The 57,671-nt window shown below is 53.3% G+C and carries 52 protein-coding genes and 1 rRNA gene (1 of these 53 running past the window's edge); 17 read left to right on the forward strand and 36 right to left on the reverse strand.

Annotated elements, in window-relative coordinates:
* Positions 1–170, reverse strand: a 16S ribosomal RNA gene (locus NA986_RS19840); the annotation flags it as partial.
* Positions 171–540: 370 nt separating this feature from the next.
* Positions 541–1,107: a D-glycero-beta-D-manno-heptose 1,7-bisphosphate 7-phosphatase gene (gene gmhB, locus NA986_RS19845; protein WP_001129900.1), complete on the reverse strand. Its 567-nt coding sequence runs from the start codon at positions 1,105–1,107 to the stop codon at positions 541–543.
* A 189-nt stretch (positions 1,108–1,296) separates the two neighbouring features.
* Here gmhB and metN point away from each other — a divergent pair, with 189 nt between their 5' ends.
* The 6 genes from metN to proS all read left to right on the forward strand — a co-directional run bounded on the left by metN (position 1,297) and on the right by proS (position 6,884).
* The gene (gene metN / locus NA986_RS19850) at positions 1,297–2,328 is read left to right on the forward strand and encodes a methionine ABC transporter ATP-binding protein MetN (protein WP_000594021.1); all 1,032 of its coding nucleotides are present in this window, start codon (positions 1,297–1,299) and stop codon (positions 2,326–2,328) included.
* Positions 2,321–2,974, forward strand: a complete 654-nt coding sequence (locus NA986_RS19855; protein WP_001287486.1) for a methionine ABC transporter permease MetI — start codon at positions 2,321–2,323, stop codon at positions 2,972–2,974. The genes metN and NA986_RS19855 overlap by 8 nt, the downstream gene beginning before the upstream one ends.
* A gap of 38 nt (positions 2,975–3,012) precedes the next feature.
* On the forward strand, positions 3,013–3,828 hold the full coding sequence (gene metQ / locus NA986_RS19860; protein ID WP_000874215.1) for a methionine ABC transporter substrate-binding lipoprotein MetQ: 816 nt from the start codon (positions 3,013–3,015) through the stop codon (positions 3,826–3,828).
* A 118-nt stretch (positions 3,829–3,946) separates the two neighbouring features.
* Positions 3,947–4,351, forward strand: coding sequence for an Rcs stress response system protein RcsF (gene rcsF / locus NA986_RS19865; RefSeq protein WP_001202315.1), 405 nt, complete (start codon positions 3,947–3,949; stop codon positions 4,349–4,351).
* Positions 4,348–5,055, forward strand: a complete 708-nt coding sequence (gene tsaA, locus NA986_RS19870; RefSeq protein ID WP_000093988.1) for a tRNA (N6-threonylcarbamoyladenosine(37)-N6)-methyltransferase TrmO — start codon at positions 4,348–4,350, stop codon at positions 5,053–5,055. The genes rcsF and tsaA overlap by 4 nt, the downstream gene beginning before the upstream one ends.
* Positions 5,056–5,165: 110 nt before the next feature.
* Positions 5,166–6,884: a proline--tRNA ligase gene (gene proS, locus NA986_RS19875; RefSeq protein WP_001260683.1), complete on the forward strand. Its 1,719-nt coding sequence runs from the start codon at positions 5,166–5,168 to the stop codon at positions 6,882–6,884.
* 73 nt (positions 6,885–6,957) lie between these two features.
* Here the strand turns inward: proS and nlpE are convergent, their stop codons facing one another.
* The 3 genes from nlpE to NA986_RS19890 are packed head-to-tail and all read right to left on the reverse strand — an operon-like array spanning position 6,958 to position 8,655.
* A complete protein-coding gene (gene nlpE, locus NA986_RS19880; protein WP_000252575.1) occupies positions 6,958–7,659 on the reverse strand; it encodes an envelope stress response activation lipoprotein NlpE in 702 nt (233 codons plus the stop codon).
* 31 nt (positions 7,660–7,690) lie between these two features.
* A complete protein-coding gene (gene arfB / locus NA986_RS19885) occupies positions 7,691–8,113 on the reverse strand; it encodes an alternative ribosome rescue aminoacyl-tRNA hydrolase ArfB (RefSeq protein WP_000560527.1) in 423 nt (140 codons plus the stop codon).
* On the reverse strand, positions 8,110–8,655 hold the full coding sequence (locus tag NA986_RS19890) for a YaeQ family protein (protein WP_001185319.1): 546 nt from the start codon (positions 8,653–8,655) through the stop codon (positions 8,110–8,112). Before NA986_RS19890 ends, arfB begins: the two co-directional genes overlap by 4 nt.
* 197 nt (positions 8,656–8,852) lie before the next feature.
* Between NA986_RS19890 and NA986_RS19895 the strand changes: the two genes are divergently transcribed.
* Both NA986_RS19895 and rof read left to right on the forward strand, forming a co-directional pair.
* Positions 8,853–9,053 (forward strand): YaeP family protein, encoded by a 201-nt coding sequence (locus NA986_RS19895; RefSeq protein WP_001518678.1) that lies wholly within the window; start codon positions 8,853–8,855, stop codon positions 9,051–9,053.
* Complete coding sequence (gene rof, locus NA986_RS19900) at positions 9,040–9,300, forward strand: Rho-binding antiterminator (protein ID WP_000062330.1); 261 nt, start codon at positions 9,040–9,042, stop codon at positions 9,298–9,300. Before NA986_RS19895 ends, rof begins: the two co-directional genes overlap by 14 nt.
* A gap of 83 nt (positions 9,301–9,383) precedes the next feature.
* Here rof and tilS read toward each other — a convergent pair whose 3' ends face one another.
* From tilS to rpsB, 21 genes are all read right to left on the reverse strand, one after another.
* On the reverse strand, positions 9,384–10,676 hold the full coding sequence (gene tilS / locus NA986_RS19905) for a tRNA lysidine(34) synthetase TilS (protein ID WP_023215878.1): 1,293 nt from the start codon (positions 10,674–10,676) through the stop codon (positions 9,384–9,386).
* 62 nt (positions 10,677–10,738) lie between these two features.
* Positions 10,739–11,128, reverse strand: a complete 390-nt coding sequence (locus NA986_RS19910) for a VOC family protein (RefSeq protein WP_000901088.1) — start codon at positions 11,126–11,128, stop codon at positions 10,739–10,741.
* A gap of 55 nt (positions 11,129–11,183) precedes the next feature.
* Positions 11,184–13,325, reverse strand: coding sequence for a lysine decarboxylase LdcC (ldcC, locus tag NA986_RS19915; protein WP_001021052.1), 2,142 nt, complete (start codon positions 13,323–13,325; stop codon positions 11,184–11,186).
* A 75-nt stretch (positions 13,326–13,400) separates the two neighbouring features.
* Positions 13,401–15,164, reverse strand: a complete 1,764-nt coding sequence (locus NA986_RS19920) for a chitinase (RefSeq protein WP_000524168.1) — start codon at positions 15,162–15,164, stop codon at positions 13,401–13,403.
* A 179-nt stretch (positions 15,165–15,343) separates the two neighbouring features.
* On the reverse strand, positions 15,344–16,303 hold the full coding sequence (accA, locus tag NA986_RS19925) for an acetyl-CoA carboxylase carboxyl transferase subunit alpha (RefSeq protein ID WP_000055753.1): 960 nt from the start codon (positions 16,301–16,303) through the stop codon (positions 15,344–15,346).
* A gap of 12 nt (positions 16,304–16,315) precedes the next feature.
* Positions 16,316–19,798 carry a DNA polymerase III subunit alpha gene (gene dnaE / locus NA986_RS19930; protein WP_001294837.1) on the reverse strand — a complete coding sequence of 1,161 codons (3,483 nt, stop codon included), beginning with the start codon at positions 19,796–19,798 and terminating at the stop codon, positions 16,316–16,318.
* A gap of 23 nt (positions 19,799–19,821) precedes the next feature.
* Entirely contained in the window at positions 19,822–20,418 is a 597-nt protein-coding gene (rnhB, locus tag NA986_RS19935) for a ribonuclease HII (protein ID WP_000569411.1), read from the reverse strand.
* A complete protein-coding gene (gene lpxB / locus NA986_RS19940; protein ID WP_000741216.1) occupies positions 20,415–21,563 on the reverse strand; it encodes a lipid-A-disaccharide synthase in 1,149 nt (382 codons plus the stop codon). The genes rnhB and lpxB overlap by 4 nt, the downstream gene beginning before the upstream one ends.
* Positions 21,563–22,351, reverse strand: coding sequence for an acyl-ACP--UDP-N-acetylglucosamine O-acyltransferase (lpxA, locus tag NA986_RS19945; protein WP_000565950.1), 789 nt, complete (start codon positions 22,349–22,351; stop codon positions 21,563–21,565). Before lpxA ends, lpxB begins: the two co-directional genes overlap by 1 nt.
* Positions 22,352–22,354: 3 nt before the next feature.
* The gene (gene fabZ, locus NA986_RS19950) at positions 22,355–22,810 is read right to left on the reverse strand and encodes a 3-hydroxyacyl-ACP dehydratase FabZ (RefSeq protein ID WP_000210741.1); all 456 of its coding nucleotides are present in this window, start codon (positions 22,808–22,810) and stop codon (positions 22,355–22,357) included.
* 105 nt (positions 22,811–22,915) lie between these two features.
* Entirely contained in the window at positions 22,916–23,941 is a 1,026-nt protein-coding gene (lpxD, locus tag NA986_RS19955; protein ID WP_001139265.1) for a UDP-3-O-(3-hydroxymyristoyl)glucosamine N-acyltransferase, read from the reverse strand.
* A gap of 3 nt (positions 23,942–23,944) precedes the next feature.
* Positions 23,945–24,430: a molecular chaperone Skp gene (skp, locus tag NA986_RS19960; protein WP_000758966.1), complete on the reverse strand. Its 486-nt coding sequence runs from the start codon at positions 24,428–24,430 to the stop codon at positions 23,945–23,947.
* Between the two features lie 122 nt (positions 24,431–24,552).
* The gene (gene bamA / locus NA986_RS19965; protein WP_001240923.1) at positions 24,553–26,964 is read right to left on the reverse strand and encodes an outer membrane protein assembly factor BamA; all 2,412 of its coding nucleotides are present in this window, start codon (positions 26,962–26,964) and stop codon (positions 24,553–24,555) included.
* A gap of 31 nt (positions 26,965–26,995) precedes the next feature.
* Positions 26,996–28,348: a sigma E protease regulator RseP gene (rseP, locus tag NA986_RS19970; RefSeq protein WP_000949017.1), complete on the reverse strand. Its 1,353-nt coding sequence runs from the start codon at positions 28,346–28,348 to the stop codon at positions 26,996–26,998.
* Between the two features lie 11 nt (positions 28,349–28,359).
* Positions 28,360–29,217, reverse strand: a complete 858-nt coding sequence (gene cdsA, locus NA986_RS19975; RefSeq protein ID WP_000922422.1) for a phosphatidate cytidylyltransferase — start codon at positions 29,215–29,217, stop codon at positions 28,360–28,362.
* A gap of 12 nt (positions 29,218–29,229) precedes the next feature.
* Positions 29,230–29,988: a (2E,6E)-farnesyl-diphosphate-specific ditrans,polycis-undecaprenyl-diphosphate synthase gene (gene ispU / locus NA986_RS19980; RefSeq protein ID WP_000947413.1), complete on the reverse strand. Its 759-nt coding sequence runs from the start codon at positions 29,986–29,988 to the stop codon at positions 29,230–29,232.
* Between the two features lie 312 nt (positions 29,989–30,300).
* The gene (gene ispC, locus NA986_RS19985) at positions 30,301–31,497 is read right to left on the reverse strand and encodes a 1-deoxy-D-xylulose-5-phosphate reductoisomerase (RefSeq protein WP_000811905.1); all 1,197 of its coding nucleotides are present in this window, start codon (positions 31,495–31,497) and stop codon (positions 30,301–30,303) included.
* A 141-nt stretch (positions 31,498–31,638) separates the two neighbouring features.
* Positions 31,639–32,196, reverse strand: a complete 558-nt coding sequence (frr, locus tag NA986_RS19990; RefSeq protein WP_000622423.1) for a ribosome recycling factor — start codon at positions 32,194–32,196, stop codon at positions 31,639–31,641.
* Positions 32,197–32,342: 146 nt separating this feature from the next.
* Positions 32,343–33,068 carry a UMP kinase gene (gene pyrH, locus NA986_RS19995; RefSeq protein WP_000224567.1) on the reverse strand — a complete coding sequence of 242 codons (726 nt, stop codon included), beginning with the start codon at positions 33,066–33,068 and terminating at the stop codon, positions 32,343–32,345.
* A 144-nt stretch (positions 33,069–33,212) separates the two neighbouring features.
* Positions 33,213–34,064, reverse strand: a complete 852-nt coding sequence (tsf, locus tag NA986_RS20000; protein ID WP_000808106.1) for a translation elongation factor Ts — start codon at positions 34,062–34,064, stop codon at positions 33,213–33,215.
* A gap of 257 nt (positions 34,065–34,321) precedes the next feature.
* On the reverse strand, positions 34,322–35,047 hold the full coding sequence (gene rpsB, locus NA986_RS20005) for a 30S ribosomal protein S2 (RefSeq protein WP_000246886.1): 726 nt from the start codon (positions 35,045–35,047) through the stop codon (positions 34,322–34,324).
* Positions 35,048–35,497: 450 nt separating this feature from the next.
* Here rpsB and map point away from each other — a divergent pair, with 450 nt between their 5' ends.
* The 3 genes from map to dapD all read left to right on the forward strand — a co-directional run bounded on the left by map (position 35,498) and on the right by dapD (position 40,056).
* Positions 35,498–36,292, forward strand: coding sequence for a type I methionyl aminopeptidase (map, locus tag NA986_RS20010; RefSeq protein ID WP_001018214.1), 795 nt, complete (start codon positions 35,498–35,500; stop codon positions 36,290–36,292).
* Positions 36,293–36,529: 237 nt separating this feature from the next.
* Positions 36,530–39,202, forward strand: a complete 2,673-nt coding sequence (gene glnD, locus NA986_RS20015; protein ID WP_001094523.1) for a bifunctional uridylyltransferase/uridylyl-removing protein GlnD — start codon at positions 36,530–36,532, stop codon at positions 39,200–39,202.
* Positions 39,203–39,231: 29 nt separating this feature from the next.
* A complete protein-coding gene (dapD, locus tag NA986_RS20020) occupies positions 39,232–40,056 on the forward strand; it encodes a 2,3,4,5-tetrahydropyridine-2,6-dicarboxylate N-succinyltransferase (protein ID WP_001186673.1) in 825 nt (274 codons plus the stop codon).
* 36 nt (positions 40,057–40,092) lie between these two features.
* Here the strand turns inward: dapD and NA986_RS20025 are convergent, their stop codons facing one another.
* Positions 40,093–41,394 carry an MFS transporter gene (locus NA986_RS20025; RefSeq protein WP_023215877.1) on the reverse strand — a complete coding sequence of 434 codons (1,302 nt, stop codon included), beginning with the start codon at positions 41,392–41,394 and terminating at the stop codon, positions 40,093–40,095.
* A 246-nt stretch (positions 41,395–41,640) separates the two neighbouring features.
* Between NA986_RS20025 and NA986_RS20030 the strand changes: the two genes are divergently transcribed.
* Complete coding sequence (locus NA986_RS20030; protein ID WP_000272193.1) at positions 41,641–42,027, forward strand: DUF3461 family protein; 387 nt, start codon at positions 41,641–41,643, stop codon at positions 42,025–42,027.
* Between the two features lie 185 nt (positions 42,028–42,212).
* Positions 42,213–45,182 carry a putative mucin/carbohydrate-binding domain-containing protein gene (locus NA986_RS20035; protein ID WP_023215876.1) on the forward strand — a complete coding sequence of 990 codons (2,970 nt, stop codon included), beginning with the start codon at positions 42,213–42,215 and terminating at the stop codon, positions 45,180–45,182.
* 121 nt (positions 45,183–45,303) lie between these two features.
* Here the strand turns inward: NA986_RS20035 and cdaR are convergent, their stop codons facing one another.
* The 3 genes from cdaR to dgt form a co-directional block, all read right to left on the reverse strand.
* Complete coding sequence (gene cdaR / locus NA986_RS20040; protein ID WP_000929420.1) at positions 45,304–46,461, reverse strand: DNA-binding transcriptional regulator CdaR; 1,158 nt, start codon at positions 46,459–46,461, stop codon at positions 45,304–45,306.
* Positions 46,462–46,613: 152 nt separating this feature from the next.
* On the reverse strand, positions 46,614–48,041 hold the full coding sequence (degP, locus tag NA986_RS20045) for a serine endoprotease DegP (protein ID WP_000753961.1): 1,428 nt from the start codon (positions 48,039–48,041) through the stop codon (positions 46,614–46,616).
* 129 nt (positions 48,042–48,170) lie between these two features.
* Complete coding sequence (gene dgt, locus NA986_RS20050) at positions 48,171–49,688, reverse strand: dGTPase (protein WP_000146450.1); 1,518 nt, start codon at positions 49,686–49,688, stop codon at positions 48,171–48,173.
* 84 nt (positions 49,689–49,772) lie between these two features.
* Here dgt and mtnN point away from each other — a divergent pair, with 84 nt between their 5' ends.
* Genes mtnN through NA986_RS20065 form a run of 3 tightly spaced genes read left to right on the forward strand, consistent with a single transcriptional unit; the run spans position 49,773 to position 51,924 of the window.
* On the forward strand, positions 49,773–50,471 hold the full coding sequence (gene mtnN, locus NA986_RS20055) for a 5'-methylthioadenosine/S-adenosylhomocysteine nucleosidase (protein WP_000689822.1): 699 nt from the start codon (positions 49,773–49,775) through the stop codon (positions 50,469–50,471).
* The gene (btuF, locus tag NA986_RS20060; protein ID WP_001118843.1) at positions 50,464–51,264 is read left to right on the forward strand and encodes a vitamin B12 ABC transporter substrate-binding protein BtuF; all 801 of its coding nucleotides are present in this window, start codon (positions 50,464–50,466) and stop codon (positions 51,262–51,264) included. The genes mtnN and btuF overlap by 8 nt, the downstream gene beginning before the upstream one ends.
* A 36-nt stretch (positions 51,265–51,300) precedes the next feature.
* A complete protein-coding gene (locus NA986_RS20065) occupies positions 51,301–51,924 on the forward strand; it encodes a TRIC cation channel family protein (RefSeq protein ID WP_000964234.1) in 624 nt (207 codons plus the stop codon).
* A gap of 100 nt (positions 51,925–52,024) precedes the next feature.
* Here the strand turns inward: NA986_RS20065 and erpA are convergent, their stop codons facing one another.
* On the reverse strand, positions 52,025–52,369 hold the full coding sequence (erpA, locus tag NA986_RS20070) for an iron-sulfur cluster insertion protein ErpA (protein WP_001278668.1): 345 nt from the start codon (positions 52,367–52,369) through the stop codon (positions 52,025–52,027).
* 81 nt (positions 52,370–52,450) lie between these two features.
* Positions 52,451–53,872 carry a H(+)/Cl(-) exchange transporter ClcA gene (gene clcA / locus NA986_RS20075; protein ID WP_023215875.1) on the reverse strand — a complete coding sequence of 474 codons (1,422 nt, stop codon included), beginning with the start codon at positions 53,870–53,872 and terminating at the stop codon, positions 52,451–52,453.
* Between the two features lie 169 nt (positions 53,873–54,041).
* On the opposite strand from clcA, the gene hemL reads away from it, so the two are divergent.
* On the forward strand, positions 54,042–55,322 hold the full coding sequence (gene hemL / locus NA986_RS20080) for a glutamate-1-semialdehyde 2,1-aminomutase (protein ID WP_023215874.1): 1,281 nt from the start codon (positions 54,042–54,044) through the stop codon (positions 55,320–55,322).
* Positions 55,323–55,420: 98 nt separating this feature from the next.
* Here the strand turns inward: hemL and stfH are convergent, their stop codons facing one another.
* The 4 genes in view from stfH to NA986_RS20100 are tightly spaced (each overlapping or abutting the next) and all read right to left on the reverse strand, a layout consistent with a single transcriptional unit that may run on beyond the window.
* A complete protein-coding gene (gene stfH / locus NA986_RS20085; protein ID WP_001747688.1) occupies positions 55,421–56,263 on the reverse strand; it encodes a fimbrial adhesin StfH in 843 nt (280 codons plus the stop codon).
* Complete coding sequence (locus tag NA986_RS20090; RefSeq protein ID WP_001129321.1) at positions 56,263–56,793, reverse strand: fimbrial protein; 531 nt, start codon at positions 56,791–56,793, stop codon at positions 56,263–56,265. The genes stfH and NA986_RS20090 overlap by 1 nt, the downstream gene beginning before the upstream one ends.
* A complete protein-coding gene (gene stfF / locus NA986_RS20095) occupies positions 56,793–57,269 on the reverse strand; it encodes a fimbrial minor subunit StfF (protein ID WP_000725074.1) in 477 nt (158 codons plus the stop codon). The genes NA986_RS20090 and stfF overlap by 1 nt, the downstream gene beginning before the upstream one ends.
* Positions 57,266–57,671, reverse strand: partial view of a fimbrial protein gene (locus tag NA986_RS20100; protein WP_001250312.1) — the 3' portion only. It continues 107 nt past the right edge of the window; the window shows 406 of its 513 coding nt (coding positions 108–513); its start codon lies beyond the right edge, outside the window — the gene reads right to left on this strand; its stop codon occupies positions 57,266–57,268. The genes stfF and NA986_RS20100 overlap by 4 nt, the downstream gene beginning before the upstream one ends.

The raw sequence follows: 57,671 nt of genomic DNA on the forward strand, positions 1-57,671 counted from the left end.
AGCCACCGTTTCCAGTAGTTATCCCCCTCCATCAGGCAGTTTCCCAGACATTACTCACCCGTCCGCCACTCGTCAGCAAAGCAGCAAGCTGCTTCCTGTTACCGTTCGACTTGCATGTGTTAGGCCTGCCGCCAGCGTTCAATCTGAGCCATGATCAAACTCTTCAATTTAAAAGTTTGATGCTCAATGAATTAAACTTCGTAATGAATTACGTGTTCACTCTTGAGACTTGGTATTCATTTTTCGTCCTAGGACGTTAAGAATCCGTATCTTCGAGTGCCCACACAGATTGTCTGATAAATTGTTAAAGAGCAGGTGCGACGCGGCTTTCAGCTCACCGTCGCGAGGTGGCGTATATTACGCTTTCCTCTTTCAGAGTCAACCCTGAATTTCAGGATTTTTCTCTTCAACCGGCCGGCTGTTTGTGTGAAGTGATTCACATCCGCCGTGTCGATGGAGGCGCATTATAGGGAGTCGGTTCAGGAAGACAAGCGGAAAAATGCATTTTTGTTTTAACCGCTCATCTTTTATCCATAACGCTTATTTTTGCTGCTTTTTTATCGCCGATGGCAGATCGGCAAGGCTGTTTAACACCCAGTCCGCCGCGTTTTCTGCTTCTGCCGTGACCGGTTTGCCCGTACGCACCAGCACTTTTGTCCCGACATTTGCCGCCGCTGCCGCCTGCATATCTTCCAGCTTGTCTCCCACCATATAAGAAGCCGCCATATCAATATGCAGGAAATCACGCGCCGAGATAAGCATTCCTGGATGCGGCTTGCGGCAATCACATACCTGACGGAACTCTTCTATACTGCCCTGCGGATGGTGAGGACAATAATAGATGCCGTCCAAATCAACATCGCGATCCGCCAACGACCAGTCCATCCATTCGGTTAACGTTTCAAACTGCGCCTCAGTGAATTTGCCGCGCGCGATTCCGGACTGGTTCGTCACCACCACCAGCGCATAGCCCATTTTTTTTAGCTCGCGCATCGCGTCAATAACACCGTCTATAAACTCGAATGCATCGATTTCATGTACGTAGCCGTGATCCACATTAATGGTGCCGTCACGGTCGAGAAAAATTGCGGGTATAGACTTTGCCACCTTTTATAGCTCCTGAGTAAAGCAAGTGGCGCTAGTATCGCATGTTTCAGCAGGCAAGAAAGTGCTCATCGTATAAAGCCTGATTGATTTAGACGTCTGGATGCCTTAACATCCATTCTGTTGACGGCGTTGACCGTATTAGACAGACGAAAATGCCACGGCTAACTTAATTACGATAATAAATAACCAATGATTAAACTTTCGAATATTACCAAAGTGTTCCAGCAGGGGACGCGCACCATTCAGGCGCTAAATAATGTCAGCCTGCACGTGCCTGCCGGGCAGATTTATGGCGTCATTGGCGCCTCCGGCGCCGGTAAAAGTACGCTTATCCGCTGCGTTAACTTACTTGAACGCCCAACCGAAGGTAGCGTTCAGGTCGGCGGTCAGGAGCTGACAACGCTTTCAGAGTCTGAGTTGACCAAAGCTCGCCGTCAAATCGGCATGATTTTCCAACATTTTAACCTGCTCTCTTCCCGTACCGTGTTTGGCAACGTCGCGTTGCCGCTGGAACTGGATAACACACCAAAGGAAGAGATCAAACGCCGTGTCACAGAGCTGCTGGATTTAGTCGGTCTTGGCGACAAGCACGACAGCTATCCGGCAAATCTTTCCGGCGGTCAGAAACAGCGTGTCGCGATTGCCCGCGCGTTAGCCAGTAATCCAAAAGTGTTGCTGTGCGATGAAGCCACCAGCGCGCTTGATCCCGCGACGACCCGTTCGATTCTGGAATTGCTGAAAGATATCAACCGTCGTCTGGGGTTGACGATTCTGCTTATCACTCATGAAATGGATGTCGTAAAACGTATCTGCGACTGCGTTGCCGTCATCAGTAATGGTGAGCTTATTGAGCAAGATACGGTCAGCGAAGTCTTCTCGCACCCTAAAACGCCGCTGGCGCAGAAGTTTATTCAGTCCACTCTGCACCTGGACATTCCGGAAGATTACCAGGCGCGTTTGAAAGCGTCGCCGGAAACTGACAGCGTGCCGATGCTGCGCATGGAATTCACCGGACAGTCTGTGGATGCCCCGCTGCTTTCTGAAACCGCGCGTCGTTTCAACGTGAACAATAATATTATCAGCGCGCAGATGGATTACGCGGGCGGTGTGAAGTTCGGCATTATGCTAACGGAAATGCACGGCACACAAGAAGAGACGCAAGCCGCAATTGCCTGGCTGCAGGATCACCATGTGAAAGTAGAGGTACTGGGTTATGTCTGAGGCAATGATGTGGTTACTGGTTCGTGGCGTCTGGGAAACGCTGGCGATGACCTTTGTCTCCGGTTTCTTCGGTTTCGTGATTGGCCTGCCGGTCGGCGTATTGCTGTATGTTACGCGCCCGGGGCAGATTATGGAGAACGCCAGGCTGTATCGCTCCCTCTCTGCGGTGGTCAATATTTTCCGCTCAATTCCCTTTATCATCCTGCTGGTGTGGATGATTCCTTTTACCCGAATAATTGTCGGCACCTCCATTGGTTTGCAGGCCGCGATTGTACCGCTGACCGTCGGCGCCGCGCCTTTTATCGCCCGTATGGTGGAAAATGCGTTGTTAGAGATCCCTGCCGGGCTGATTGAAGCCTCGCGAGCGATGGGCGCCACGCCGCTGCAAATTGTACGTAAAATCCTTTTACCGGAAGCGCTGCCTGGTCTGGTGAATGCGGCAACCATTACACTGATCACCCTGGTCGGTTACTCCGCAATGGGCGGCGCCGTCGGCGCAGGCGGCCTCGGTCAAATCGGCTATCAGTACGGTTATATTGGATACAATGCTACCGTGATGAATACGGTGCTGGTATTACTCGTCGTTCTGGTTTATTTAATTCAGTTATCCGGCGATCGCATCGTCAGGGCTGTCACGCATAAGTAACGTTAAACACAACACAAATACTCATTAAGGAAATAAGCATGGCGTTCAAATTCAAAACCTTTGCGGCAGTGGGTGCTCTGATTGGTTCTCTGGCACTTGCGGGTTGCGGTCAGGATGAAAAAGATCCGAATCATATTAAAGTCGGCGTAATCGTTGGCGCAGAGCAGCAAGTTGCCGAAGTCGCGCAGAAAGTCGCGAAAGAAAAATACGGCCTGGACGTGGAATTGGTGACCTTTAATGATTATGTTCTGCCTAATGAAGCGCTGAGCAAAGGCGATATCGATGCCAATGCCTTCCAGCACAAACCGTATCTGGATCAGCAAATCAAAGATCGCGGCTACAAACTGGTTTCTGTTGGTAAGACTTTTGTCTATCCCATTGCAGGATATTCCAAAAAAATCAAATCTCTGGATGAGCTCAAGGACGGTTCCCAGGTCGCTGTGCCTAACGACCCGACCAACCTTGGTCGTTCCCTGTTGCTGCTGCAAAAAGTAGGGCTGATTAAACTGAAAGACGGCGTTGGTCTGCTTCCTACCTCGCTGGATATCGTCGAAAACCCGAAAAATCTGAAAATTGTTGAGCTGGAAGCGCCGCAGTTGCCGCGTTCGCTGGATGACGCGCAGATCGCGTTAGCGGTCATCAATACGACATACGCCAGCCAGATTGGCCTGACGCCAGCGAAAGACGGTATCTTCGTTGAAGATAAAGATTCTCCGTACGTTAACCTGATCGTGACGCGTGAAGATAACAAAGACGCCGAGAATGTGAAAAAATTCGTTCAGGCTTACCAGTCTGATGAAGTGTACGAAGCCGCAAATAAAGTTTTTAATGGCGGTGCGGTGAAAGGCTGGTAAGTTTTAGGCTGATTCCACAATCTGTAATATTATTCAGGACGGGCTATTGCCCGTCTTGTCATTTATGCAAGCTCCTGATTCAATATCTGGCAATTAGAACATTCATTGAGGAAATATTATGCGTGCTTTACCGATCTGTTTATTGGCACTCATGCTGGGCGGTTGTTCCATGCTAAGCAGATCCCCTGTTGAACCCGTTCAAAGCACCGCAACCCCGCCAAAAGCGGAGCCGGAGAAACCTAAAGCGCCGCGTGCCGCTCCCGTCAGGATTTACACCAATGCTGAAGACTTAGTCGGCAAACCTTTCCGCGATCTTGGCGAGGTTAGCGGCGAATCCTGCCAGGCGACAAATCAAGACTCTCCGCCTAACATTCCAACTGCGCGCAAGCGTATGCAGATTAATGCATCTAAAATGAAAGCCAACGCCGTCCTGCTGCACAGCTGTGAAATTACCAGCGGCACGCCAGGCTGCTATCGTCAGGCGGTTTGTATCGGGTCCGCCCTGAATATTTCGGCGAAATGAGCAGCTTTCAGTTTGAACAAATCGGCGTTATTCGCTCCCCCTATAAAGAAAAATTCGCCGTTCCGCGCCAGCCTGGTCTGGTCAAAAGCGCCTGCGGCGAACTGCATCTGATAGCGCCTTACAACCAGGCCGATGCCGTTCGCGGCCTGGAAGCTTTCAGCCATTTGTGGGTGCTTTTCGTTTTTCATCAGACGATGGACGGCGGCTGGCGGCCGACAGTTCGTCCGCCCCGTCTTGGCGGTAACGCCAGAATGGGCGTTTTTGCCACGCGCTCCACGTTCCGCCCCAATCCGATTGGCATGTCGCTCGTTGCGCTAAAAGGTATCGAGTGCCGGAAAGAGAGCGTAATTCTGAAATTAGGCAGTCTGGATCTGGTGGATGGCACGCCGGTGGTGGATATCAAACCGTATTTACCGTTTGCCGAGGCCTTACCGGACGCCGCCGCCAGCTATGCGCAACAGGCGCCGATAGCTGAAATGCCCGTGAGTTTTACTGCTGAGGTGGCTCAACAGCTTACGACGCTGGAAAGGCGTTATCCGCAGCTACGGACATTTATTTGCGATGTGCTGGCGCAAGATCCTCGCCCGGCTTATCGTAAGGGTGAAGAGACGGGCAAAACCTATGCCGTCTGGCTGCATGATTTTAACGTGCGCTGGCGTGTGGTTAACACCGGATTTGAAGTGTTTGCGCTGGAACCACGGTAATTTCACGCCCTTCTCTTTTGACATCTCTTGCACGCTGGTAAACTAAATCACTTTTTTTGTATCAGGCTCACATTGAGCCTGTTCGATCGTTCAACTGGAACCGTAACAACATGCGTACTAGCCAATACCTGCTCTCCACTCTGAAGGAGACACCTGCCGACGCCGAGGTTATCAGCCACCAGCTGATGCTGCGCGCCGGGATGATCCGCAAGCTCGCCTCCGGGTTATATACCTGGCTGCCGACCGGCCTGCGCGTCCTGAAAAAAGTCGAAAACATCGTGCGTGAAGAGATGAACAACGCCGGTGCTATCGAGGTGTCGATGCCAGTCGTTCAGCCAGCCGACCTGTGGCAAGAGAGTGGTCGTTGGGAACAGTACGGTCCGGAACTGCTGCGTTTTGTCGACCGTGGCGAGCGTCCGTTCGTACTCGGCCCAACCCACGAAGAAGTTATCACCGATCTGGTGCGTAATGAACTCAGCTCTTATAAGCAGTTGCCGCTGAACTTCTTCCAAATCCAGACCAAATTCCGTGATGAAGTGCGTCCGCGCTTTGGCGTGATGCGTTCGCGCGAATTCCTGATGAAAGATGCTTACTCTTTCCATACCTCTCAGGAGTCGTTGCAGGAAACCTATGACGCCATGTACGCCGCGTATAGCCGTATCTTCAGCCGTATGGGGCTGGATTTCCGCGCGGTACAGGCCGATACCGGTTCTATCGGCGGCAACGCCTCGCATGAATTCCAGGTGCTGGCGCAAAGCGGCGAAGACGATATCGTTTTCTCTGATGTTTCTGATTACGCGGCTAACATTGAACTGGCAGAAGCTATCGCGCCGCAAACGCCGCGCGCAGCGGCGACGCAGGAAATGACTCTGGTCGATACGCCAAATGCCAAAACCATCGCGGAGCTGGTGGAACAATTCAACCTGCCAATTGAAAAAACGGTAAAAACGCTGCTGGTGAAAGCGGTGAAAGACAGCAAGTCTCCGCTGGTGGCTCTGCTGGTTCGCGGCGATCATGAACTGAATGAAGTTAAAGCGGAAAAACTGCCGCACGTTGCCAGCCCGCTGACCTTCGCTACCGAAGAAGAGATTCGCGCCGTAATTAATGCCGGCCCTGGCTCCCTCGGCCCGGTCAATATGCCGATTCCGGTCATCATCGATCGTACCGTTGCCGCCATGAGCGATTTTGCCGCTGGCGCCAACATCGACGGTAAACACTACTTTGGTATTAACTGGGATCGCGATGTGGCGACGCCTGTTGTTGCCGACATCCGTAACGTAGTCGCCGGCGATCCGAGTCCGGATGGTCAGGGAACGTTGCTTATCAAACGCGGTATCGAAGTGGGTCACATCTTCCAGTTAGGTACCAAGTACTCAGAAGCGCTGAAAGCCTCCGTTCAGGGTGAAGATGGCCGTAACCAGATCCTGACAATGGGCTGCTACGGTATCGGCGTAACACGTGTCGTTGCCGCAGCTATCGAGCAGAACTTTGACGAGCGCGGCATTGTATGGCCTGACGCCATTGCGCCTTTCCAGGTCGCTATTCTGCCGATGAATATGCACAAATCCTTCCGTGTGCAGGAGCTGGCGGAAAAGCTGTACAGCGAATTGCGCGCGCAAGGCATTGAAGTGCTGATGGACGACCGTAAAGAGCGCCCGGGCGTGATGTTTGCCGATATGGAGCTGATTGGTATTCCACATACTATCGTGATTGGCGATCGCAACCTGGATAACGACGATATTGAGTATAAATACCGTCGTAGCGGTGAAAAATCGCTGATTAAAACCGGCGATATCGTTGATTATCTGGTCAAGGCGATTAAAGGCTAAACGACATTTTGTTGGCATTGCCCGGCGCCATCCGGCAGATATGTAAAGGCCTCGCACCCTGCGAGGCCTTTTATTAGTGAGTGCAATCTTTACCCGGCGCAAACTTCACATTTTTATCAGCTATTAGCGTTTTTACCGGCTCGCCCGTGTCCGGATTCGCGGCTAACACAAAATGCCCTTCTACCGTCAGCAGCACCGGTTTTTCCGCTTCACCTTTCGCCGCCAGATAGCCGCGCTCAAGCTGGGCGTTACTGGCGACCGGCAGCCGTTTTCCGGTCGCGCAATCGGTAAAGGTCGCCGCATCGGCCCTGTATACATACATACCACGCAACGGCATTGGCGTTACCGGCAGGCTGGCGGTAACAGGCACCAGCGTATAATTAAGCTGCGAAGCCACCGGATTGCCTTCTCTGTCGAGCATCTCCAGCGCATTGCCTTTCGCGCGATAATACGATTTCTCGCCATTGCTGTCGGTTAACACCAGTTTATCCGCCGTCCGCGCCCAGGTACCGTATGACGCAAAAGAGGAAGGTTCTTCGCGCACGCCCTGATAGCGCTCGTTCATCACCCATGTGCCGTCTTTTTCCAGAAACAGTGACGTTTCAATACCTTCACAATCCGCACAGGGCAGCACGCCGCGCCAGCTTTGCTGCATGGGTTTTAATTCCGCCGCCTGCGCAGGTTGCAGGGCGTCAACTTCCGCACGGTTATTACACCCTATCAATGCAAATAGCGTACAGGCTGCCGCTACTGACAATATTGCTGTTCTCACCATAAAATCCTTATGAAATTGCTATTCCTGCCCGTCAATCCAGTGGACGACGAACTTTGCCGCGAAGCGCCTTTACAGAAGATTTTTGCGCCTTTGAGGACAAGCGGCGCTCTTTCGAGGCACGCGTCGGACGGGTTGCGCGACGGCTTTTCTGCTCCGCGGTTAATTCTTTTATGACGGCAACCAGCCTGGCGATAGCCGCTTCCCGGTTGAGCTCCTGGCTCCGGAACTCCTGCGCCTTAATGATAATGACGCCATCATCGCTTATCAGATGGTGGCTGGCCGTCAGCAAACGCTGTTTATAATACTCTGGCAGGCCAGAGGCCCGAATGTCAAAGCGCAAATGAATCGCGCTAGAGGTCTTATTTACGTGCTGACCACCCGCGCCCTGCGCGCGAATGGCCGTAATTTCCAGCTCATTGTCGGCTATGGAGACCGTCCGGGAGATGGCAATCATGAGGGCTGTTGCCAGGCGGTTAGCTGTATTTCCAGATTATTCCGAGCATCAGAAAGCCAGATTGCGCCGTCCTGAATCGTCGCCTGTAGCGTCATGGTACGATCGGCAAATTCACTGAGCTGCGCCAGTTGCCCGTCATCCAGATACCAGACGGACAGGTTAGCGAACTGCGCGCACTTGCTTTGATGCTGCTGCCACCAGATTTGCGCCGCCCGGGAGTTATAAGCAAAGAGCGCGACGTCGCTCGCCTGAGTACAGGCTTTCTTAATACGGCGCTCATCCGGCAGCCCCAGCTCTATCCAGAGATCGATGCCCAGATGATCGTTACGCAGCCAGGCCTCCGGCTCATCTTCCGCGCTGAGCCCGCGTGTAAACTGCAACCGTTCATCAGCATATTTTATCCATGCCAACAGGCGCAGCATCATGCGCTCCTGCGTTTCAGAAGGGTGACGCGCCAGCGTCAATGCCGCATCCAGAAACCGGTTGCGATCAAGGTCAGCCACATTGACGACGGCTTTATAAATTGTCGCTTTAAGCGCCATGGGAAAACTCCTTTCGAATCAGTCGCCCATTGTAGCGAAAACCGCGCTAAAAGGCTGTTAACGAATCTTTTACCCACTCGCGTCAGGCGCTGATATTGCGCAAATGAGTATGGTATAGTCACCTTGCTAAACAAGATTTAACTTCGTAGGCTTAGACTTGCATCCACGGTTAAGTCAGAATGCTGACAGGAGGGCATGTGGAAAAATATTGTGAGTTAGTACGCAAGCGGTATGCGGAAATCGCCAGCGGAGACTTAGGGTATGTCCCGGATGCGCTGGGTTGTGTATTGAAAGTGCTTAATGAAGTGGCGGCAGATAGCGCCCTTTCAGAGTCGGTCAGGGAAAAGGCAGCTTATGCTGCCGCGAACTTACTGGTGAGCGATTATGTCAATGAATGAAACGTATCAACCCATTAATTGCGATGACTACGATAGTCTTGAGCTTGCCTGCATGCATCATTTAATACTGACGCTAACGTTAAAAGATGGCGAGGTTTTGCAGGCAAAAGCGAACGATTTGATCTTACGTAAAAACGTAGAATATCTGCTTGCCGAGGTTTCCGGCGAGTCTTGTGAGCTTCGTCTCGATAAAATCGCCAGTTTCAGCCACCCGGAAATTGGTACCGTGGTAGTTAGCGAATCCTGAGTATTTTGTTGCCGGATGGTGGTGCAAGCACCTTATCCGGCCTACGTTCCATGCGATACGTAGGCCTGATAAGCGCAGCGCCATCAGGCATGCCAAACCAGACTCACCCCTTCTTTATCTTCTGCTGCTCCCTCACGCGTCACAAAAACACCCGCAGCCGCAATCAGCGTTTCGCCGTAAAACAACAGCGGCGTGGTGTCTCGTCGCCAGGGCGGGATCCCCTGCTCCTGCCAGATTTTCTTTAATTTACGTCCACCGTTACGCCCGACAATATGTAACACGCCTGGCGCTTTAAAACGAATGCTGACGGATTCTTCCTCTCGCGGTCGGCGCAGTTCGCCGCCAGGAACGAGCTGTACCGTCCCTAAGCCGGCAGGCAGCGCCAGCGGTGTTTGCCAGACGGGCCAGGCGACCGTCGTTTCGTGTTGTCCGGCCACGGATTTAATCCACCACAGTTGCGACTGATAACGGCGAATCTCGCGATCGCCAAAACGTAAACAGGGAGAGGCATCGTCGCGCGCCAGCGCCACCTCCTGCCAGATACGTTCCAGCGCGTCGCGAGAGGGCATCGGCGCATTACGCATCGCCAGCCAGCGACGCAAAATCGCCGCCCGCCGCACATCGCTCATCGACATTAATGGAGAGAGCCGCAATGTTCCCTCCGTCGTGATACAGTCCGTAAGATCGCTGGCCAGAAGCTCGTCCAGCAGCCTTTCTTGCTCGGCGCAGAGCGTCGCGCTACGGGCTACCGCCGCAGGAAAATGCGGCCAGCGCTGCTGCAAGAGCGGAAGCGCGCGCAGGCGTAAAAAATTGCGATCGTAGGCGTCATCCTGATTGCTTTCATCTTCAATCCAGCATAAGCCATGACGCACAGCCCACTGTTCCAGCGTCTTCCGCGTTTCTCTCAACAGCGGGCGAAGAAGTAGAGTTCCGGCAAAAGGCGAGCATTCTCCCATCGCGGAAAGTCCGGCCGGACCGCTGCCGCGCTTTAACGCCAGCAGGAATGTTTCACACTGATCGTCAAGGTGCTGCGCGGTTGCCAGCACTTCGCCAGGCAATAGCGTCTGTGCGAACGCCCGGTAGCGCGCTTCACGCGCATGGGCCTCGATACCCAGGCCATTATCCGCCAGCGTCACCCGCTCCACTACCAGCGGAACCTGCCAGCGTTCGCATACGGTTTCGCAATGCCGCACCCAGCTATCAGCATGAGGGCTTAAACCGTGATGAATATGGATAGCACGCAGCGTGACGTCAGGATGGCGTTCTCGCCACAACACCAGTTGATGCAGAAGCACCGTAGAATCCAGGCCACCGCTAAAGGCAGCCAGAATACGGCGAGAAGAGAGTAACGAGGTATTCAACGTGAGAGTGGTCATGATCCATGCTTATAGTGACTTAGCCCGGCAACGTTACCTGGCGAGCGTCTTAATGACAAGCCTTACTGCTCATACAGCTCAAGCGGTAAACCGTCCGGATCGTTGAAAAAAGTAAAGCGCTTCCCGGTATACGGATCGATGCGTATCGGTTCGCACTTAACCTGATGCTTTTCCAGATGCGCAACGGCGTTTTCCACATTTTCCACGCTGAAAGCCAGATGGCGCAGGCCGCAGGCTTCAGGTCGGCTTGGACGCGCCGGAGGGAAGGGAAAAGAGAAAAGCTCAATCACATACTGCCCGTTTAGTGCCAAATCGCCCTTCCACGAGTCACGCTCTTCCCGCCAGACTTCGCTTAGCAGATCGAACCCCAGAATATCGCAATAAAACGCCTTGCTCACCGCATAGTCTGTCGCAATGATCGCGATGTGATGAACCTGTTTTAATCCCAGCATAGCGTCTCCTTTATTGATTATCAGTACGTTACTCGTCACATTCCCGTCAGGCAAGCTAACAGGCGTGTTTTAAGACTCGTACCTGGTACACCCCGTCTTCATTCCGTTTCGCACCGTGAATATCCGTTTCAAAACCGGGATAATGCTGGCCAATCGAGCAGAGCATCAGCAGAAAATCGAGCACGGCCCGACTCTGTTGCGTGATCCTCTCGCCGGGCATCAACAGCGGAACGCCTGGCGGATAAGGCAGGATCATATTCGCGGAAACGCGCCCTGGCAGTTGATCGAGCGCCACGGTTTCCACCTCGCCTTTGATCTGACGCTGCCAGGCCTGGTGCGGGGTCATGATCATCTCCGGTAAAACCTCGAACGCCCGCAGCATCAGCCCCGGAAGATCGTGCTGGCGGATCAGTTTATGGATCCCCTGCGCCAGATCCTGAATGCGCATGTTGCGATAAAAATCCGGATCTTCCGCATACAGATCCGGCAACATATTTTTGACGCGCAGGTTAAGATCGTAGGCGCGTTTAAATTCCGTCAGTCCGCGCAGCAGCCCCATCGCACGGGTCTTATCAATCCCTATGCTGAACAAAAACAGCAGATTATACGGCCCGGTTTTTTCCACCACCACGCCTCGCTCATCGAGGAACTTCGCCACCAGCGCGGCGGGTATCCCCTCTTCGCTCATGTTGCCCTGTTCATCCATCCCCGGCGTCAGGATTGTCACCTTAACCGGATCGAGGAACATATGATCGTCATCGGCATCGGCGAAGCCATGCCAGGTTTCTCCCGGCGTGACCGGCCAGCATTCGGCCTCATCAACCTCTTCCGGCTGCCAGATATCAAAGAACCAGCTATCGGACTCTTCACGTAGCCGCTGTACCTCTTTACGAAAATGGAGTGCCCGCTCCACCGAACGATTAATCAATCTTTTCCCTGGATTACCGCGCAGCATCGCCGCCGCGGTCTCGATAGAGGCGACAATGGGATAGCTCGGCGATGTGGAAGTGTGCATCATAAACGCTTCGTTAAACGTCTCTTCGTCATATTCCCCTTTGATATGAATAAGCGACGCCTGCGAAAAAGCCGCCAGCATTTTATGGGTGGATTGCGTTTCGAAAATCACTTTTCCGGGCACCCGATCGCCGCTCATCCCGCTTTTCCCCTGGTAGATCGGATGGAAATGGGTATAGGGTACCCAGGCGGAATCAAAATGGATCGAGGGAACGTCCAGCATCTGCTTGATCCAGTTAGTGTTATACAGCAGACCATCGTAAGTCGAATTGGTGATAACCGCATGCACCGGCCATTGCGCCTGAGGGGTCTCCTCTATCTTGCTTTCGATGCTTGCACGGGTAAATTCCCTTCGGGGAATACCGCCGAGAATGCCGAGCGCATTGCGCGTCGGCTTCAACCAGAGAGGCACCACATCGCTCATCATCAGCAAATGCGCCAGCGATTTATGACAATTACGATCAATAAGTAGCGTACTTCCCGCAGGCGCGGCATACATACCGACAATTTTATTCGAGGTCGACGTACCGTTCGTCACCATATAGCTCTGCTCGGCGCCAAAAGTACGGGCGATATACTCTTCCGCTTCCAGATGCGGCCCGGTGTGATCCAGCAGCGATCCCAGTTCAGTCACCGAAATCGACACATCAGCTTTTAAGGTATTGCCGCCAAAAAAGTCATAAAACAGGCAGCCTGGCGGGCTTTTCTGATACGCCGTTCCCGCCATATGACCCGGCGTACAAAAGGTATATTTTCCTTCTTTAGCGTAGGTAAACAGCGCTTTGGTAAACGGCGGCGTAATATTATCGAGATATTCGTTTGTATATTGATGAATGCGCGTCGCGATATCTTCAGCCAGCCCCAATGCATACTCAAAAAACCACAGCGCCATGCGCATATCATGAACGCTAACGTCCAGCGTGGAGTTGGTATTGATAAAGGCGTAGAGAGGAAGGTATTCATTTAGCTGGTTGATTTCGCTACAAAGGTCGAGACTGTATTCATCCCAGTCAAAAATAACGCCGCAGATGCGCGGGTTATGTTCAATAAACTTCAACAAGTCAACGCTATTTTGCGGCCAGATAATTTGAAATCCCAGGGATTGTAATGCACGCTCAAGCTCCTTGATGGGTTCATCTTTATAATAAACCCCGTGCGGCCCCATAATGGCGATGATGTTCATGCTTTCTCCTGAAAAAACCTGAGATAAGCATAGTAACAATCCTGCCGATGCAAAGCACCGACAGGATTTATCTTATTACAATGCGTTCCATGCATCGGCCCAGGCAATCCCTACGCCGGGCTCATAGTAGGCAGGCGCAACATTACACCATGAGCCTTCCGGGAACGGTTTGCACTGGTACAATGCGCCATTACTGTTGACGATGTCGCCCGGATTCCATTTCTGGCTGCTGCTCCAGGCAGGGTAGCTGGTGGTCTTATCTTCGTCATCCGCAGCGGCGGCCTTCGCTTTCACATTCAGCGTATAAACCGCTGTACTGGAGAGCGTACCGTCGCTAACGGTCAGATTCACCACATACTGGGTGTTCTGAGTGACATCCGGCGCGTTGAAAATCACAACGGCTTTATCCTGGCCGCTCAGCGTTTTGCCATCCTGCGACATCCAGGTATAGGTGAGCTTGTCGCCATTCGCGTCGGTCGATCCTTCCGCGCTGAGTGAAACCGGGCTACCAGCTTCCACCGCCCCGACCGGCCCGGCAATGCGCGCGACTGGCGCCACGTTTTCATCCGTCACTGGCGCCGGAGTTGGCGTGACATCCGGTTCAGTGGTTCCGTTATCATCGACGACATTAACGTTGAAATAATGCTGTACACATTTCGTGTAGTCGCCCTCTTTAAAGGCGGTATACGGCGTCTGATATCCCACTAACTGGCAGGAATAGGTTTTACCGTCCGCAGTATCGGCGCTCCAGCCCCAGTCTTGTTCCCAATAGATCGGTAACGCGCCAGCGCCGCCTTCATCGAACTGCTTCATCTTTTTACAGCCCAACACTTCGTCAGCCGGCACCGGCACTTTCAGGTAGTTGGCAAACTCTTTGTAGTAGGCGATACGGTTAAGCGACTGCGCATTCTCATCTGCGCCGCCGCACTCCACGCCGCCATTGATGATCTGAATGGTGACGCCGAAACCTGATACCAGGCCGTTTGCTTTATCGCGATCGTTTGGCTGCCAGGTACCGTCAATCACATGTAGCATAGACGGCTTCGGCGGCTGCGGATACACAAAGAAGAAGACGGCGCTCGCCAGGTTCATCCAGGTATCCGCCACCAGCTCGGGTTTATCCAGCAGAGGGCGAACGTCGCCATACATCGCGTCAGAGAAAGGCCCATAGTTGTAGTTATAAGAAAGCTGTTTTGCCCCGCGACCAAAATAGCTGAGGAAATCGCCGTCCTTATCTTTACCGCACGGCCAGGTCTGGCCCTGCCATACATCCGGGTTACATTCGCCGTTGTAGCCGCCTTTCTGCCCTTCAGTCCAGCCGACTTCGCGCAGATAGACCAGCGCCTGACGCCATTCCGGAATGTCACGCCAGCTTTCGTGACCGCCCGTCTCCTGGGCAAAATGCGCAAACATAGTAGCCAGGGTTTTACGGCAGATAGCGTCGCTATCGCGTCCATCGGTGTAGGTACCACAAACCGCCGGGAATTTACCTATCGCTTTCAGGAAGTTAGAGTAAGTGTATTCCGGCGCGCGCATCGGGAACAGATAATCCCAGTCGGCCTCTTTCAGAATACTTTCAACGCGTTTTACGTTTGCCGGGTTAGCGGCGCGCCCCGGTTCGATTTGTTCGACCGCGCTGTTATCCAACGTCTGGATAGAGGATTTCACTGCCTCCATTAACGGAAAATCCGTCAGCGCTTTCTCTTTCGCCGCCAGATCGCTGGCGTTGATGGTCATTGGCTCACTACTGCTAAGCAGCGGCGCGGCCTGCGCACCGGATAAGCTCAACATGATTCCTGCCGCCACGGCGCTGAGCGCCAGTGTTTTTTGCAATCCCATAATTTTCTCCTTGAAGGGTAGTTCACTGCCTGCCCTGGCCACACGCCTGGCAGTTGCTACAGTGTCAGGGAGAACATGCCGTTGCGTTTAATCACATCAACTCATCGGCGTCTCATTTTTCCTCGTCCAAAAAAAAGAGGCCGGATTATCCGGCCTCCTGGGAAAAATGAGGTAAATGATTAGGCGTAACCGTAGCTCATCAAACGCTGGTAACGACGGTTTTTTAAATCATCGGTGCTTAACACATCGAGATCGGCTAAATCTTCCAGCAGCTGCGCTTTTAGCGATGCCGCCATCGCTTCCGGATTACGGTGCGCGCCGCCCAGCGGCTCCGGAATGATGGAATCGATTAGCTTCAGCTCTTTCAGACGCGGCGCGATGATGCCCATTGCTTCAGCAGCCAATGGCGCTTTGTCGGCGCTCTTCCACAAAATAGAGGCGCAACCTTCCGGGGAGATAACGGAATAGGTGCTGTATTGCAGCATATTCACTTTATCACCCACGCCAATCGCCAATGCGCCGCCGGAGCCGCCTTCGCCAATCACGGTGCAGATGACCGGTACGTTCAGACGAGACATCTCACGCAGGTTGCGGGCGATGGCTTCAGACTGACCACGCTCTTCCGCGCCCACGCCAGGGTAAGCGCCCGGGGTGTCGATGAAGGTGATAATCGGCATGTTGAAGCGTTCAGCCATTTCCATCAGGCGCAGCGCTTTGCGGTAGCCTTCCGGCGCTGGCATGCCAAAGTTACGACGAATTTTTTCTTTGGTTTCACGACCTTTCTGATGACCAATGATCATCACCGGCCGCCCTTCCAGACGCGCGATACCGCCGACGATGGCTTTGTCATCAGCATAGGCGCGATCGCCCGCCAGCTCATCAAACTCATCAAACGCCAGACGGACATAATCCAGGGTGTACGGACGCTGCGGATGGCGCGCCAGTTGGGCTACCTGCCATGCGCCGAGATCGGCGAAGATTTTGCGCGTCAGTTCTACGCTTTTTTCGCGCAGGCGATGGACTTCTTCATCGATATTAATATCCAGTTTCTCATCCTGGCGGCTTACCGCAGTCAGAGAATCGATTTTCGCTTCCAGCTCTGCTATCGGCTGTTCAAAATCAAGGAAATTCAGACTCATAGTATTCCTGTATTAGTCAAACTCCAGTTCCACCTGCTCCGAACCAATGAGGCCACGCAGATCGTTAAGTAAACGATCGCTCGGAGAGACACGCCACGTTGCGCCAAAACGCAGCCGCGCACGCGCATCCGCCCTCTGATAGTAGAGATGTACTGGAATGGTCCCCGAGCGGTGGGGTTCCAGAGACTGACGGAGTCGGTTTAAAAGCTGGTCATCAATTTGCCTGTCCGTCAGCGAGATAGCAAGCCCGCGAGCGTATTTTTCGCGAGCTTCGTCAATATCCATCACTTCGCGGGCGGTCATTTTAAGCCCCCCGCTGAAGTCATCAAAGCTGACCTGTCCGCTGACGATAAGTATGCGGTCTTTTTCCAGCAACTGCTGGTATTTATCCAGCGCGTCGGTAAATAACATCACTTCCAGACGCCCGGAACGGTCATCCAGCGTACAGATGCCGATACGATTGCCGCGCTTGGTGACCATAACCCTTGCGGCAATCACGAGCCCCGCAGCCGTGGTGACTTTACCACGTTCTGTCGGATGCATGTCTTTGAGCCTTACCCCGCCGACATAGCGCTCAATTTCTTTTAAATACTGATTGATGGGGTGGCCCGTCAGGTACAGCCCCAACGTTTCACGTTCCCCATCTAACACCACCTGCTCCGGCCACGGCTGGCAGCTGGCATAGGATTGTTCGATTTGCTCCGGCTCTTCCGCCAGCACGCCGAACATATCCGCCTGACCGATAGCTTCCGCTTTAGCGTGCTGGTCGGCGGCTTTCAGCGCATCGCCCAATGAGTTCATCAGCGCGGCGCGGTGCGGCCCCAGGCGGTCGAACGCCCCGGACATGATCAGCTTTTCCAGCACCCGGCGGTTGAGCTTTTTGGTGTCGGTCCGCGCGCACAGATCAAACAGCTCGCGGAAATAGCCGCCCTGATTACGCGCGTCGATGATCGCTTCGATCGGACCTTCGCCGACGCCTTTGATCGCGCCGATACCGTAGACGATCTCGCCCTCATCGTTAACGTGGAAATGGTACAATCCGGAGTTAATATCCGGCGGCAGAATTTTCAGTCCCATCCGCCAGCACTCGTCCACCAGGCCGACGACCTTCTCGGTGTTATCCATATCGGCAGTCATCACCGCCGCCATAAATTCAGCCGGATAGTGCGCCTTTAGCCATAGCGTCTGGTAAGAAACCAGCGCATAAGCGGCGGAGTGCGATTTGTTAAACCCGTAACCGGCGAATTTCTCCACCAGGTCAAAGATTTTCATCGCCAGTTCGCCGTCGATACCGTTCTTTTTCGCGCCCTCTTCAAAAACGGAACGCTGTTTGGCCATCTCCTCCGGCTTTTTCTTACCCATCGCACGACGCAGCATATCCGCGCCGCCGAGAGTATACCCGGAAAGTACCTGGGCAATCTGCATCACCTGTTCCTGATACAGAATGATGCCGTAGGTCGGCTCCAGTACCGGCTTCAGGCTTTCATGCTGCCACTGAACGTCCGGGTAAGAGAGTTCTTCACGACCGTGCTTACGGTCGATAAAGTTATCTACCATCCCGGACTGCAACGGACCGGGACGGAACAGAGCCACCAGCGCGATCATATCTTCAAAGCAGTCCGGCTGCAGACGTTTGATCAGATCTTTCATGCCGCGCGATTCAAGCTGGAAGACCGCCGTGGTTTCCGAGCGCTGCAGCATGTCGAAGCTTTTTTTATCGTCCAGCGGAATGGCGGCGATATCCAGCGGCGGCTCGCCGTTTTTCTCGCGCCGCTTGTTGATCATCTCCAGCGCCCAGTTGATGATGGTCAGCGTACGCAAACCGAGGAAGTCGAACTTCACCAGCCCGGCATATTCCACGTCGCTTTTATCAAACTGGGTAACCGGATGCTTGCCCTCTTCATCGCAGTATAGCGGCGCAAAGTCGGTAATTTTGGTCGGCGCGATGACCACGCCGCCAGCGTGCTTACCGGCGTTACGCGTGACGCCTTCAAGCTTACGCGCCATATCGATCAGCGCTCTGACCTCTTCATCCGCCTCGTAAATTTCCGGCAGTTGCGGTTCCGCTTCAAAGGCTTTTGCCAGCGTCATGCCCGGATCGGGCGGCACCAGCTTCGAGATACGATCGACAAAACCGTACGGATGCCCCAGCACGCGGCCCACATCGCGGATAACGGCTTTCGCCGCCATCGTACCAAAGGTGATAATCTGCGATACCGCATCACGCCCGTACATGTCTGCGACGTGCTCAATCACCTGGTCGCGTTTCTCCATACAGAAGTCAACGTCGAAGTCAGGCATCGAGACACGTTCCGGGTTCAGGAAACGTTCGAACAGCAGGTCAAATTCCAGCGGATCAAGGTCGGTAATTTTCAGCGCGTAGGCCACCAGCGAACCAGCCCCGGAACCACGTCCCGGCCCTACCGGCACGCCGTTATCTTTTGACCACTGGATAAACTCCATCACGATGAGGAAGTAGCCAGGGAACCCCATCTGGTTGATAACCTGTAGTTCAATATCCAGACGCTCGTCATATTCCGGGCGACGCTTTTTGCGCTCTTCTTCGTCCGGAAACAGGAAAGCCAGACGCTCTTCCAGCCCCTCTTTCGATTTTTTGACCAGATAATCTTCGGTGGTCATATCGCCGGTCGGGAACTGCGGCAGGAAATATTCACCCAGACGCACCGTTACGTTGCAGCGTTTGGCAATCTCCACCGTATTTTCCAGCGCCTCCGGAATATCGGAGAACAGCTCGCACATTTCTTCTTCACTGCGCATATACTGCTGCGGTGAATAATTGCGTGGACGTTTAGGATCGTCGAGCGTGAAACCGTCGTGGATCGCGACACGAATCTCATGGGCGTCAAAATCATCGCTTTCAAGGAAACGGACATCGTTTGTCGCGACAACCGGCAAACCACGTGCCTCAGCCAGTTCAACCGCAGCATGGAGATAGGTCTCTTCATCCTGTCTGCCGGTGCGGATCAGTTCCAGAAAGTAGCGATCGGGAAAATGCGTTTCATAGAAAGCAACGCACTCCTCCACCAGCGCCTGGTTGCCGCGTAGCAGACAGCGGCCTACGTCGCCCATGCGTCCGCCGGAAAGCAGGATCAAACCTTCTTTAAGCTCTACCAGCCAGTCGCGCTCGATAATCGGGCCTGCCGCGCCGTAGCCGCGCTGATACGCTTTCGAGATCAGCAATGTCAGGTTCTGGTATCCCGTATTATTCGCCGCCAGTACCGTCAGATGAGTCAGCTCATCTCCCAGCAGTTCGTTGTGAACGTTAAAGTCCGCCCCGACGATGGGTTTAATGCCCGCGCCATGACCCGCTCCGTAGAACTTCACCAGACCGCAGAGGTTGGTAAAATCGGTGATCGCCAGCGCAGGCATACCTAATGAGGCCGCCTTTTTCACCAGCGGCCCGGTCTTCGCCAGCCCATCGATCATAGAGTAGTCGCTGTGCACCCGCAGGTGAACGAAACGTGGTTCAGACATCTTCAGATTTCTCGATACAAGAATCAGGACACAAGTCCCAGAGCGCGTTTAACAGGCGCAAAACTGCGTCGGTGGTGCGCCGTCGCGCCATACTGTGCCAACTTTTCCAGATGAAAAGCGGTTGGATAGCCTTTGTGCTGCGCAAAGCCATACTGAGGAAAAACGATATCCAGCGCCGCCATTTCTGCGTCGCGGGTGACTTTCGCCAGAATAGACGCCGCGCTAATCTCCGCCACGCGGCTGTCGCCTTTCACCACGGCCATTGACGGCACAGGCAGCGCCGGACAGCGATTGCCGTCGATCAGCACATATTCTGGCGCAATATGCAGACCAGCGACAGCGCGCTGCATGGCGAGCATGGTGGCGTGCAAAATATTCAACTCATCAATTTCATGCGCTTCCGCGCGTCCCAGACTCCAGCTTAACGCCTTTTCTTTAATCTCGTCATACAATGACAGACGACGCTTTTCAGACAATTTTTTGGAATCATTCAGACCGACGATCGGACGAGCCGGATCGAGGATCACGGCGGCGGTCACTACGGCGCCCACCAGCGGGCCACGGCCCACTTCATCCACACCCGCCACTAAATGGGTGTGTGGATAAACAAATTCGATCATTGTGCTAACTCCAGGACGGCATCTGCCGCCTGCTCATCGGCATTACAGCGGATCTGCTGATGCAATTCACGGAAGGTGTCGTGCATCGCATGGCTGGTTTTACCGTTCGCCAGTAGCGGCAACAGCGCTTCGGCGAGTTTTTGCGGTTCGCACTCTTCCTGCAACAGCTCTTTGACTAATTCTCTTCCCGCCAGCAGGTTAGGCAAAGACACATACTCCGTTTTCACCAGACGTTTCGCCAGCCAGAAAGTGAAGGGCTTCATACGATATCCCACTACCATCGGGCATTTTGCCAGCATACACTCCAGCGCCGCCGTACCCGAGGCCAGCAGAGCCGCGTCGCTGGCGATCATCGCCTCGCGCGCCATGCCGTCCAGCAAATGAACGGCGAGATCCGGCGCAACCTCCGCTTTAATTTTTTCAAACTGCTCGCGGCGTTTCGCGTTTACCAGCGGCACGACCACTTCCAGATCGGGATAGCGCTGTCGCAGCAATTGTGCGGTTTTCAGGAAGTCGGCGCTGAGCATTTCCACTTCCGCGCCACGGCTGCCTGGCAGTAGCGCCAGACAATGGGCGTCATGCGGGATACCCAGCACGTCGCGCGCCGCATTTTTATCCGGGTCCAGCGGCATGGCATCCGCCATGGTGTGACCGATAAAGCGGCACGGGACGTTAAATTTATCGTAAAACGCTTTTTCGAAAGGCAGAAAGGCCAGCACCATATGGGTGGATCTGCCTATTTTGAAAACGCGTTTCTGTCGCCAGGCCCAAACGGACGGGCTGACATAATGAATGGTCTTAATCCCTTGTTTTTTCAGATTACCTTCGAGGGTAATATTGAAATCAGGGGCGTCAATCCCGACAAAGACATCGGGCTTGAGTTCGGTAAAACGGCGGGTCAGATCGGCGCGGATATGCAACAAACGGCGTAAACGTCCGAGCACTTCAACAATGCCCATGACCGCCAGCTCTTCCATTTCGTACCAGGCTTCACACCCTTCGGCCTGCATACGCGGCCCCGCAACGCCCACAAAGCGGGCGTTGGGTACGCGCGCTTTCAGCGCACGAATTAAGCCTGCGCCAAGAATATCGCCGGACGTTTCACCGGCGACCAGGGCAATCGTTAAAGGACGCTGTGCCGCCATTAACGAATCGGACCGCGCGTTGAACGCTCAAAGAACTCGGTAAACGCCTTCACTTCCGGATGCTTTTCAGCAAGTTCAGCGATTTCCAGCTTCGCTTCGTCGAGCGTTTTACCACTGCGGTACAACAGTTTGTAGGCATTACGAATCGCCACCAGCCCTTCACGGCTAAAGCCGCGACGCTTCAGCCCTTCGATATTTACCCCGAACGGCGTCGCATGGTTACCCTGCGCAATCACATACGGAGGGACATCCTGCGCCACGCCGGAGCAGCCGCCGACCATCACATGCGCACCGATAATGCAGAATTGATGAACTGCCGTCATACCGCCGATGATCGCAAAATCATCGACTGATACGTGCCCCGCCAGCGTGGCGTTGTTGGCGAGGATACAGCGATTACCTACCGTACAATCATGTGCGACATGCGCATTGATCATCAGCAGGTTATCGCTACCCACCTTCGTCAACCCACCGCCCTGCACTGTACCACGATGAATGGTGACGCTTTCGCGGATGCGGTTACGATCGCCAATTTCCACACGGGTCGGCTCACCCGCATATTTCAGATCCTGGTTCACTTCACCGATGGAGGCAAACTGATAAATCTCGTTGTCGCGGCCGATTTTGGTTTGACCATTCACGACCACATGAGACTTCAGTACGGTTCCCTCACCAATTTCGACCTGCGGCCCAACAATACAAAAGGGACCAATGTGGGCATTAGCGCCAATTACAGCGCCGTCTTCCACAATGGCGGTAGGATGAATAAAGGCGGATTTATCAATCACGAATCAGGCCTCCCGGCTACGAGCACACATCATGGTTGCTTCGCACACGACTTTACCGTCGACCAGCGCAACCCCTTTAAAGCGGGTCAGGCCACGGCGCGTTTTCTCGAAAGTGACTTCCATGATCATCTGATCGCCTGGCACAACCGGACGCTTAAAGCGCGCTTCATCAATACCCGCGAAATAATACAGTTCGCCAGGTTCCAGTTTACCAACGCTTTTAAACGCCAGAATACCGGTTGCCTGCGCCATCGCTTCCAGAATCAGCACGCCTGGCAAAATCGGTTTGCCCGGGAAGTGTCCCTGGAAAAACGGCTCGTTGACGGAGACATTTTTCACCGCACGCAGAAAACGACCTTCTTCAAAGTCCAGCACGCGATCGACCAGTAAAAACGGAAAACGGTGCGGCAGAAGCTCTAAAATCTCTTCAATCTGCAGAGTATGAGTGTTAGTAGTCAAAATACTCTTCCTGTCCAAATATACAAAAAGGCAATAATAACACGGCCTGCCGCAATCGTATGAATGTGACAGGCCGGAAAAGAATGGCAACTACAAGGCGGAACGTTAGTCTTGTTGATTAACCTTGCGCTCAATCGCTTTGAGACGCTTGCTCATATCATCAATGTTCATCACCAGTGCAGCAGTTTTACGCCATACTTTGTTGGGTTGCAGCGGAATGCCTGAGGAGTAGACGCCCGGTTCCGTGATGGGACGCATCACCATACCCATGCCAGTTACCGTGACTTTGTCGCATATTTCCATATGCCCATTGATCACGCTGGCGCCGCCAATCATGCAGTAACGGCCAATCTTCAGGCTACCCGCCATAATGACGCCACCGGCAACTGCCGTATTGTCGCCAATCACGACGTTATGTGCAATCTGGCACTGATTATCAATAATCACGCCATTGCCAATAACAGTATCATCCAACGCGCCACGGTCAATGGTGGTACAGGCGCCGATCTCGACACGATCGCCAATAATGACCCGGCCCAGTTGTGGGATCTTCACCCAGTTGCCACGATCGTTAGCGTAGCCAAAACCGTCCGCGCCGATCACCGTACTGGACTGGATCAGGCAATTCTCACCGATCTGAATGTCGTGGTAAATCGTTACGTTCGCCCACAAGCGTGAACCCGCCCCGATTTTGCTATTTTTTCCGACGAAACAGCCTGCGCCGATAACCACGTTATCGCCCAGTTGTACGCCAGATTCAATCACCGCATTCGCGCCGACTGAAACATTGCTACCCAGCGTTGCCGTCGCATCAATCACGGCGCTTGGCGCGATATTCTGCGCGGGCTGCGGCGTAGTATCTAAAATTTGCGCCATGCGCGCGTAGGTCAGGTAGGGATTTTTAACTACCAGCGCCGCGCTCTTGGCAAAAGGAAGATCGTCCTGCGTCATGACAACCGCAGAAGCCTGGCATAAACCTAAGTGTTCACGGTACTTAGGATTTACCATAAACGTAATGTGGCCTGTTGTTGCAGATTGCATGGACGCAACGCCGGTGATGACGATATCGCCATCACCGTGTAATTCTGCATCCAACTGTTCTGCTAAGTCAGCCAGTCGAATTGAAGGCATTACTTATTTAACCTGTTTCAGTACGTCAGCGGTGATGTCTTTCACATCGCTGCTGTTGTAAGCAACGGTGTTTGCGTCTACCACCAGATCGATACTCTGGTCGTTAGCCACTTTTTTCACCGCAGTCTGGATACGAGTCACCAGTTTGTTGCGTTCTTCGTTGGAACGACGAGCGCGATCTTTCTCAAAAGCCTGCGCTTTTTGTGCGAAAGTCTGGCGCTGAGACATCACGTCTTTTTCCAGCTTAGTACGATCGCTACCTGCTTTCATGGATTGCAGACGCTGCATTTTAGATTGCAGATCGGTTTCCATTTTTTGCAGTTCAGCCGCACGGCCTTTAAATTCGTTTTCCAGTGTATTGGATACACCCGTCTTCTGCGCAACCTGTTGGAACAGATTACCCATGTTGACGATTGCAATTTTGTCAGCAGCCTGTGCGGACGTTACCATCGCCAAACCAAGACCTGCAGCTAATAACCACTTTTTCACAATAAACTCCTTACCATCCCATTTGCACCCGAAGGTACAGCTCTTTGCGTGGCCTGGCGATCCCTGGGGGCATCGCCAAAAGTCATCGCTACACTACCAATGCATTCCTTTGCAGTGAACAATTACCAGGTTTTACCAATGTTAAACTGGAACTGCTCGGCTTTGTCTCCATCGTACTTTTTAAACGGCTGGGCGTAGGAGAAGACCAACGGCCCCAATGGGGACATCCATTGTAATGCGATACCCGCGGACATACGGATGTTGCCTGGATCGCTGTAATCCGGTACATCTGACGGCGCAGATGACGGATCCCAGTTCGTATCCCAAACGGTACCCATATCCCAGAAGAAGGAGGTACGAACCGAGTTGGCATACTTTTCGCTGATGAACGGCGTCGGGGTAATAAATTCCAGGCTGGCGACAGCCATGGCATTACCACCTACCGCATCATCTGATTTACAGCCTGATTCCTGAGTACAGTCTTCGTAATCATCATTATCGCCCCCACTAGTGCGGGCGCCGTTTTTATAGACCGCTTTCGGGCCGATAGTATTCGACTGGAAACCACGCACGGTACTGGAACCACCGGCATAGAAGTTCTCATAGAACGGCATTTCCTTGCCGCCTAAACCATCGCCGTAACCCCAACGAGTACGCCCCAGAACCACCCACTTGTGGTCGTTATCAATAGGCACATAGGTCGCGGTATCCAGCGACACTTTGTAGTATTCGTTGTCGGAACCTGGGATCGTCACTTTCCCCGTCAGGTTGACTCGCGAGCCGTCCGTCGGGAAATAACCACGGTCAAGCTTGTTATAGGTCCAGCCGTAGTTAAAGGTGAAGTCGTCGGCAGCAAAATCGCTGGCATCAGGGTCGCCCATCGATTCAAGATAACGATCCATCGCGATCTGCGGCTGCATGTTGGACAGTTTGTTATGGACATAACCCAGACCAGCACGCAACGTGTTGTACTCGTTGATGGGGAAGCCAAGCGTCACATCCGTACCGTAACTCTTGTTGGTATAGTCGGACAGGTCGGCATCATCCGCTTCAAAGTCGTTATAGAAGATACGACCACCGAGGCTCACGCCGTCAACGGTAAAGTATGGGTTAGTAACGGACAGTTCGCTGTAGGTCTGGTAGTCGTTTTTGGTGCCGTTAATCCCCACGGAATAACCGGTACCTAACCAGTTGTCCTGCTGAACGCCGGCCTGGAAGCTAACGCCGCTTTCTGTACCGTAACCGATACCGAAGTTAAAGCTACCGGTGTTGCGCTCTTTCACCTTGTACACCACATCAACCTGATCCGGGCTACCCGGAACGCGCTGCGTGTCGGTGTCGACGGTTTCAAAGAAGCCGAGACGGTTCAGACGCTCTTTCCCCTGGTCAACCAGGTCGCTGCCCAGCCACGCCCCTTCCATCTGGCGCATTTCACGGCGCAGAACGGAATCTTTTGAGGTGTCGTTGCCTTCAAAGCGGATCTTACGCACGTAGAAACGGTTGCCCGCATCGACGTTTACGCGCAGTTTTACGGTTTTGTCAGCATCGTTAATTTCAGGCTGTGACTGCACGCGCGGATAGGCGTAACCATAGCGACCCAGAAGCTTTTTGATGTCATCTTCCATTTTGGTCACTTTGGTGCCGTTATAGAGCTCGCCCGGTTCAATTTTCGTCAGTTTCTCAATTTCAGCGGAATGTCCGGCCAGGTTACCGCTCACCTGAACCCCGGAAAGCTTGTACTGATCGCCTTCGGTGATATTGACGGTGATGTAGATCCCTTTCTTATCCGGCGTCAGACTCACTTGCGTGGAGTCAATATTGAAACGCGCGTAGCCGCGATCCAGATAGTAGCTGCGCAAGGTTTCAAGGTCGCCCGCCAGCTTCTGTTTCTGGTATTTACGATCGCCGACGACGTTCCACCACGGCACTTCGTCACGCAACTGGAAATGAGAAATGAGTTCTTCGGTGCTAAAGGCATGGTTACCGACGATGTTGATCTGTTGGATCTTCGCCGATACGCCCTCCTGGAACACCAGTTTAAGATCAACACGGTTGCGCGGTAGCGGCGTGACGACCGCCTTAACGCTGGCGCTGTATTTACCTACGCTATAGTAAAAGTCTTCCAGACCTTTTTCGATATCAGACAGCGTGGTGCGATCCAGAGACTCGCCAACACGTACGCCAGACGCTTCGAGGTTTTGCTTGAGCATGTCATCTTTCACCGACTTGTTCCCGGAGAAAGTGATGCTGGCAATGGTCGGACGTTCTTTTACCTGAACCAGAAGGGTATTACCATCGCGCAGGACGCGGACGTCCTCAAAGTTGCCGGTGGCGAACAGAGCGCGAATGGTGTTACTGATATCTTCATCATTAACCGTGTCGCCTGTGCGCACCGGCATACTGAGGAGAGCCGCACCAACGGCGACTCGCTGCAGGCCTTCGAAATGAATGTCCTTCACTACGAACCCTTCAGCACCGTATACGGTGGCGCTGCTGAACAGCAGCGACGCTATGAGCAACTTTTTCATCGCCATCGTTATTATGCGTTCTTCCTAACTAACTCTCTTACAACCGAGAGAAATCATTGAAAAGTGCAAGCCCCATTAACAACACCAGCAAAATCGAGCCAATGCGATAACTAAAGTCTTGAACCCGCTCGGATACCGGCCCGCCCTTAAGCTTTTCAATCGCCAGGAACAGCAGATGACCCCCGTCAAGAACGGGCAGCGGAAACAGGTTGATTATCCCTAAGTTCACGCTGATTAGCGCAAGGAACATCAGGTAATAAATCACCCCGAACTCCGCTGACATCCCAGCCCCCTGAGCGATAGAAATCGGCCCACTGAGGTTGTTCAGTTTCACATCACCGGTTATCAATTTACCCAGCATACTGACCGTCAGCTTCATCAACTGCCACGTCTTATCCGTGGCTTCGAGGATGGCGCTAAAAGGCCCATACTGGCGTATAGTCTTGTACTCTTCCGGCAGAGGAATAATTTTAGGCACCACGCCTGCAAACCCTTCCGCCTTTCCGTTAACCGATTTCGTATCCGGCGTTAACGTCAACGACAAGGCGCTCCCCTGCCTTTCAATCTCTAACGCTAACGGCTTACCGGGATTATCGCGTACAAACGTCACGAATTTCATCCACTGCGTTAACGGCTGACCATCGACTTTAACGATCCTGTCGCCCGCTTGCAAACCCGCTTTACTGGCTGCGGAATTCGCCTGCACTTCTGACAGTACCGGTTCAATCTGTGGCCCGCGGGGCCGAATCCCTAAAGAAGATACAGGATCTTGCTTATCAGGCTCAAATGCCCAGTGACGTAAATCAAGCGTTTTGTCCTGCCGCTGGTCGCTACCAAACGGCGCGACGCTCACCGTCGTCTGCTGATCGCCAATTTTGGACACCAGTTGTAAACGCACGGCATCCCAATCAGGGGTTTCGATACCATCAACGGCTTTAAGTTCCGTACCAGGCGCAATTTGCGCCTGCGCAGCAATCGAGTTGGGCGTTATTTCGCCAATGACCGGACGAACGCCAGGGACGCCGATGATAAAGACCAGCCAGTAAGCAAAGATAGCAAAAATGAAGTTCGCAACCGGACCTGCGGCAATAATTGCGGCGCGCTGGCCCACCGTTTTGTTATTGAAGGCGTGACGACGCAATTCCGGCGCTACCGGTTCGGCGCGCTCATCCAGCATTTTGACGTAGCCGCCCAGCGGGATCAGGGCGATGACATACTCGGTGCCGTACCGATCGGTACGACGCCAGAGCGCTTTGCCAAAACCGATGGAAAAGCGCTCAACTCGCACACCGCAGCGCCGGGCAACCCAGAAATGACCAAATTCATGCACAGTGATCAGCACGCCCAGTGCGATGATGAATGCAGCCAGATTCCAGAGAATACTCAGCATAAAACCTTCCGTTAGAGCGTCCTGAACACCAGTAACAACAGGCAAGCAAAGACCGGTACGGCAGCCGTCAGGCTGTCAATTCGGTCCAGAATGCCGCCATGGCCTGGAATCAAGTGGCCGCTATCCTTAATTCCTGCTTCGCGCTTAAACATACTCTCGGTGAGGTCGCCCAGTACAGAAGCCAGAGCCGCCACTACAGAGCAAATCAGCAAGATAACAGGCGCAACATTCAGATTCGCCCACATACCGTAACCCCATGAGATCACGGCAGCCGTAGCAAGCCCGCCGATAAACCCTTGCCAGGTTTTACCCGGGGAAACCTTCGGCGCCAGCTTATGTTTGCCAAATAATTTACCAAACATATACGCGCCAGAGTCCGCTCCCCAGACCAGGATCATGACATAGAGTAGCCATATTGCGCCACTGTAATGATTCTCGTCATAGTGCCAGGCGCGCAGCGCCAGCATGCCCCAGAAAAATGGCACGATAGTTAACAAACCGAAAATGAGACGCAATGTTTTTGAGTTGCGCCAGATTGCCGCCGAACCGGGATAAAATAGCACCAGCAGTAGCGCGACAACCCACCATCCTAACGATGCCCAAAGCGACATCTCAACCAGCGGTTGACGAATGTTGTGATGATACTCAGGCAACAAAAATAGCATCAGCGCCAATAACAGACCACACAGCACCGCCAGCCAAACCCGCTGTGAACGCGCGGCGAAACCGCTTAACTGTCCCCATTCCCACGCGGCCAGCATACAGACAACCAGCGTAATAATGGCGAACCCCACCGGCGGCAATAAAAAAAGCGCAGCGATGACCGCGGGTATTAACACAAAAGCAGAAATCAGGCGATACTTCAGCAAAAGCAACCCCCATCAGGCTTTGTCATCACCAGGCTCGGTACCGCCGAAACGACGCTCTCGATTAGCAAAGGCATGCAGCGCACCTTCAAAGTCTTGTTCATCGAAATCGGGCCAAAGAACATCCGTAAAGTAAAGTTCGGCATAGGCAATTTGCCAAAGCAAAAAGTTACTAATGCGATGCTCTCCCCCAGTCCTAATTACTAAATCCACAGGCGCCAGCTCATGCATACAGATTTGCTGGCCTAGTCTCTCTTCATCAATCTGATCGGGGCGCAGCACTCCAGCCTGCACCTGTTCCGCCAGTTGTCGGACTCCCTGGACAATATCCCAACGTCCGCCGTAATTCGCAGCAATATTCAGCGTTAGACCCGTATTATGGGCGGTAAGCGCTTCTGATTTGCGAATACGTTCTTGTAAACGTGAGTTGAATCGACTGATATCGCCGATAATACGCAGGCGAACGTTATGGCGGTGCAGGCTTTTGACTTCGCTATCCAGCGCCCACACAAACAGCTCCATTAACGCGCTCACTTCCTGCGCCGGTCGGTTCCAGTTTTCACTACTAAAGGCATACAGCGTTAACGCATCAATACCGTTATTGGCAGCAAAAGAGACCGCTCGCCGGACGGACTTCGCCCCGGCTTTATGCCCAAAGGCCCGGATCTTCCCTTGCTTTTTCGCCCAGCGACCATTGCCATCCATAATTATTGCAACATGACGGCAGCCATGCGCTGGCAAATTTTCGCTTACTGGTTGAGTTGCAGACAACATAACGCGTTTTTTGTCCCTGAAAGGATTTAGCGGTACTCAGGAATACTGAAGCCTTTATACACATTCTCTTCGATTCGCTTCGCGGATGACTGCGCGTCATCGCCCCTGTCGTGCGCTGTCTGCGCACGCCGGGAACGTATTCGCCTGCCGTCCCGATGCGTCCTGAATGATTTTGTGTATCCACAAAAAAGCCGTGTAAAACCACGGCTAACCTGACCGAAAAAAGCCAAAAACCTGCGATCAGGTGGCGCAGACTATATCACCGAAGCCCAACGCTAACAAATAGCACGATCTTCTGTCGCGGGATAATCGTCAGCGTGAGAGCCGTATCACTTGTTTTCTGGCTACTTCACGCGCGATGGCGTCAACCTGCAATACGTCCTCAACGCTTGCCGGTTCCTGTAAATCCATCCTCTCCAGCACCGCTAAATTGAGCCCGGCGATATCGGTAAAACGAATCTGTTGCGCCAGAAACGCGGCAACGGTGATTTCGTTTGCCGCATTGAGCGCCGTCGTTGCCGCCTGACCTTGCTCAAACGCCTCCATCGCCAGCTTCAGGCATGGATAACGCTGATAATCTGGCGCGCTAAACGTCAGCGCGCTGAGTTTGCAAAAATCAAGCGGCTGCGCGCCGGACGTGACGCGATTCGGCCATGCCATCGTATGCGCAATAGGCGTACGCATGTCAGGTTCTCCAAGCTGCGCCAGGACGCTGCCGTCCTGATAACGCACCATCGAATGAATGACCGATTGCGGATGGATCAACACTTCCATCTGACGTGCGCTGGCATTAAATAACCAACGCGCTTCAATGTATTCCAGACCTTTATTCATCATGGTGGCGGAGTCGACGGAGATTTTTCGCCCCATCGACCAGTTCGGATGACGACATGCCTGATCCGGCGTCATCGCTGCCAGATCGCACATTGGCGTTTCACGAAACGGGCCACCAGACCCGGTAAGCAAAATCGACGTTACGCCATTTTGCTCAAGGTCAGCGTATCCCAGATTATGCTGAATAGATTGCGGCAAACTCTGAAAAATCGCGTTATGTTCGCTATCGACGGGTAAAAGCCGGGCGTTGCTGCGTTTTACTTCGTCCATAAACAGCCGCCCGCAGGTCACCAGCGATTCTTTATTCGCCAGCAGAATCGTCTTCCCTGCGCGAATCGCCGCCAGGGTCGGCAGTAAACCAGCCGCGCCCACAATGGCCGCCATCACATGCCCGACCTCATCAAGCGCCGCCATCTCACAGGCAGCCTGCTGACCGCTCAGAACCTCGGTGCGGCTGCCATGCTGCTGAAGCATTATTTTGAGCTGTTCTGCGCTCGACGTATCGTCCATCACGGCATAACGCGGCGAGAACTCCAGGCACTGCTCCGCCATGCGGGCGACATTTTTACCCGCCACCAGCGCGATAACGCGGAAGCTATCAGGATTATGGCGCACCACGTCCAGTGTGCTGCAACCAATAGAGCCGGTCGAGCCCAGAATGGTTAATTGCTTCATGAAACGTCCAGAAGTGTTGAAACGGAATAAAAAGCAAAACGCCGCACAGGAGACCTGATAATGTCTTCTGCGCGGCGCTTTGTACACCACTCATCCGCCAGGTTTAGCGGTGGAATGAGTTTATATCTGCGTACAGATCAATCAGAACTGCATCAGTTCTGCTTCTTTATCTGCCAACGCCGCATCAACTTTCTTAATTGCCGCGTCGGTCATTTTCTGTACTTCTTCCTGAGAGCGACGATCGTCATCTTCACTGATCGCTTTATCTTTCAGCAGAGCTTTTACTTTATCGTTCGCATCACGGCGGACGTTACGAACGGCGACACGCGCCTGCTCCGCTTCGCCACGGACAATTTTCGTCAGATCTTTACGACGTTCTTCGGTCAGCGGCGGCAGCGGAACGCGAATATCGGTGCCCGCAGAGCTTGGATTCAAACCGAGGTCTGACGCCATGATCGCTTTTTCAACGGCTGGCCCCATAGAACGGTCAAACACGTTAATTTTTAAGGTACGGGAGTCTTCTACCGTTACGCTTGCCAACTGGCGCAGCGGGGTCGGAGTGCCATAGTATTCTACGACAATACCATCCAGCAGGCTGGGAGAAGCACGACCCGTGCGCACTTTGCTGATTTGGGTTTTGAACGCTTCAACGCATTTTTCCATGCGTACTTCAGCATCTTTTCTGATATCGCTAATCACGTTACGAATCCTTGAAAACTAGTCTCAGTCAGACCAGACGGTCACACAATACAAAGATGTGCTAAGTATAGTCTCGTTTAATTTCTGCCAGGTAATAAGACCCGTCAATAGAACAGAATCTTACCCGTATTTGGCGCTCACGGGAATTATTCCGTGATTAACGTCCCTTCTTTTTCGCCCATCACCACACGACGCAGCGCGCCTGGTTTGTTCATGTTGAAAACACGAATCGGCAGTTTGTGGTCACGAGCCAGCGTGAACGCCGCCAGATCCATCACTTTCAGCTCTTTATCCAGCACTTCGCTGTAGGTCAGCTGATCGTACATGGTCGCGGAAGGATCTTTTGCCGGATCGGCAGTGAATACGCCATCCACTTTGGTCGCTTTCAGTACGACATCCGCTTCAATTTCGATCCCGCGCAGACAGGCCGCAGAGTCGGTAGTGAAGAACGGGTTACCCGTACCTGCAGACAGAATCACAACACGGTTATTACGCAGCAGGCTAATCGCCTCGGCCCAACTGTAGTTGTCGCACACGCCGTTTAAAGGAATTGCCGACATCAGGCGGGCGTTCACATAGGCGCGGTGAAGCGCATCACGCATTGCCAGGCCGTTCATGACGGTGGCCAACATGCCCATGTGGTCGCCCACAACGCGGTTCATCCCCGCTTTTGCCAGACCCGCGCCACGGAACAGGTTACCACCGCCAATCACCACACCAACCTGAATACCCAGTTCAACCAGTTCTTTGATCTCCTGAGCCATACGATCCAGTATGCTTGCATCAATACCGAAGCCTTCCGTACCCTGCAGAGCTTCGCCGCTTAATTTAAGCAGAATGCGTTTATAGACGGGTTTTGCATTGGTAGCCATGTTTCTTTCCTGAGACTGTCAACGATTGATATGAGTTAATTCCGGCGACATTGTACGTCGCATTTCAGCGCAGACGCCAGGCGTCGGCTGATTTTACAAGAGAGGCGCAAAAAGAAGCCGCCCTCAGGCGGCTCCTCAGGAAAATCAGGACTGCTTAGACATCGCAGCAACTTCTGCTGCAAAGTCAGTCTCGACTTTCTCAATGCCTTCGCCCACTTCAAAGCGGATGAAGCCAGTCACGTCAGCGTTGTGCTCTTTCAGCAGTTGGCCAACAGATTTGCTCGGTTCCATGACGAAAGGCTGACCAGTCAGAGAAACTTCGCCGGTGAATTTCTTCATGCGGCCTTCAACCATTTTCTCTGCGATTTCTTTCGGCTTACCGGACTGCATCGCGATGTCCAGCTGTACCTGGTACTCTTTCTCTACCACGTCAGCAGACACGTCTTCCGGCTTAACAAATTCCGGCTTGCTTGCCGCAACGTGCATCGCCAGCTGCTTAACCAGCTCTTCGTCAGCGCCTTTAGCGGCAACCAGAACGCCGATGCGCGCACCGTGCTGGTAAGAACCCAGAACGTCGCCTTCCAGGGAAGCGACGCGACGAATGTTGATGTTCTCGCCAATTTTCGCTACCAGAGCAACGCGCTCTTCTTCGAACTGTGCTTTCAGAACTTCTACGTCAGTGATTTTGCCAGCAACAGCGGCGTCCAGCACTTTGTCAGCAAATGCCTGGAAGCCAGCATCTTTAGCCACGAAGTCAGTCTGGCAGTTAACTTCCAGAATGAAAGCGACGTTGCCGTCGATTTTGGTTTTGATTACGCCGTCAGCAGCCACGTTGCCTGCTTTTTTCGCCGCTTTGATAGCGCCGGACTTACGCATGTTTTCGATTGCCAGCTCAATGTCGCCATTCGCTTCAGTCAGCGCTTTTTTGCAATCCATCATGCCTGCGCCGGTACGCTCACGCAGCTCTTTTACCAGGGATGCGGTAATTTCAGCCATTCTAAAATCCTCGAAAGATTTGATCTGCCCGGCATCAAACCGCACAGATATAAAAGTGAAAAAGGGGGCCATATACAGGCCCCCTAACCAAACGTGATACTACCTGGTCTATAAGGGCTCTCCCCTTCATATTTCGAGCCGCAGGCGCGTTGCCTTCACTCGCTCATCCCGGTCACTTACTGATGTAAGCCCCCGGGAATTCTCGAGCTTGCCGCCTTCCTGCAACTCGAACTATTTTAGGGAGTTATCAAGCCTTATTACTCGGCTTCTACGAAGCTTTCTTCCGCCTGGGAAGCCAGATCCTGAGAACGGCCTTCACGAACGGTTGCAGCGACAGCGCCCAGGTACAGGCTAACAGCACGGATTGCGTCATCGTTACCCGGGATAACGAAGTCAACGCCGTCCGGATCAGAGTTGGTATCAACGATAGCAAATACCGGGATACCCAGGTTGTTCGCTTCTTTGATAGCAATGTGCTCGTGGTCAGCATCGATAACGAACAGAGCGTCCGGCAGACCGCCCATGTCTTTGATACCGCCCAGGCTGTTTTCCAGTTTCTCAAGCTCACGAGTACGCATCAGCGCTTCTTTCTTGGTCAGCTTTTCGAAAGTACCGTCCTGAGACTGAGTTTCCAGGTCTTTCAGACGTTTGATGGACTGACGAACTGTTTTCCAGTTAGTCAGCATACCGCCCAGCCAGCGATGGTTCACGAAGAACTGGTCGCAGCTGTTAGCAGCTTCTTTCACCGCTTCGCTTGCAGCGCGTTTAGTACCAACGAAAAGGATTTTACCTTTACGAGCAGAGATCTTGTTCAGTTCAGCCAGAGCTTCGTTGAACATCGGTACAGTTTTCTCAAGGTTGATGATGTGAACTTTGTTACGCGCGCCGAAGATGAAAGGCTTCATTTTCGGGTTCCAGTAACGGGTCTGGTGACCAAAGTGAACACCAGCCTTGAGCATGTCGCGCATGGAAACAGTTGCCATGATTTAAAACCTCTATAGATTAAGTTGGGGTTATGCCTCCACGTATCCCATATTACCGACCCCAAAGGGCACCCCGGAATATGTGCCGATACGTGTGTGTTGTTACACAAAGTGAGATTTGTCGCTCCCGTCCATCGTGTGTAGTCTTCGAATGGATCGGAAGTCCGGCGCGCTTTATACCACAAATACGCCACCGACACCAATAATTGTTGGCACTCAATGCTGAATTGAACGATGAATTTCGTGTTACAGGCAGGCGGCAAATTTTTGCATCCCCTGGAGCTTACGGCCAATAAGTGACTGGGGTGAAAAAATGTCGCCAACGCACCTGTGGCACGAAAGGCGAAGTTCAGAATGATTCTCAATTTGGCAGGGTACACCCCTGACTGATACCATTGTCAGCACTTACACAATTATTGCCGAAATCATCGGCACTGATGGACAGAATTCATGGCTATCTCTATCAAGACATCTGAAGACATCGAAAAAATGCGCGTCGCGGGCCGTCTGGCAGCCGAAGTGCTGGAAATGATCGAACCGTATATCAAACCGGGCGTCACCACCGGCGAACTGGACCGTATCTGTAACGATTACATCGTTAACGAACAACACGCGATCTCCGCCTGCCTCGGCTACCACGGCTATCCGAAATCCGTCTGTATCTCTATTAATGAAGTGGTGTGCCACGGCATTCCGGATGACGCGAAACATCTGAAAGATGGTGATATCGTCAACATCGACGTGACCGTGATTAAAGATGAATTCCACGGCGATACCTCGAAGATGTTTATCGTCGGCAAACCGACCATTCTGGGCGAGCGTCTGTGCCGCGTCACGCAAGAGAGCCTGTATCTGGGCATCAAAATGGTGAAACCGGGCATCCGCCTGCGCACCATTGGCGCCGCCATCCAGAAATATGCCGAAGGCGAAGGTTTCTCCGTGGTACGTGAATACTGCGGACACGGTATTGGTCGCGGCTTCCATGAAGAACCGCAGGTGCTGCATTATGATGCAGACGATGGCGGCGTCGTGTTGCAGCCTGGCATGACCTTTACCATTGAACCGATGCTGAACGCCGGGGATTACCGTATCCGCACCATGAAAGACGGCTGGACGGTAAAAACCAAAGACCGCAGCTTGTCTGCTCAGTACGAGCATACTATTGTGGTAACGGAAAACGGCTGTGAAATTCTGACGCTGCGTAAAGATGACACCATCCCGGCGATCATCACACACGACGAATAATGTTTTGCCTGATGGCGATGCCTTCGCATCTTATCAGGCCTACAAATTACACCTTTACTCAAAATCATTCGAGTTGCCTCAAGGCGGCAAGAGAGTGAATCTTCAGGAGCGTACATAAGTACGTGACTGGAGTGAACGAGCGCAGCCAACGTAGAAGCAACGTGAAGGATGAAGAGTAAATACGTAGGCCGGATAAGGCGTTCACGCCACCATCCGGCTTTTTAATGGGTGGCGCATATGAATACTCTTCCTGAACAGCACGCGAATACCGCACTCCCCACCCTCCCTGACCAGCCGCAAAACCCTGGCGTCTGGCCGCGCGCTGAACTGACCGTCGCCGGTATCAAAGCCCGCATCGACATCTTTCAACACTGGCTGGGAGAGGCATTTGACAGCGGCATTTGTGCTGAACAGCTTATTGAAGCCCGAACCGAATTTATCGACCAGTTATTGCAACGCCTGTGGATTGAGGCCGGTTTCGGTCAGATTGCCGATCTGGCGCTGGTCGCCGTCGGCGGCTATGGACGCGGCGAACTGCATCCGCTTTCCGATATTGATCTGCTCATTTTAAGCCGCAAAAAGCTGCCCGATGAACAGGCGCAAAAGGTCGGCGAGCTGCTGACTTTATTATGGGACGTCAAGCTGGATGTCGGGCATAGCGTACGTACGCTGGAAGAGTGTCTGCTGGAAGGTCTGTCTGATTTAACCGTTGCGACAAACCTCATCGAAACGCGCCTGCTGATCGGTGATGTCGCTCTGTTTCTGGCACTGCAAAAACATATTTTCAGCGAAGGTTTTTGGCCGTCCGACAAATTTTACGCCGCCAAAGTAGAAGAGCAGAACCAGCGCCACCAGCGCTATCACGGCACCAGCTATAATCTGGAGCCGGATATTAAAAGCAGCCCCGGCGGCCTGCGCGATATCCATACGTTACAGTGGGTCGCCCGACGTCACTTCGGCGCTACCTCGCTCGATGAGATGGTGGGATTCGGCTTTTTAACCCCGGCTGAGCGCGCGGAGCTCAACGAATGCCTGCATATCCTGTGGCGCATTCGCTTTGCGCTACATCTGGTGGTCAGCCGCTACGATAACCGCCTGCTGTTCGACCGCCAGTTAAGCGTCGCTCAACGCCTTAACTACAGCGGCGAGGGCAATGATCCGGTTGAGCGGATGATGAAAGACTACTTCCGGGTTACGCGTCGGGTGAGCGAACTTAATCAGATGCTGCTTCAGCTATTTGACGAGGCGATTCTGGCGCTACCTGCGGATGAAAAACCACGTCCTGTTGACGATGAGTTTCAACTGCGCGGCACGCTCATTGATCTGCGTGACGACACGCTGTTTATCCGCGAACCGCAAGCGATCCTGCGGATGTTTTATATGATGGTGCGCAATAGCGCGATCACCGGCATCTACTCTACGACGTTACGCCATTTGCGCCACGCCCGCCGCCACCTGAGCCAACCGCTGTGTTACATCCCGGAGGCGCGCACTCTGTTTCTGAGTATGCTACGCCATCCCGGCGCGGTCAGCCGCGGCCTGCTGCCCATGCATCGCCACAGCGTACTGTGGGCTTATATGCCGCAGTGGTCGCACATCGTCGGACAAATGCAGTTTGACCTGTTCCACGCATACACGGTGGATGAACACACCATCCGCGTAATGCTCAAACTGGAGAGCTTTGCGAAAGAAGAGACGCGCCAGCGCCATCCGCTATGCGTCGATCTCTGGCCGCGGCTTCCCCATCCGGAACTGATCCTGATCGCCGCGCTGTTCCACGATATTGCGAAAGGACGCGGCGGCGACCATTCGGTACTGGGCGCGCAGGATGTACTCACCTTCGCCGAACTGCACGGTTTGAACTCACGCGAAACGCAACTGGTCGCCTGGCTGGTGCGCCAACACCTGCTGATGTCAGTCACCGCCCAGCGCCGCGACATCCAGGATCCGGAAGTCATCAAGCAGTTCGCCGAAGAGGTGCAAACCGAAACACGGCTGCGTTTTCTGGTCTGCCTGACCGTCGCGGACATCTGCGCGACCAACGAAACCTTGTGGAATAGCTGGAAACAGAGCCTGTTGCGCGAGCTGTACTTCGCCACTGAAAAACAGCTCAGGCGTGGAATGCAAAATACGCCGGATATGCGTGAGCGCGTGCGTCACCATCAGCTTCAGGCGCTGGCGCTGCTGCGAATGGACAATATTGATGAAGCCGCGCTGCATAAAATCTGGACTCGCTGTCGCGCTAACTATTTTGTTCGTCATAGTCCAAATCAGCTCGCCTGGCACGCACGCCATTTATTGCAGCACGATCTGAGCCAACCGTTAGTGTTGCTCAGTCCGCAGGCCACGCGCGGCGGAACCGAAATTTTTATCTGGAGTCCGGACAGACCCTATCTGTTTGCCGCCGTCTGCGCCGAGCTGGACAGGCGTAATTTAAGCGTCCATGACGCGCAGATCTTTACCACTCGCGACGGCATGGCAATGGATACGTTTATCGTTCTGGAACCAGACGGCAGCCCGCTGGCGGCGGATCGCCATGACGTTATTCGCACCGGTCTTGAACAAACCATTACGCAGCGTAGCTGGCAGCCGCCGCAGCCGCGTCGGCAACCGGCAAAGTTACGGCACTTTACGGTCGAAACGGAAGTCAATTTTCTGCCCACCCATACCGACAGAAAATCATTCATGGAATTGATCGCGCTCGATCAACCTGGTCTGCTGGCCAGGGTCGGACAAATTTTTGCCGATCTGGGAATTTCGCTTCATGGCGCCCGAATTACAACCATTGGTGAACGAGTAGAAGATTTATTCATAATCGCCACAGCGGATCGGCGCGCACTTAATAATGTGCTGCAACTTGAGGTGCAACAACGGTTGACAGCGGCCCTCAATCCAAACGATAAAGGGTAGTGTGTTTATTTATATGAAAGAGTTTAACAATGCAGCAGTTACAGAACGTTATTGAGACCGCTTTTGAGCGCCGCGCCGATATTACGCCGGCTAATGTAGATACCGTGACCCGAGAGGCGGTAAACCAGGTCATTTCTCTACTTGATTCCGGCGCGCTGCGTGTCGCAGAAAAAATCGACGGTCAGTGGGTCACTCACCAGTGGCTGAAGAAAGCGGTTCTGCTCTCTTTCCGTATTAACGATAACCAGGTTATCGACGGTGCGGAAAGCCGCTACTTCGATAAAGTCCCGATGAAATTCGCTGATTACGACGAAGCGCGTTTTCAGAAAGAAGGCTTCCGCGTCGTTCCGCCTGCGGCCGTTCGTCAGGGCGCATTTATCGCCCGCAACACCGTGTTGATGCCGTCTTACGTTAACATCGGCGCCTACGTTGACGAAGGCACCATGGTTGACACCTGGGCGACGGTGGGTTCCTGCGCGCAGATTGGTAAAAATGTTCACCTTTCCGGCGGCGTGGGTATCGGCGGCGTACTGGAGCCGCTGCAGGCTAACCCGACCATCATTGAAGACAACTGCTTTATTGGCGCGCGTTCTGAAGTCGTGGAGGGCGTCATTGTCGAAGAAGGTTCCGTCATTTCCATGGGCGTATACCTCGGCCAGAGCACCAAAATCTACGATCGCGAAACCGGTGAAGTTCACTATGGCCGCGTACCGGCGGGCTCCGTGGTCGTTTCCGGCAACCTGCCGTCAAAAGACGGCAAGTACAGTCTGTACTGCGCGGTGATCGTGAAAAAAGTCGACGCCAAAACGCGTGGTAAAGTGGGCATTAACGAATTATTGCGCACTATTGATTAAGCGAGTGAAAAGCGGGGGCGACAGCCCCCCTTTGCATTACGGCGAATGCGGTAACACGGTTTCCGGCGCAATCTTTGCCGCAAACGCCGAAGCCAGCGCAGTCAAAACGACATAACCGGCAACCAACGTCCAACTGTTATCATAGACTGCGCTTAACGCTTTAGCGATAAACGGCGTGAATCCCCCTGCCACAACCGCCCCCAACTGAGCGCCAATTGATGAACCGCTGTAGCGTACAGGCGGATGAAACAGTCCGGCGAAAAAAGAAGGTTGCACGGCATTCAGTGAATTATGACCAATGTTAATAAGCAGAACGTAGCCCATTGTCATCAGTATGAGCGAACGGCTTTCCAGCAGCCAGAAAAAGGGAAAAGCCATTGCCGCGACAAAAAGCGCGCCGAAAATATACACCTGACGGCAGCCACGCCGATCCGACATGATGCCAAATAGCACGTGCATGGGATACGCCAGTAGACAGGTGAACATTACAATGTACAGAATAGTCAGGCTGGCAATCCCAAGCTGCGTTGTCGCCCAGGAAACCGCGAAGACGGTAGCAAGAAAAAAGGGAACGCTTTCCGCAAAACGCAGAATTATAATCAGCAAAATGCTACGCCATTGTTCTCGTACTACTTTGACCACCGGCCTTTCTTCTCTTTGCTGCCTATGATTAATGGCCTGCTGCTTTTTAAACGCACGGAAGACAGGCGTCTCATCCAGACGATGACGCATATATAATCCAGGCAGCACCAAAAGCGCACTGAGCAGAAAAGGAATACGCCATCCCCACAATAACAACGCCTCCTGCGGTAATTGGGTCACGACTATAAATACGCCTGTCGCCAATAATTGTCCCGTGAGTCCTCCTGTTTGCGATAGCGCGCTTAACCGCCCCCGGTGCTTTCCAGCAGCATATTCCACGACCATCAACATGGCGCCTCCCCATTCGCCTCCAACCATAAATCCCTGTAGAAAACGCAGAATAACCAGTAAAGCAGGCGCCAGCGCGCCAATACTGGCGTAAGAAGGCAGGCAACCGATGAGAAACGTGACCGCGCCCATCCCCCCTAACGTGATTAATAACGTGTTTTTACGCCCAAGCGTATCTCCTCTGTTGCCAAAAAATAGCGCGCCCAGCGGCCGGGAGATAAATCCCACGCCAAAACTGGCAAAAGAAGATAACGTTGCAGTCAATGGGCTGGCGCCAGGGAAAAAAAGCGGGCCAAATACCAGCGCGCTTGCCAGGCCGTATAATAGAAAATCATAATATTCAATGGAGTTTCCTATCCAAGCGGAAACCACCACCCGGCGAATAGTAGCATTATACGTTCCGGACATAGACTCCGCCTCTCAAGGTTATCGACCACTGCCTCCGGTCAATTTCCCACACTGACTTCAAACGCTTTCTCTATAAACGGAATATCACGTTGAATTACTTAAGCTATCAATAACCGCCGCCCTTTTGCTCATTACGTTGCCGAGACGTCTTCTGCGATCAACCGCGCTTTTTTTGTATACACTGGTGGCGAAAAACCAATTTTTCGTTAATTATTCAAAAGTTATAGTGTGATGAAGGATACCGCTATGTATGACAATCTAAAAAGTCTGGGCATTACCAATCCTGAGGAAATCGATCGTTACAGCCTGCGGCAAGAAGCCAATAACGATATCCTGAAAATCTATTTTCAAAAGGATAGAGGTGAATTCTTTGCTAAAAGCGTGAAGTTTAAGTATCCACGCCAACGTAAAACGGTGGTGGCCGATGGCATCGGTCAGGGTTATAAAGAAGTACAGGAGATTAGCCCTAACCTACGCTATGTGATTGACGAGCTGGACCAAATCTGCCAGCGCGACCGCTCAGAACTCGATCTCAAACGTAAGATCCTCGACGACTTGCGCCATCTGGAAAGCGTCGTCGCGAATAAGATCAGTGAAATCGAAGCCGATCTGGACAAGCTTACCCGCAAATAAAAAAGCTGCCGGGGCTTCATTTCGAGCCCCTATCACTCTGCTGCTCCCTCTCATCCGCCTCACGGCTACCGCTATTTTTCATCACTATGCCTCACAGCGGCTCAATACATATCATTTCGTTATCCTGCTGTATTTATTAATAAAAATAAAAAGCTATGTTCATCCTCCCTATTTATGGAGGTTATATGACTCAGGAAATCACGCTAACATGTTATTCGCTGCCTGCGGCCCCCGGACTGGATAACATCAAATTTGAAAAGGGGCGCGAGCACGACCGCCAGGCGCTGGGATTTATTCTGCCAGCGAATACGCAGCTGCAAATCCGCCAGCCAAATAACAACGCCGGTAACGCCAGACTCCGTCTGCTGTGCAATGACTCAGCATGTGAGAAATCGCTTACGCTGAACGGCAACTGGCAAACGATCAGCACAACGGTCGATTCCGTTCCCTTTATTGATACCCTCTTTTTTGCGCAGGGCGGCGAGTTTTCGGTGATCTACCGACAGCCAACCAGCAATAAAAATTTGCCACACTGGCGTAAGGGGCAATCCGAAGACACTTTTTTCCAGACCTGGGAAGAACAGGCGTCGCCTTTTGCCCTGCTGGAACTGGACCGCGTGCGTTTTCTGCTGCCCTGGGCGGATCGCGCTAATGTCATCAACGCCGGTATCACCGCGCTGGATGCGTACTATACGCGAGTGATCGACGCCTATAATGACTGGACTGGTCTCAGCGATAGCCCTGCTTCGCAGCTTAATCAAAATGTCGCTAACCGCTATTTTATTAAAGCGGATAAACACGGCGTCGGCGCGGCTTATTATCTCCCCTGGTGGTGCGCGCAAACGGCTGCAACATTAAGCCAGGGGTGGATCGATAATGTCGCCACGCAGTGGACGATTCTGCATGAAATCGGTCACGGCTATCAGGGCGTCTTTATGAATGACGTCGACCTGCCAGTCGGTGAGGTGTGGAACAACATTTACGCCGCGTTTTTCCAGCAGCTTAACCTGAACCAGGGGAACCATCTTTATACCGACGGCTGGCTCTACAATTACGGACGGCAGTCTGAGCAGGAATTGCAATTCATTACCTATCTGCGGAATCGCACGCCGGTTAGCGCCTGGGGCGTCCGCCCCCGCCTGCAATTTCTGATGCTGATGTTATTTAAAGGCGGAACAGAAGCCTTTCGGGTGTTTAACCAGAACTACCGCGAGCTGGGTGCTGACGAAAACTTTTTGCCCTGCGAGCATCGCCTGACCGATCTGCTGGCGGACGCCATCGCCACAGCCTCAGGTTATGACGTCGCGCCGTTTATTCAGCTGTGCGGCTTACCGATCGATGCGTTCACCCGCGAGCAGATCGCCGCACAGGCGGTAAAACCCGTCTGGCCGCTTTACGATCTGCTGCCGGAGCGCGAATGGGAAAGCGCGCGTCAACAGTTAGGGCTGGACTCCTTTGTCTGGCTGGTTGAAAACGCCGAGCTGGCGGCGCTGAACAAAATGGGAACGCTCACGCTAACGCTGAATATCGATCAGCCGGAGCAACTTTATGGACGCGCCTTAACGCTACACGACAACGTCGGCAGCACGTATACATTGCCCGTCAACGACAGTACGCTCACGTTAACTCACCTGCCCATTGGCATTTACCATCTCACCCTGCCCAAAGGGCGATCGCAGAAATACCGCCCGGACACGGACTATGTGGTTATCCGCGAAGGGGAAAACGCACTTACCGTTAATTTCACCGCCTTGCAGGACAGCGCCGCGCATAACGAGCAGTTGATTTTCCTCGGCTACGGTGACATGCCCTTCGCCCGTTTAGCCGTGGATCATGAGGCCAGACAATTAGTTCTGGATATCACGAACGCCACGCCGCACAGCTACTTCGCGAATACGTTATACGCCAGCATAACGGTGTTAACCGCCAGCGGCGAAAAGGTTTTTGAACGTAAGATGAACGGAACAAAGTGCGCCACCGGAAAAATTGTGGTGCCGTTTAGCGACCACTACCACCTTTATCTTTATCATGCCGAGCCTGGCCGCCTGAAAGCCTCGCCGGGCTATCTGACATTGGTCTCGTCGACGAAATATCAGTTACTGCGTCTTGACAGCGAAGGGCTTTATCATTTTTCGCTCAACAACGATCCTGCCGCAGATCTCCAGGCTATGTTTACCCATCGCGCAGATGCTATCCGCGCCTGCCCTTTATTAATGGCGCAACCTTATGCCGCTTGCAAAAACGATCTCTGGCTGATGCTCTCCCATATTGAAGAGCCGACCCGTAGCGCGTTAATGCGCGACAGCGTTGATGTGCTGCCGACGGATAACAGCGAGCCGGGCGAAGGCATCGGTAAAGGCGTGACGTTGCAGTTACGCGGACAAGGCGACAGAACGTTTTGCCAGCTTGCTTACGATAATCGGCAACAGCGCATGACAATAGAAACACTGGCCGGGCAGCCTCATCCCTACTATACCGCGACATACAGCACGCTCACGGTAAAGGAGGAGTCCGGCGAGGTTATCTATAGCCGTCATTATGATGGCATCACCCACTATTCAGCCGATAGCGATACGGTTGTTTTGCAAGCGGGAATGTACATTGAGCTCTTCCATGACGAACCTTACCGTTGCAGCGCCATCAATGAAACGACCGGGCAAAACGTCACGCTGAAAAAACACAACCGCTGGCGCGTGGTGAGCGATGGGCTGGAGGTCGACTCACCGGAACAAACGGAAGAGAAAAATACCTCCGATGCTGCCGCATTATATGGTGATAAATTCAGCTGGCAGCTTATTGGCAAGGAAGAAAATGGTTTTGCCAGTATGGAAATAGACATCCGTGCGCAACAATTTATCTTTACCGCATACCCAATTGCGCCGCATAGCGACTTCGCAACGGAATATGCGGCAGTGACGATTTATAATACGCGCGGTACGGTGGTTTACCGTCAGTCGATAAAAGGTTCGGTGCAGCTTGGCGGCTATACTGACGTCTGCGGGCTGGATGAGGATTATACGATTGAGGTCTTTCATGCCGAGGGCGCAGACCAGTCGGTTATCCGCACCCCGCTCAATGGCGAAAGCTGGCCGCAGCCGCAATACGTGATCTGGCAGGTCACGGCGCGGGGATTACAGCGCCTGACCACGAATTAACCCCACCCCATCACAGCGTCTTCGGGCGCTGTGAGATTACGTTGTCGGATGGCGGCTTTGCCTAATCCGGCCTACCACTTCGCCCAATTTTCCTGCTCTGATAAGCGTAGCGCCGCCGGGCTTAACGCTGTTCATCCAATTGTAGCGCCACATACAGCAACAGCCGATCGTCAAAATTTCCCAAATCCAGCCCGGTCAGTTCTGAAATACGATTTAGCCGATATTCCAGCGTGTTACGATGAATAAACAGCGCCTTAGAGGTCGCCAGCGGCTGGACATTATGGCGAAACCACGCCGTCAGCGTCCGACGTAATAACCCGTTGTTATCCATCGCTTTGAGTTTTACCAGCGGGCGCGCCAGCTCATTGGCCTGCCAGCCGCCACGCAGGCTATCTAACAGAACCGGCAGCATCAAATCCTGATAAAAATAGCTGCGGCTTTCTGGCATCCGCTGTTTGCCGACCATCATCGTAGTGCGCGCCGTGCGGTATGAGCGTGCAATACTGCCCGGCCCGGTAAAGTAATTGCCCAGCGCTACGCGAAAACGTAGCTGACCATTCTCTTTCATTCGCGAGATAAGCTGCTCTACGCGCTTACGATGATCTTCAGCATCCCAGCGACCAAACGAGTTTAAGGCGGGTTTGAGCACCACCATCTCGGTGAGAGAAACAATGGCTATCAGGTTGTTACGCTCCGGCGTGGTAAGCGCATTCTGCAACTGCTGAAGTTCCGCCATTGCGCTATCGACGCCAAGCTGGCCGCTGTCGACTTCCACCACCGCCGCCACACGCGGCTGGTTCAAATCGATCCCCAAACGCTGCGCCCATTCCACCAGCGCCGGCGTATTTTCTTCGGCCTGAATCAGGTTCATTACCAGCTCTTCACGCAAGCGGCTATCCTGCGCCAAAAGGTGCATTAACCGCGACTGTTCCAGCATCATTTCGGCAGTCATACACACCAGTTCACCATATTTACGCAGATGCTCTGGTTCGCCGGTGAGGCCGATCACGCCGACAATTTCGCCCTCAAGGCGTAAGGGAAGATTAATCCCCTGACGCACCCCGTGCAGGTGTCGCGCCACGGCGTCGTCGATATCCACAACCCGGCCTTGCGACAGTACTAACAGCGCGCCTTCGTGCAATTCACCAATACGTTCCCGATCGCCGCTGCCGATAATACGCCCGCGGGCATCCATTACGTTGATATTGGTATCGATGATGCGCATAGTGCGCGCCACGATATCCTGCGCCATTTTGGTATCAAGATGCCAGCCAGCCATAAATCCCTCCTGTGAGCAGAGCACAAGCATAAGGAAGATGACAGGTCTCGACATTGTGCAAATGCACAAAACGGTGCAAATAAGTATGGAGTTGTGGGGGGTTTCACAGAAAAGTGTTGCCCCCTTCCATGGCGGAAGGGGGACAAAGGTGATTACTGCATCAGCAAATAAATAGAACTATCACCACGCTGAATATTCAGCGCCAGAACCGACGGTTTGCTGTCGAGAATCTTACGCAGCTCGGCGATATTTTTCACCGGCTGCTGGTTAGCGCCGATAATGACATCGCCTTTTTTGAGGCCAATTTGCGCGGCGGGTGAGTTCGCTTTCACGCTGCTTACCACAACGCCTTTATCCTGGCCTTTATTGCTCATTTCAGCGCCTTCAATCCCGCTGAAGATGGTGCTGGAATCAACCTGACTCTGGCTGCTCTGCTGCAGTTCCAGATTCACCGTAATCGCTTTACCTTCACGCAGCAGACCGAGGCTGATTTTGCTGCCGACCGGCATAGTGCCGACCTGAGCGCGCAGCGCCGCAAAGCTGCTGATCGGTTTACCGTTCAGCGAGGTAATGACATCCCCGGCTTTGATACCCGCTTTCGCCGCGGACGAATTCGGCATCACCTGGCTGACGAACGCGCCTCGCTGGGCGTCGACTTTCATCGCTTTCGCCAATTCGGAATTCAGCTCAGTCCCCATGATCCCCAGTTCGCCGCGTTTCACCTGGCCGTATTCCACCATCTGCGACGTCAGGTTTTTCACCATGTTACTGGGGATAGCGAAGCCGATACCGATGTTGCCGCCGTCCGGCGCCAGAATCGCGGTGTTAATACCGATCAGCTCACCGTTCAGGTTCACCAGCGCGCCGCCGGAGTTACCGCGGTTAATCGCGGCGTCGGTCTGAATAAAGTTCTCGTAATTTTCTACGTTCAGGCCGCTACGCCCCAGCGCCGAAACGATACCTGACGTCACCGTTTCGCCCAGACCAAACGGGTTACCAATAGCGACGGTATAATCCCCCACGCGCAGCGCGTCGGAGTCCGCCAGCTTAATCGCCGTCAGGTTCTTCGGATTCTGAATTTGAATCAGCGCGATATCAGAACGCGGATCTTTGCCTACCACTTTAGCATCGAATTTACGCCCATCGCTAAGCTGTACTTTAATCACGCTGGCGTTATCAACCACGTGGTTGTTGGTGACGACGTAGCCCTTCGCGGCGTCAATAATTACGCCGGAGCCCAGCGCCATGAATTTCTGTTGTTGACCGCCGTTGCCGCCGCTACCGCCGCCCTGGCAGAACGGAGAATTCTGGAACGGAGAACCGTCCTGGCAGAACGGGGAGTCATCGCCAAAGAACTGCTGGAAATTACGCGGCATACGCGGCGTATTCACCGTGGTGCTACCTTCTACATTAATACTGACCACCGATGGCATCACTTTTTCGAGCATCGGTGCCAGGCTTGGCATCTGCTGGGCAGTCATTGCTGAAGAGGACGTTTCAGCCGCCGTGGCAGACAGAGGCGACAATGCCAAACCTAAACTCAGAGCCAGTGCACTCATTGCTAATGTGGTTTTTTTCATGTGTTTCAATCTCGATTAACAGGTAACGCAAAATTGCTGTGTACGTCAGATTCATTTTATAACGCGAAGTTCCGGAATAAAGTTTCTGGAAAAAGTAAAAATTTATTGTCCATCTTTACAAAAGTCCATTTACTGTTCGACCGCCATCAAACGCCGATATTCATCCCATGCGTAAAGGTCAGTCATCCCGCTGATATAATCCTGGATCAACCGACAGCGATAATAATATTCCAGTACCGGGTACTCCGCCGAATCCGTGGGTAATTTACTGACGACTTCCACGTAGGCCAAACGATGGCGCGTAGAAAGTTTCTGAAATAAGCGCGATTCTATGGGGAAGCGTTTCAACCGTTCTTTTTCCACCAGCTCGCGAAAGTCGTTAAGCGACAGGCTTAATAGCGGCTGATAGATATCTAATAACCCGCTGATCACCCGGTATCCCTGTAGTTCAAGCTGTTCTACATCCGGATGGCTAAACACATGTTCAACCGCCACATTCTTATAGAGTTCAAGCAGGCGGCTAAAACCGCTGGCATCTTCCAGCAACGCCTGATTGAAGGTACCGGCAAAAATCTGCGGCAAATTATCAATAAAACGCTGAGCGGCATAGGGCACCAGTTTATTTAATGTATTTACCCGTAAATACATAAAAAACTGATCTTCGGTACTGCGGCTTAATGTATTGGCGCGTGATTTTTCCCACGCATTTCCTACCACCAGCTCAAACAGCGAATCCTTCTCATGGTGGCCCCACGCGTGATATAAATGGTGATAAAGCTGCTCAACGCTAAAGATTCTTTTCTCTACCGCGTCTTCAAGATCGGCGACACAATAAGAAATATCATCTGCGGCTTCCATAATCCACGTTAATGGAAAGCGACTGTAAGGCGCTAACTGAAGTTCTTTACGTAACCTCGCAATATACTTCTCTTCAGAAAGATAATAACCCGGTTTCTTCATTAAATAGCGATGGGAATCCGGCACCGGCCCTCGCCACCATGCCGGACGGGTATATTTTAAAATTCCGCCAACCTGCGCCCAGGTAAGATTCATCCGCATGAGCGTATGCACCAGACGAATTCCCTGTGCATTGCCTTCAAAATGGCAGATATCCTGACGTACCTTGCGGCGAATATCGTTCAGATTTTCTTCGCCTTCCTGTAACCGTAGCGAGGAAACCACACAACGATCATGCGTGAGCGGCTGACTTTCCGCATCTTCCGGATGCAGCCGCTGACGAAACCAGTCATTGATCGCCGCCTCGCCAAAATGACCGAACGGCGGATTACCGATGTCGTGCATCAGGCAGGCCATTTCTACAATACTTTCAAAGGGACCGGTCAGCGCATCCAGACCGTACTCCTCCAGTCGGTTTTGCTCTTTCAGGCGGCTTAAAATCTCTTTCGCGATATAACGCCCTACCTGCTGCACCTCCATCGAATGCGTCAGGCGAGTACGCACCGCGGCATTGCGCTCCAGCGGGAAAACCTGCGTTTTTTGCTGCAAACGGCGTATAGCCGGAGAGTTGATAATCCGCCCGCGATCGCTTTCAAAAATCCGCAGGATCTCATGTTCCGTCTTTACGCCCTGCGGTGAACGATAACGACGATGCCAGTTAATTTTATTTCGGAAATCGATCGATGCCATATCCTCTCCCCGCCTGAGAAATGCGCTTCCCCATAAGCGCATGATAAACTATGCCCCCAAAACTGACTTATCGCGAGTAAATCTATGAAAATCGGCATCATTGGCGCAATGGAAGAAGAAGTTACGCTGCTGCGTGACAAAATTGACAACCGTCAGACGATTACGCTGGGCGGCTGCGAAATTTACACTGGCCAGTTGAACGGTACCGAAGTGGCGTTGCTGAAATCCGGTATCGGTAAAGTCGCGGCGGCGCTGGGCGCAACGTTGCTTCTGGAGCACTGCAAGCCGGACGTGATCATCAATACCGGTTCCGCAGGCGGTCTGGCGTCCACGCTGAAGGTCGGCGATATCGTCGTCTCTGACGAAGCGCGTTACCACGACGCTGATGTGACCGCTTTCGGCTATGAATACGGGCAATTACCGGGCTGTCCGGCCGGATTTAAGGCCGATGACAAACTGATCGCCGCCGCGGAATCCTGCATCAGGGAGTTGAATCTGAACGCGGTACGCGGCCTTATTGTTAGCGGCGACGCGTTTATTAACGGCTCCGTCGGGCTGGCGAAAATCCGGCATAACTTCCCCGACGCAGTCGCCGTAGAGATGGAAGCCACCGCTATCGCCCACGTCTGCTATAACTTCAACGTGCCGTTCGTGGTGGTACGCGCTATTTCTGACGTGGCCGATCAGCAATCGCACCTCAGCTTTGACGAATTCCTCGCGGTGGCGGCGAAACAGTCGACTCTGATGGTCGAAACGCTGGTACAGAAACTGGCGCATGGCTAAGCAAATGTTCAGGGCGCTGGTCGCCCTGCTGCTTACGCTCCCGGTGTGGCTTTACGCTGCGCCGCGCGTCATTACCCTCTCTCCCGCCAATACGGAGCTCGCTTTTGCCGCCGGGATTACGCCCGTTGGCGTCAGCAGCTATTCCGACTACCCGCCCGAAGCGCAAAAAATAGAACAGGTCTCTACCTGGCAGGGAATGAATCTGGAACGCATTGTGGCGCTGAAGCCGGATCTGGTCGTCGCCTGGCGCGGCGGTAATGCGGAACGCCAGGTAAACCAACTGACGTCATTAGGTATTAAGGTCATGTGGGTGGACGCGGTAACCATCGAACAGATCGCCGACACGCTCCGTCAACTGGCCGCCTGGAGCCCGCAGCCGGAAAAGGCTCAGCAGGCAGCGCAGACATTGCTAAACGAGTACGCCGCGCTCAACGCCGAGTATGCCGGTAAAGCTAAAAAGCGCGTCTTTCTTCAGTTTGGCATGAATCCTCTGTTTACCAGTGGTAAAGGGTCTATTCAACATCAGGTTTTGACGACCTGCGGCGGAGAAAACGTCTTTGCTGACAGCCGCGTGCCGTGGCCGCAAGTCAGCCGTGAACAGGTGCTGGCAAGGCATCCCCAGGCCATTATCGTGGCCGGAAAAGCGGGCGAAATTCTCAAAATTGAACAATACTGGGGAAACCTGTTAAAAATTCCGGTTATTCCGCTTAACAGCGACTGGTTTGAACGCGCAAGCCCGCGTATTATCCTCGCCGCAAAACAACTCTGTAATGCGCTTTCACAGGTGAATTAGAGCCTGTCTTACCAGGCTCCCAGTGGGGATTCGACAATGCTCGTCTATTGGCTGGATATTGTAGGCACGGCTGTATTTGCTATCTCTGGCGTGTTGCTGGCCGGGAAATTACGTATGGATCCGTTCGGCGTCCTGGTGCTCGGCGTCGTTACTGCCGTCGGCGGCGGGACAATCCGCGATATGGCGCTGGATAACGGCCCGGTATTCTGGGTTAAAGATCCTACCGACCTGGTCGTCGCCATGGTCACCAGTATGCTGACCATCCTGCTGGTTCGCCAGCCAAGACGTCTGCCGAAATGGATGTTGCCGGTACTGGATGCGGTCGGGCTGGCGGTGTTTGTCGGCATTGGGGTGAATAAAGCCTTCCTCGCTGAAACGGGGCCATTAGTGGCCGTCTGTATGGGCGTGATTACCGGCGTCGGCGGCGGGATTATTCGCGATGTTCTGGCACGCGAGATCCCCATGATCCTACGCACCGAAATCTATGCCACGGCCTGTATTATCGGCGGGATTGTTCACGCTACCGCGTTTTATACGTTTTCAGTACCGCTGGAAAGCGCCAGCATGATGGGTATGGTCGTCACGCTGTTCATTCGGCTGGCGGCCATTCGCTGGCATTTGAAATTGCCGACGTTTGCACTGGATGAAAACGGACGTTGATATTGTTTTGCCCGATGGCGCTACGCTTATCGGGCCTACAGGAAAGATGTTGTAGGCCGGATAAGACGCTCGCGTCGCCATCCGGCACAACGAACAGCAATCAAATGCTGAAGGAAGAGCCACACCCGCAGGTACTTTTCGCATTCGGGTTGGTTACAATGAAGCGGGAACCTTCCAGGCCTTCGGTATAATCGACCGAACCACCCACCAGATACTGCAAACTCATCGGGTCAACCACCAGGCCAACGCCCTGTTTTTCGATGGTCATATCCCCTTCGTTAACCTGATCGTCAAAGGTAAAACCATACTGGAAGCCGCTGCAACCACCGCCGGTGATATACACGCGCAATTTCAGATTCGGGTTATCTTCGTCAGCGATAAGACTTTTTACTTTATTCGCTGCTGCGTCGGTAAACTGCAGCGGCAGCGCTACGTCATCACTCATATTTTGCTCCAAACGACATCGGTAATTGGATAAATTTTCACCCAATATTGGCAGTCATTATCTAATACCCTGGTAATTCGTTCAAGTATTCTCGCCCGCAGGCGCATTCTGGTTTTTCGCCGCCTGTTCCGCATCCTGCTTCGCCAGAGTGCGCGCCAGGATGGTTGAGTATAACGGTTTCCCGCCCAAAAACTGGGCTAATAGTGTCGCGCCAAGACAGGTGATAATCATTGGCAAAATGAGCTGGTAGTTATCGGTCATCTCCAGCACCAGCACAATCCCCGTCAGCGGGGCGCGCACCGACGCCGCCATCAGCGCCCCCATCCCGGCAATCGCAAAGGTACCGGCCTCCAGGTGATACTGCGGGAAAAGCACTGCCGCCGCCATACCGAAGGCCGTACCAAGCAGCGTTCCCAGCGCCAGCATCGGGGCGAAAATGCCCCCCGGCGCGCCGGAAGAAAAGCAAAGCAGCGTCGTGACAACCCGGGCAATAAAGATGAACAGCAGTAGCCCGACGCTAAAATTACCTGCCGCGGCGATAGGAATAAGGTTAAATCCGCCGCCTGCCGCTTCCGGCTCAATCAACCCCAGAATACCGCACAGGCCGCCGATCGCGCCGCCCATAAGCACCCATTTTTTAATTTCGCCGCCATGAAAGCGCTGAAACATATCCTGGGTACGCAGCACCAACGAATTAAATACTGGCCCGACGCAGCCAAAAATAATGCCGAGGATAAGGTATAACCACAGTGTGTTAACCGGCGCATCAGACAGTTTGCCGACTTCAATAATCGGCGCTTCGCCGTTAAATATGCGGAACACAATGCTCGACATGATGACGCCGGTAAACACCGCTTTAATCGAAATCAGGTTGTAGCGAAACTGCGGGCGCATCTCTTCAATAATAAACAGGATACCCGCCAGCGGCGCGTTAAACGCCGCAGAGAGCCCCGCCGCCGCGCCGGTCGCCAGCAACGTATGCCGCGCTTCGGCGCTGCGCATACGAAAAACATCCAGCACCATGCGCCCCAGGTTGCCCCCGATTTGCACCGTTGGCCCTTCGCGCCCTAATACCATTCCTGCGCCCAACGTTCCCATCCCGCCGATAAACTTCACCGGCAACACGCGCCACCAGCGCACCGGACGTAACTCCTCCAGCGCGCCTTCAATTTCCGGGATACCCGAGCCGCCGGCTTCCGGCGCAAATTTTCGCACCAAAAAGTAGCCGACCATCGCCAGTAACGCCGAAAGGATAAAGGCCAGCGGCCAAAGCAAAAACGCATGGTCCGCGGCCTGAACCAGCGCGCCAATGCGCATGTTTTGTACCCAGGAAACCGCCTTTTCAAAGGCGACGCCAACCAGTCCGGTAAGCGTGCCGACAACGGCCGCCATGAACAGAATGGCCAGCGGCGTTTTATCCCGCTGCATTAACCGGCGAATCTGATCTCTGCGCCGTAAACGCACAATTTGCTGAGCTAAAAAGGTGGAAGTGTCTGTTTTCATCAGAAGATCATTAATTGGTAATACAAATCTAAAGTCGGCATTCTACTCGCCAACGCCGCGAAAATCCCCTGCAAATCGTATTGTTTCAAATGCGTAAAACTTTCATAACCTTCTCTGAATAACTTAGAATAGCGGGTATTCACTTTTTCTACGAACCAGGAATCTTTCCATGAGTAAGTCTGAAAATCTCTATAGCGCGGCCCGCGAGCTGATCCCCGGCGGCGTGAACTCCCCTGTTCGCGCCTTCACTGGCGTGGGCGGCACCCCGCTGTTTATCGAAAAAGCGGACGGCGCGTATCTTTATGATGTCGATGGCAAAGCGTATATCGACTATGTCGGTTCCTGGGGGCCAATGGTACTGGGGCATAACCATCCGGTTATCCGCAATGCGGTAATCGAAGCTGCGGAGCGCGGTTTAAGCTTCGGCGCGCCAACCGAAATGGAAGTGAAAATGGCGGAACTGGTCACCAACCTGGTGCCGACCATGGACATGGTGCGCATGGTGAATTCCGGCACCGAAGCAACGATGAGCGCGATTCGCCTGGCGCGTGGTTTTACTGGCCGCGATAAGATTATCAAATTCGAAGGCTGCTACCATGGCCATGCCGACTGCCTGCTGGTCAAAGCCGGTTCTGGCGCGCTGACGCTTGGTCAGCCGAACTCGCCGGGCGTGCCGGCAGATTTCGCGAAACATACGCTGACCTGCACTTATAACGATCTGGCGTCAGTACGCGCGGCGTTTGAACAATATCCGCAGGAAATTGCCTGTATCATCGTCGAACCCGTGGCGGGCAATATGAACTGCGTCCCGCCGCTGCCGGAATTTCTGCCAGGTCTGCGCGCCTTGTGCGATGAGTTCGGCGCGCTGCTGATTATCGACGAAGTGATGACCGGTTTTCGCGTTGCGCTGGCCGGAGCCCAGGATTACTACGGCGTCGTGCCGGACCTGACTTGTCTGGGTAAAATCATCGGCGGCGGGATGCCGGTAGGCGCGTTTGGCGGTCGTCGCGATGTAATGGATGCGCTGGCGCCGACGGGCCCGGTTTACCAGGCGGGCACCCTTTCCGGCAACCCGATTGCGATGGCGGCCGGTTTCGCCTGCCTGAATGAAGTCGCCCAGCCCGGCATTCATGAAACGCTGGATGAGCTCACCACCCGCCTGGCGGAAGGTTTGCTGGAAGCTGCCGAAGAAGCGAATATTCCGCTGGTGGTTAACCATGTCGGCGGCATGTTCGGGATTTTCTTCACCGACGCTGAGAGCGTAACCTGCTATCAGGACGTGATGGCGTGCGACGTTGAACGCTTTAAGCGTTTCTTCCACCTGATGCTGGAGGAAGGCGTATATCTGGCGCCATCGGCGTTTGAGGCGGGCTTTATGTCGGTCGCACACAGCATGGACGACATTAATAATACTATTGACGCCGCGCGTCGGGTGTTTGCGACGCTGTAAAAGAGAACGTCCAGAAACAACGTAGGCCGGGTAAGGCGAAGCCGCCACCCGGCTTTTTTTTGGTTCATCGCAGGTTAGCCTGAACCGCACCAGACAACCTAAAGCTCATCAATAATATACTGAAAGCTACAGGTCGACGTGAACTGCCCGGAGCCAATGTTGCGGGTGTTCACCGCTACATTAATGTCATGAAGCTCAACATCGGTTATCGGATGATCAACGGCGCTGGTCGTGACGCTCGACTGGTCGCAGCCCAGCACATTGAGCGTAATACCCGATGAGACAAAACGGCAATAAGCGCCACGGTCGTCAAATTTGCTGCCATCGCAAAGTTTTCCGCCCTCCATCAAATAGGTATGTAACGTGCGATTCACCGTGCCACCGGTGGCATCAAGCATGAGGGTTGTTTTCTGTTTCGAAACGTTCGCATCCCAGGAGATATCAAAAGTATCAACGGGAACTTTCGGGCAAACTGAGCTGCGCGTATCCGGCGGGGAATACGTTTCGCCAGAGATACCATCAGCAGCAGTGACACGACTCGTTGCCAGCCAGGGGCAACCATAGTCATCGCTTTGTACCGTAATATCCACGGTAAAAGAGCCACAATCGTGCCAACTCGCTGGCATATTCTGGCAACTGGAGCGCGCAACGCTGTTATCGAAATCGCGTAACACAACCGTCGGCGCGGGCTCTGGCCCCGACCAGGATTGTAAGGGTACCGGACGATTTTTAAAAACCCCTCCTAGCTGCCAGGTGCCATAGTATACTCCGTCATGCGTATCCACCATCACATTCAGCAGAATCGAGCGATCGAAGGTACTCGGACCTATGCCGTAATAGAGCGTGGTACTTGAAAACGTCGCTTTCAGCATGGGTTTAGCCACTACCGAACTGCCATAAACGGCAATCAGCAGCAAAAATAAAGTCCGTATTATTTTCATCATAAATACTCAAATGTAACTAGTGCGCTTGCGAAGAACGTTCCCGGAACCAGATCTTCGCCAGGAAGGCGTTGTACCCAGGCATTCAGGCTTAGCGCGTTATTCCCCGTCACCAGCGTGAATATCGCCCCCTCTTCATCGTTCATGCCCACGGGAACGCCGGATAGCGTTTCAATACCAATCCCGATCCCGGAAGCGCCTGAGTGGCTATCGATGGCCAGGATACCGCGCATTCCGGTCGCTTCGGTTCCAGTGAAAGTCACCTGCACCCCGTTACTCAGCGCCGAATCGCAATCCGTGAGCTCAAACACTAAAGGCTTACGAGCAGACTGGCCGTCGGGAGTGAAATCAGAACTGTCAAGCGACGAAAAATTGACTTCGGCAATCCCCGTCCCCTGCATCGTGAGCGTGCAAGGACTGGCCACCAGGCTACCGGAAAAATGCAGGTTATCTGCCGCTGAGACCGGCAATATCAGCGCCCCACAGAGGATGCAGGCCGCGCCGTGTAATAACGCCTGTCTTTTAGCCATTACTGATAATCCACCTGTAATGTTGCCGTCGCATCGAAGCCGCCTTCTTTCAGCGAAGCACCGCTCTTTTTAACCGGTATGGCTTTCAGAACAGGTATCGATTGCTCATTCACCGTAATGGTGGACCCCAACGTAAAGGGTTGGTCGTTCTGCCTGAGTTCAATCCCCAGCCCCGCCACGCTGGTGTTTACCGCCGCCGGATTAAAATCACTCACGGAACCGCTTAGCGTCAGGGTCATCGCCATCGTCTCATCGCGCACCGTTGAATCACAGGTGATCTCATACGGAACATTCTGCGCATAACGCGTACCATCTATTTTATTAATCAGCAGGTTACCGAACTCAACGTCGATCGTCTGATCATTGTTAATCGTACAATTCGGCGGTGAAATTAATGTGCCGTGGAACTTAAGATTATCGGCTGCCTGTGCGGCAAGGCTGCCCCCCATTAACATCGTCAAAACTATTTTTTTCATTGGTAATCCACCACCAGCGTGGCGCCTGCGTTAAACGCGCCACCTGTTAACGTTACGCCATTATTTTTGACGGGAATTGCCTCAATGGCCGGACCGCTGCCGCCGCTGTATTGAAATGACAACCATTGCGTATTGCCGGGTGAAATCAGCGCGCCATCCATGGCGGTTTGCAGACGGATACCCAATCCATCGACATCGGTTTGCAATACCGACTCGCCATTGATAGTCACCGCATTCCCCTGAATCTGTAACTTCAGGTAATCGCTCACTCTGCCGTTACAGCTCAGGCGATAGCCCACCGCCTGCCGGTAATTCACCCCGTCCACTTTCGTCGTCAACACATTGCCAAATTCCACCTCACCGCCGGTCACAGTACAGGGCGGCGCGGCATTAACGACTATC

The organism is Salmonella sp. NW177 (assembly GCF_051811585.1).
Lineage (GTDB): Bacteria > Pseudomonadota > Gammaproteobacteria > Enterobacterales > Enterobacteriaceae > Salmonella > Salmonella enterica.

Bases quoted from the DNA above. Each gene is read 5' to 3' on its own strand.
- NA986_RS20030 (WP_000272193.1), top strand. From the start codon at position 41,641: ATGTATGACAATCTAAAAAGTCTGGGCATTACCAATCCTGAGGAAATC.
- clcA (WP_023215875.1), bottom strand. From the start codon at position 53,872: ATGAAAACAGACACTTCCACCTTTTTAGCTCAGCAAATTGTGCGTTTA.
- tsf (WP_000808106.1), bottom strand. From the start codon at position 34,064: ATGGCTGAAATTACCGCATCCCTGGTAAAAGAGCTGCGTGAGCGTACC.
- proS (WP_001260683.1), top strand. From the start codon at position 5,166: ATGCGTACTAGCCAATACCTGCTCTCCACTCTGAAGGAGACACCTGCC.
- map (WP_001018214.1), top strand. From the start codon at position 35,498: ATGGCTATCTCTATCAAGACATCTGAAGACATCGAAAAAATGCGCGTC.
- cdaR (WP_000929420.1), bottom strand. From the start codon at position 46,461: ATGGCTGGCTGGCATCTTGATACCAAAATGGCGCAGGATATCGTGGCG.
- rnhB (WP_000569411.1), bottom strand. From the start codon at position 20,418: ATGATCGAATTTGTTTATCCACACACCCATTTAGTGGCGGGTGTGGAT.
- erpA (WP_001278668.1), bottom strand. From the start codon at position 52,369: ATGAGTGATGACGTAGCGCTGCCGCTGCAGTTTACCGACGCAGCAGCG.
- mtnN (WP_000689822.1), top strand. From the start codon at position 49,773: ATGAAAATCGGCATCATTGGCGCAATGGAAGAAGAAGTTACGCTGCTG.
- hemL (WP_023215874.1), top strand. From the start codon at position 54,042: ATGAGTAAGTCTGAAAATCTCTATAGCGCGGCCCGCGAGCTGATCCCC.
- ispC (WP_000811905.1), bottom strand. From the start codon at position 31,497: ATGAAGCAATTAACCATTCTGGGCTCGACCGGCTCTATTGGTTGCAGC.
- dgt (WP_000146450.1), bottom strand. From the start codon at position 49,688: ATGGCATCGATCGATTTCCGAAATAAAATTAACTGGCATCGTCGTTAT.
- tsaA (WP_000093988.1), top strand. From the start codon at position 4,348: ATGAGCAGCTTTCAGTTTGAACAAATCGGCGTTATTCGCTCCCCCTAT.
- pyrH (WP_000224567.1), bottom strand. From the start codon at position 33,068: ATGGCTACCAATGCAAAACCCGTCTATAAACGCATTCTGCTTAAATTA.
- lpxB (WP_000741216.1), bottom strand. From the start codon at position 21,563: ATGGCGGCACAGCGTCCTTTAACGATTGCCCTGGTCGCCGGTGAAACG.
- NA986_RS20090 (WP_001129321.1), bottom strand. From the start codon at position 56,793: ATGGCTAAAAGACAGGCGTTATTACACGGCGCGGCCTGCATCCTCTGT.
- rseP (WP_000949017.1), bottom strand. From the start codon at position 28,348: ATGCTGAGTATTCTCTGGAATCTGGCTGCATTCATCATCGCACTGGGC.
- rpsB (WP_000246886.1), bottom strand. From the start codon at position 35,047: ATGGCAACTGTTTCCATGCGCGACATGCTCAAGGCTGGTGTTCACTTT.
- NA986_RS20035 (WP_023215876.1), top strand. From the start codon at position 42,213: ATGACTCAGGAAATCACGCTAACATGTTATTCGCTGCCTGCGGCCCCC.
- bamA (WP_001240923.1), bottom strand. From the start codon at position 26,964: ATGGCGATGAAAAAGTTGCTCATAGCGTCGCTGCTGTTCAGCAGCGCC.
- rcsF (WP_001202315.1), top strand. From the start codon at position 3,947: ATGCGTGCTTTACCGATCTGTTTATTGGCACTCATGCTGGGCGGTTGT.
- NA986_RS19920 (WP_000524168.1), bottom strand. From the start codon at position 15,164: ATGGGATTGCAAAAAACACTGGCGCTCAGCGCCGTGGCGGCAGGAATC.
- nlpE (WP_000252575.1), bottom strand. From the start codon at position 7,659: ATGGTGAGAACAGCAATATTGTCAGTAGCGGCAGCCTGTACGCTATTT.
- NA986_RS19890 (WP_001185319.1), bottom strand. From the start codon at position 8,655: ATGGCGCTTAAAGCGACAATTTATAAAGCCGTCGTCAATGTGGCTGAC.
- lpxD (WP_001139265.1), bottom strand. From the start codon at position 23,941: ATGCCTTCAATTCGACTGGCTGACTTAGCAGAACAGTTGGATGCAGAA.
- dnaE (WP_001294837.1), bottom strand. From the start codon at position 19,798: ATGTCTGAACCACGTTTCGTTCACCTGCGGGTGCACAGCGACTACTCT.
- NA986_RS19910 (WP_000901088.1), bottom strand. From the start codon at position 11,128: ATGCTGGGATTAAAACAGGTTCATCACATCGCGATCATTGCGACAGAC.
- degP (WP_000753961.1), bottom strand. From the start codon at position 48,041: ATGAAAAAAACCACATTAGCAATGAGTGCACTGGCTCTGAGTTTAGGT.
- accA (WP_000055753.1), bottom strand. From the start codon at position 16,303: ATGAGTCTGAATTTCCTTGATTTTGAACAGCCGATAGCAGAGCTGGAA.
- glnD (WP_001094523.1), top strand. From the start codon at position 36,530: ATGAATACTCTTCCTGAACAGCACGCGAATACCGCACTCCCCACCCTC.
- metN (WP_000594021.1), top strand. From the start codon at position 1,297: ATGATTAAACTTTCGAATATTACCAAAGTGTTCCAGCAGGGGACGCGC.
- stfH (WP_001747688.1), bottom strand. From the start codon at position 56,263: ATGAAAATAATACGGACTTTATTTTTGCTGCTGATTGCCGTTTATGGC.
- tilS (WP_023215878.1), bottom strand. From the start codon at position 10,676: ATGACCACTCTCACGTTGAATACCTCGTTACTCTCTTCTCGCCGTATT.
- NA986_RS19855 (WP_001287486.1), top strand. From the start codon at position 2,321: ATGTCTGAGGCAATGATGTGGTTACTGGTTCGTGGCGTCTGGGAAACG.
- arfB (WP_000560527.1), bottom strand. From the start codon at position 8,113: ATGATTGCCATCTCCCGGACGGTCTCCATAGCCGACAATGAGCTGGAA.
- dapD (WP_001186673.1), top strand. From the start codon at position 39,232: ATGCAGCAGTTACAGAACGTTATTGAGACCGCTTTTGAGCGCCGCGCC.
- ispU (WP_000947413.1), bottom strand. From the start codon at position 29,988: ATGTTGTCTGCAACTCAACCAGTAAGCGAAAATTTGCCAGCGCATGGC.
- metQ (WP_000874215.1), top strand. From the start codon at position 3,013: ATGGCGTTCAAATTCAAAACCTTTGCGGCAGTGGGTGCTCTGATTGGT.
- NA986_RS20065 (WP_000964234.1), top strand. From the start codon at position 51,301: ATGCTCGTCTATTGGCTGGATATTGTAGGCACGGCTGTATTTGCTATC.
- ldcC (WP_001021052.1), bottom strand. From the start codon at position 13,325: ATGAACATCATCGCCATTATGGGGCCGCACGGGGTTTATTATAAAGAT.
- btuF (WP_001118843.1), top strand. From the start codon at position 50,464: ATGGCTAAGCAAATGTTCAGGGCGCTGGTCGCCCTGCTGCTTACGCTC.
- stfF (WP_000725074.1), bottom strand. From the start codon at position 57,269: ATGAAAAAAATAGTTTTGACGATGTTAATGGGGGGCAGCCTTGCCGCA.
- NA986_RS20025 (WP_023215877.1), bottom strand. From the start codon at position 41,394: ATGTCCGGAACGTATAATGCTACTATTCGCCGGGTGGTGGTTTCCGCT.
- rof (WP_000062330.1), top strand. From the start codon at position 9,040: ATGTCAATGAATGAAACGTATCAACCCATTAATTGCGATGACTACGAT.